At 54.2% G+C, this 56971-nt stretch carries 55 protein-coding genes and 1 other RNA gene; 19 read left to right on the forward strand and 37 right to left on the reverse strand.

The annotated features are described in order from the left end of the window. The first annotated feature begins 197 nt into the window (after window positions 1-197). From flhD to AAH450_RS13340, 3 genes are all read left to right on the forward strand, one after another. Window positions 198-557 carry a flagellar transcriptional regulator FlhD gene (gene flhD / locus AAH450_RS13330; protein ID WP_342910661.1) on the forward strand — a complete coding sequence of 120 codons (360 nt, stop codon included), beginning with the start codon at window positions 198-200 and terminating at the stop codon, window positions 555-557. Between the two features lie 10 nt (window positions 558-567). Then, the gene (gene flhC, locus AAH450_RS13335; protein WP_342910831.1) at window positions 568-1107 is read left to right on the forward strand and encodes a flagellar transcriptional regulator FlhC; all 540 of its coding nucleotides are present in this window, start codon (window positions 568-570) and stop codon (window positions 1105-1107) included. A 163-nt stretch (window positions 1108-1270) separates the two neighbouring features. Continuing rightward, window positions 1271-3625, forward strand: a complete 2355-nt coding sequence (locus AAH450_RS13340; RefSeq protein ID WP_342910662.1) for a hypothetical protein — start codon at window positions 1271-1273, stop codon at window positions 3623-3625. A gap of 212 nt (window positions 3626-3837) precedes the next feature. On the opposite strand, the gene rnpB is transcribed toward AAH450_RS13340, so the two are convergent. After that, window positions 3838-4215: RNase P RNA component class A (gene rnpB, locus AAH450_RS13345), an RNA gene on the reverse strand. A gap of 32 nt (window positions 4216-4247) precedes the next feature. Beyond that, the gene (rsmI, locus tag AAH450_RS13350; protein ID WP_318788592.1) at window positions 4248-5105 is read right to left on the reverse strand and encodes a 16S rRNA (cytidine(1402)-2'-O)-methyltransferase; all 858 of its coding nucleotides are present in this window, start codon (window positions 5103-5105) and stop codon (window positions 4248-4250) included. A 62-nt stretch (window positions 5106-5167) separates the two neighbouring features. On the opposite strand from rsmI, the gene AAH450_RS13355 reads away from it, so the two are divergent. From AAH450_RS13355 to dolP, 4 genes are read left to right on the forward strand one after another with little or no spacing between them, the layout of a single operon-like run. Beyond that, window positions 5168-7225 (forward strand): penicillin-binding protein activator, encoded by a 2058-nt coding sequence (locus AAH450_RS13355; RefSeq protein ID WP_342910663.1) that lies wholly within the window; start codon window positions 5168-5170, stop codon window positions 7223-7225. After that, entirely contained in the window at window positions 7183-7575 is a 393-nt protein-coding gene (locus tag AAH450_RS13360) for a YraN family protein (RefSeq protein ID WP_342910664.1), read from the forward strand. The genes AAH450_RS13355 and AAH450_RS13360 overlap by 43 nt, the downstream gene beginning before the upstream one ends. Continuing rightward, window positions 7556-8197, forward strand: a complete 642-nt coding sequence (diaA, locus tag AAH450_RS13365) for a DnaA initiator-associating protein DiaA (RefSeq protein WP_463322730.1) — start codon at window positions 7556-7558, stop codon at window positions 8195-8197. The genes AAH450_RS13360 and diaA overlap by 20 nt, the downstream gene beginning before the upstream one ends. Before the next feature lie 10 nt (window positions 8198-8207). Further along, entirely contained in the window at window positions 8208-8780 is a 573-nt protein-coding gene (dolP, locus tag AAH450_RS13370) for a division/outer membrane stress-associated lipid-binding lipoprotein (RefSeq protein ID WP_342910665.1), read from the forward strand. Window positions 8781-8900: 120 nt separating this feature from the next. Here dolP and AAH450_RS13375 read toward each other — a convergent pair whose 3' ends face one another. The 12 genes from AAH450_RS13375 to pmbA form a co-directional block, all read right to left on the reverse strand. Beyond that, on the reverse strand, window positions 8901-10811 hold the full coding sequence (locus AAH450_RS13375; RefSeq protein WP_342910666.1) for a BglG family transcription antiterminator: 1911 nt from the start codon (window positions 10809-10811) through the stop codon (window positions 8901-8903). 58 nt (window positions 10812-10869) lie between these two features. After that, on the reverse strand, window positions 10870-12015 hold the full coding sequence (locus AAH450_RS13380; RefSeq protein ID WP_463322731.1) for a lactonase family protein: 1146 nt from the start codon (window positions 12013-12015) through the stop codon (window positions 10870-10872). Window positions 12016-12081: 66 nt separating this feature from the next. Then, window positions 12082-12822 carry a 2-dehydro-3-deoxy-phosphogluconate aldolase gene (gene dagF, locus AAH450_RS13385; RefSeq protein ID WP_342910667.1) on the reverse strand — a complete coding sequence of 247 codons (741 nt, stop codon included), beginning with the start codon at window positions 12820-12822 and terminating at the stop codon, window positions 12082-12084. Further along, window positions 12819-13940: a DgaE family pyridoxal phosphate-dependent ammonia lyase gene (locus AAH450_RS13390; RefSeq protein WP_342910668.1), complete on the reverse strand. Its 1122-nt coding sequence runs from the start codon at window positions 13938-13940 to the stop codon at window positions 12819-12821. Before AAH450_RS13390 ends, dagF begins: the two co-directional genes overlap by 4 nt. After that, window positions 13924-15057 (reverse strand): amidohydrolase/deacetylase family metallohydrolase, encoded by a 1134-nt coding sequence (locus AAH450_RS13395; protein ID WP_342910669.1) that lies wholly within the window; start codon window positions 15055-15057, stop codon window positions 13924-13926. The genes AAH450_RS13390 and AAH450_RS13395 overlap by 17 nt, the downstream gene beginning before the upstream one ends. Before the next feature lie 80 nt (window positions 15058-15137). Beyond that, window positions 15138-15782 carry a DUF4310 family protein gene (locus AAH450_RS13400; RefSeq protein ID WP_318788584.1) on the reverse strand — a complete coding sequence of 215 codons (645 nt, stop codon included), beginning with the start codon at window positions 15780-15782 and terminating at the stop codon, window positions 15138-15140. Window positions 15783-15798: 16 nt separating this feature from the next. Beyond that, window positions 15799-16575 carry a DUF4311 domain-containing protein gene (locus AAH450_RS13405; protein WP_342910670.1) on the reverse strand — a complete coding sequence of 259 codons (777 nt, stop codon included), beginning with the start codon at window positions 16573-16575 and terminating at the stop codon, window positions 15799-15801. A 69-nt stretch (window positions 16576-16644) separates the two neighbouring features. Continuing rightward, window positions 16645-16941, reverse strand: coding sequence for a DUF4312 family protein (locus AAH450_RS13410; protein ID WP_342910671.1), 297 nt, complete (start codon window positions 16939-16941; stop codon window positions 16645-16647). 3 nt (window positions 16942-16944) lie between these two features. Then, a complete protein-coding gene (locus AAH450_RS13415; RefSeq protein ID WP_318788581.1) occupies window positions 16945-17307 on the reverse strand; it encodes an SFCGS family glycine-rich protein in 363 nt (120 codons plus the stop codon). 57 nt (window positions 17308-17364) lie between these two features. After that, window positions 17365-17703, reverse strand: a complete 339-nt coding sequence (locus AAH450_RS13420) for a glycine dehydrogenase (protein WP_342910672.1) — start codon at window positions 17701-17703, stop codon at window positions 17365-17367. Between the two features lie 376 nt (window positions 17704-18079). Beyond that, the gene (gene cybC, locus AAH450_RS13425) at window positions 18080-18463 is read right to left on the reverse strand and encodes a cytochrome b562 (protein WP_342910673.1); all 384 of its coding nucleotides are present in this window, start codon (window positions 18461-18463) and stop codon (window positions 18080-18082) included. A gap of 86 nt (window positions 18464-18549) precedes the next feature. After that, the gene (pmbA, locus tag AAH450_RS13430; protein WP_342910674.1) at window positions 18550-19890 is read right to left on the reverse strand and encodes a metalloprotease PmbA; all 1341 of its coding nucleotides are present in this window, start codon (window positions 19888-19890) and stop codon (window positions 18550-18552) included. Window positions 19891-20054: 164 nt separating this feature from the next. Here pmbA and yjgA point away from each other — a divergent pair, with 164 nt between their 5' ends. After that, window positions 20055-20597, forward strand: coding sequence for a ribosome biogenesis factor YjgA (yjgA, locus tag AAH450_RS13435; protein WP_306208340.1), 543 nt, complete (start codon window positions 20055-20057; stop codon window positions 20595-20597). 145 nt (window positions 20598-20742) lie between these two features. Here the strand turns inward: yjgA and mpl are convergent, their stop codons facing one another. Next, window positions 20743-22098, reverse strand: a complete 1356-nt coding sequence (gene mpl / locus AAH450_RS13440; RefSeq protein ID WP_342910675.1) for a UDP-N-acetylmuramate:L-alanyl-gamma-D-glutamyl-meso-diaminopimelate ligase — start codon at window positions 22096-22098, stop codon at window positions 20743-20745. Window positions 22099-22266: 168 nt separating this feature from the next. Between mpl and fbp the strand changes: the two genes are divergently transcribed. Beyond that, window positions 22267-23265, forward strand: coding sequence for a class 1 fructose-bisphosphatase (gene fbp, locus AAH450_RS13445; protein WP_318788576.1), 999 nt, complete (start codon window positions 22267-22269; stop codon window positions 23263-23265). A gap of 62 nt (window positions 23266-23327) precedes the next feature. On the opposite strand, the gene AAH450_RS13450 is transcribed toward fbp, so the two are convergent. Continuing rightward, on the reverse strand, window positions 23328-24890 hold the full coding sequence (locus tag AAH450_RS13450) for a methyl-accepting chemotaxis protein (RefSeq protein WP_342910676.1): 1563 nt from the start codon (window positions 24888-24890) through the stop codon (window positions 23328-23330). Window positions 24891-25150: 260 nt separating this feature from the next. Here AAH450_RS13450 and AAH450_RS13455 point away from each other — a divergent pair, with 260 nt between their 5' ends. Further along, the gene (locus tag AAH450_RS13455; RefSeq protein WP_342910677.1) at window positions 25151-25564 is read left to right on the forward strand and encodes a lysozyme inhibitor LprI family protein; all 414 of its coding nucleotides are present in this window, start codon (window positions 25151-25153) and stop codon (window positions 25562-25564) included. Window positions 25565-25701: 137 nt separating this feature from the next. After that, window positions 25702-26232 carry an inorganic diphosphatase gene (ppa, locus tag AAH450_RS13460; RefSeq protein WP_318788573.1) on the forward strand — a complete coding sequence of 177 codons (531 nt, stop codon included), beginning with the start codon at window positions 25702-25704 and terminating at the stop codon, window positions 26230-26232. A 48-nt stretch (window positions 26233-26280) separates the two neighbouring features. Here the strand turns inward: ppa and AAH450_RS13465 are convergent, their stop codons facing one another. Genes AAH450_RS13465 through tamA form a run of 3 tightly spaced genes read right to left on the reverse strand, consistent with a single transcriptional unit; the run spans window position 26281 to window position 32134 of the window. Next, complete coding sequence (locus tag AAH450_RS13465) at window positions 26281-26646, reverse strand: gamma-glutamylcyclotransferase family protein (protein ID WP_342910678.1); 366 nt, start codon at window positions 26644-26646, stop codon at window positions 26281-26283. A 2-nt stretch (window positions 26647-26648) separates the two neighbouring features. Next, window positions 26649-30422 (reverse strand): autotransporter assembly complex protein TamB, encoded by a 3774-nt coding sequence (tamB, locus tag AAH450_RS13470; protein ID WP_342910679.1) that lies wholly within the window; start codon window positions 30420-30422, stop codon window positions 26649-26651. Beyond that, window positions 30419-32134 carry an autotransporter assembly complex protein TamA gene (gene tamA, locus AAH450_RS13475; protein ID WP_342910833.1) on the reverse strand — a complete coding sequence of 572 codons (1716 nt, stop codon included), beginning with the start codon at window positions 32132-32134 and terminating at the stop codon, window positions 30419-30421. The genes tamB and tamA overlap by 4 nt, the downstream gene beginning before the upstream one ends. Before the next feature lie 534 nt (window positions 32135-32668). Here tamA and paeA point away from each other — a divergent pair. Beyond that, the gene (paeA, locus tag AAH450_RS13480) at window positions 32669-34006 is read left to right on the forward strand and encodes a polyamine export protein PaeA (protein WP_342910680.1); all 1338 of its coding nucleotides are present in this window, start codon (window positions 32669-32671) and stop codon (window positions 34004-34006) included. A 45-nt stretch (window positions 34007-34051) separates the two neighbouring features. Here the strand turns inward: paeA and AAH450_RS13485 are convergent, their stop codons facing one another. Continuing rightward, entirely contained in the window at window positions 34052-34258 is a 207-nt protein-coding gene (locus AAH450_RS13485) for a DUF1107 domain-containing protein (RefSeq protein ID WP_246760837.1), read from the reverse strand. Between the two features lie 315 nt (window positions 34259-34573). Between AAH450_RS13485 and AAH450_RS13490 the strand changes: the two genes are divergently transcribed. Beyond that, the gene (locus AAH450_RS13490) at window positions 34574-35131 is read left to right on the forward strand and encodes a YtfJ family protein (protein ID WP_342910681.1); all 558 of its coding nucleotides are present in this window, start codon (window positions 34574-34576) and stop codon (window positions 35129-35131) included. Between the two features lie 287 nt (window positions 35132-35418). Here the strand turns inward: AAH450_RS13490 and cysQ are convergent, their stop codons facing one another. Beyond that, complete coding sequence (cysQ, locus tag AAH450_RS13495; RefSeq protein WP_342910682.1) at window positions 35419-36159, reverse strand: 3'(2'),5'-bisphosphate nucleotidase CysQ; 741 nt, start codon at window positions 36157-36159, stop codon at window positions 35419-35421. A gap of 326 nt (window positions 36160-36485) precedes the next feature. Here cysQ and AAH450_RS13500 point away from each other — a divergent pair, with 326 nt between their 5' ends. Beyond that, window positions 36486-38444, forward strand: a complete 1959-nt coding sequence (locus AAH450_RS13500) for a bifunctional 2',3'-cyclic-nucleotide 2'-phosphodiesterase/3'-nucleotidase (RefSeq protein WP_342910834.1) — start codon at window positions 36486-36488, stop codon at window positions 38442-38444. A gap of 33 nt (window positions 38445-38477) precedes the next feature. Here AAH450_RS13500 and fklB read toward each other — a convergent pair whose 3' ends face one another. Continuing rightward, window positions 38478-39098: an FKBP-type peptidyl-prolyl cis-trans isomerase gene (gene fklB / locus AAH450_RS13505; protein WP_318788567.1), complete on the reverse strand. Its 621-nt coding sequence runs from the start codon at window positions 39096-39098 to the stop codon at window positions 38478-38480. A 298-nt stretch (window positions 39099-39396) separates the two neighbouring features. Between fklB and AAH450_RS13510 the strand changes: the two genes are divergently transcribed. Next, the gene (locus tag AAH450_RS13510) at window positions 39397-39957 is read left to right on the forward strand and encodes an OapA family protein (protein ID WP_342910683.1); all 561 of its coding nucleotides are present in this window, start codon (window positions 39397-39399) and stop codon (window positions 39955-39957) included. 64 nt (window positions 39958-40021) lie between these two features. On the opposite strand, the gene rplI is transcribed toward AAH450_RS13510, so the two are convergent. The 4 genes from rplI to rpsF are packed head-to-tail and all read right to left on the reverse strand — an operon-like array spanning window position 40022 to window position 41465. After that, window positions 40022-40474: a 50S ribosomal protein L9 gene (gene rplI, locus AAH450_RS13515; RefSeq protein ID WP_306208372.1), complete on the reverse strand. Its 453-nt coding sequence runs from the start codon at window positions 40472-40474 to the stop codon at window positions 40022-40024. A gap of 39 nt (window positions 40475-40513) precedes the next feature. After that, the gene (gene rpsR, locus AAH450_RS13520; RefSeq protein WP_002210155.1) at window positions 40514-40741 is read right to left on the reverse strand and encodes a 30S ribosomal protein S18; all 228 of its coding nucleotides are present in this window, start codon (window positions 40739-40741) and stop codon (window positions 40514-40516) included. Window positions 40742-40745: 4 nt separating this feature from the next. Next, the gene (gene priB / locus AAH450_RS13525) at window positions 40746-41063 is read right to left on the reverse strand and encodes a primosomal replication protein N (protein ID WP_318788919.1); all 318 of its coding nucleotides are present in this window, start codon (window positions 41061-41063) and stop codon (window positions 40746-40748) included. A gap of 6 nt (window positions 41064-41069) precedes the next feature. Then, window positions 41070-41465 (reverse strand): 30S ribosomal protein S6, encoded by a 396-nt coding sequence (gene rpsF / locus AAH450_RS13530; RefSeq protein ID WP_318788565.1) that lies wholly within the window; start codon window positions 41463-41465, stop codon window positions 41070-41072. Between the two features lie 78 nt (window positions 41466-41543). Here rpsF and AAH450_RS13535 point away from each other — a divergent pair, with 78 nt between their 5' ends. Beyond that, window positions 41544-41750, forward strand: a complete 207-nt coding sequence (locus AAH450_RS13535) for a hypothetical protein (RefSeq protein ID WP_342910684.1) — start codon at window positions 41544-41546, stop codon at window positions 41748-41750. Between the two features lie 112 nt (window positions 41751-41862). Next, window positions 41863-42072, forward strand: coding sequence for a hypothetical protein (locus AAH450_RS13540; RefSeq protein ID WP_306208377.1), 210 nt, complete (start codon window positions 41863-41865; stop codon window positions 42070-42072). Between the two features lie 118 nt (window positions 42073-42190). Here the strand turns inward: AAH450_RS13540 and yjfP are convergent, their stop codons facing one another. Then, window positions 42191-42940 (reverse strand): esterase, encoded by a 750-nt coding sequence (yjfP, locus tag AAH450_RS13545; protein WP_342910685.1) that lies wholly within the window; start codon window positions 42938-42940, stop codon window positions 42191-42193. A 162-nt stretch (window positions 42941-43102) separates the two neighbouring features. On the opposite strand from yjfP, the gene AAH450_RS13550 reads away from it, so the two are divergent. Both AAH450_RS13550 and bsmA read left to right on the forward strand, forming a co-directional pair. Then, complete coding sequence (locus AAH450_RS13550) at window positions 43103-45037, forward strand: methyl-accepting chemotaxis protein (RefSeq protein WP_342910686.1); 1935 nt, start codon at window positions 43103-43105, stop codon at window positions 45035-45037. A gap of 49 nt (window positions 45038-45086) precedes the next feature. Next, window positions 45087-45410 (forward strand): biofilm peroxide resistance protein BsmA, encoded by a 324-nt coding sequence (bsmA, locus tag AAH450_RS13555; protein ID WP_342910687.1) that lies wholly within the window; start codon window positions 45087-45089, stop codon window positions 45408-45410. Here the strand turns inward: bsmA and AAH450_RS13560 are convergent. The 10 genes from AAH450_RS13560 to hfq all read right to left on the reverse strand — a co-directional run bounded on the left by AAH450_RS13560 (window position 45387) and on the right by hfq (window position 56894). After that, on the reverse strand, window positions 45387-47015 hold the full coding sequence (locus tag AAH450_RS13560) for an isovaleryl-CoA dehydrogenase (RefSeq protein WP_342910835.1): 1629 nt from the start codon (window positions 47013-47015) through the stop codon (window positions 45387-45389). The two genes, bsmA and AAH450_RS13560, sit on opposite strands and share 24 nt — an antisense overlap. Before the next feature lie 107 nt (window positions 47016-47122). Further along, complete coding sequence (gene rlmB, locus AAH450_RS13565) at window positions 47123-47857, reverse strand: 23S rRNA (guanosine(2251)-2'-O)-methyltransferase RlmB (RefSeq protein WP_342910688.1); 735 nt, start codon at window positions 47855-47857, stop codon at window positions 47123-47125. Window positions 47858-48015: 158 nt separating this feature from the next. Next, window positions 48016-50469, reverse strand: coding sequence for a ribonuclease R (rnr, locus tag AAH450_RS13570; protein ID WP_342910689.1), 2454 nt, complete (start codon window positions 50467-50469; stop codon window positions 48016-48018). A gap of 19 nt (window positions 50470-50488) precedes the next feature. Further along, complete coding sequence (nsrR, locus tag AAH450_RS13575) at window positions 50489-50926, reverse strand: nitric oxide-sensing transcriptional repressor NsrR (protein ID WP_342910690.1); 438 nt, start codon at window positions 50924-50926, stop codon at window positions 50489-50491. A 190-nt stretch (window positions 50927-51116) separates the two neighbouring features. Beyond that, complete coding sequence (locus tag AAH450_RS13580; protein WP_342910691.1) at window positions 51117-52415, reverse strand: adenylosuccinate synthase; 1299 nt, start codon at window positions 52413-52415, stop codon at window positions 51117-51119. A gap of 97 nt (window positions 52416-52512) precedes the next feature. Next, a complete protein-coding gene (locus AAH450_RS13585) occupies window positions 52513-52713 on the reverse strand; it encodes a DUF2065 domain-containing protein (RefSeq protein ID WP_342910692.1) in 201 nt (66 codons plus the stop codon). A gap of 68 nt (window positions 52714-52781) precedes the next feature. Continuing rightward, window positions 52782-53786, reverse strand: a complete 1005-nt coding sequence (gene hflC, locus AAH450_RS13590) for a protease modulator HflC (protein ID WP_318788555.1) — start codon at window positions 53784-53786, stop codon at window positions 52782-52784. Between the two features lie 3 nt (window positions 53787-53789). Continuing rightward, the gene (gene hflK, locus AAH450_RS13595) at window positions 53790-55031 is read right to left on the reverse strand and encodes an FtsH protease activity modulator HflK (RefSeq protein ID WP_342910693.1); all 1242 of its coding nucleotides are present in this window, start codon (window positions 55029-55031) and stop codon (window positions 53790-53792) included. A 70-nt stretch (window positions 55032-55101) separates the two neighbouring features. Continuing rightward, entirely contained in the window at window positions 55102-56382 is a 1281-nt protein-coding gene (gene hflX, locus AAH450_RS13600) for a ribosome rescue GTPase HflX (protein WP_342910694.1), read from the reverse strand. 203 nt (window positions 56383-56585) lie between these two features. Beyond that, on the reverse strand, window positions 56586-56894 hold the full coding sequence (gene hfq / locus AAH450_RS13605) for an RNA chaperone Hfq (protein ID WP_306208402.1): 309 nt from the start codon (window positions 56892-56894) through the stop codon (window positions 56586-56588). Window positions 56895-56971 lie beyond the last annotated feature (77 nt).

Raw genomic sequence — 56971 nt, forward strand, 5'->3', positions numbered from 1 at the left:
TATTTTACGTATTTTAAGTTGCCAGGCTTCGCCCGCAGAAATATATATGATATATATGAAAGCGTGGTTCCGTTTAAATCCAAAATTTTAAGACATGACGTTTTATAAACGGTTATTAAACATTATTTATTTTATCAATTCTTTATACTTTAATTAGCCTAAAATATAGTTAACAAACATAAAGGGAATACTAACATATGAAAAACACGCATTCCAATAACACAGCAAATCCACATATTCAGAATATTAACGATCTGAATTTATCTTATCTGTTGCTGGCTCAGCAATTGATAAATCAGGGAGATAAGGATGCGGCAAGTTTTCGGCTTGGGCTATCAGAACCTTTGATAAACATCTTAAAGGATCTCTCTATTTCACAGCTGGTAAAATTAGCTTCAACCAATCAGCTTATCTGTAAGCTACGAATAAACAGTGAAGCAGTTATCGACTTCCTGACGAAAGATTCCCGTATCGACGCGCTTCAGCATCTTCATACCGGCATCATTCTTTCGACCGATATCCTGCAATCTCTTTCTGGCCCCAACCTTGCTAAATGATGATAATCTCATGAATGAAAAGAGTATTTTAGACGAGATTTATGATACGCACCTCGCTATGGAGCTTATCTCCTCTGGCGCGCGTATGCAGGTATTAGAGAGCGAGACATCACTCAGCCGCAGAAAACTATTACGCCTGTATAAAGAGATAAAAGGGTGTTCGCCCGCTAAAGGAATGTTGCCCTTTTCACCCTACTGGTTTATGTCATGGGAGCAAAACATTCACTCATCATTATTTTACAATATCTATCTTTATCTGCATAAAAAAGAAAATAAGCGTCCTGTTGAGTCATTGTTGAAAGCGTATAGATTATACAGCGAACAGTGTCCGTGCGAGGATGGTCAAAAACCGGTGCTGGAATTTACCCGTGCCTGGACACTGCTGCGCTTTATTGACTGTAATATGCTGGAGCATGTTACCTGCTCCGCCTGTGGCGGGAGCTTTATTTTTGCGCCGCGCTACATTAATACGCTCTTTATCTGTAGCTTGTGCCATCCTCCCTCACGCGCGATCAAGAAGGATTGTGCTAAGACACATCTCTCTCATTAACGAAGGTAATACTCCGCTTAACTCCAGGCCGGAAAACGGTGAATTGTCGTTTCCGGCCGTTGCCTAACGGTTAAAAAGCTGACATTAACCTCCGCTCCTTATCTCATATTGATTATCTTCCATCAGGTAAAATAAAAAACAAAACTTCCTGTGGAAATTTATTATGAGCACCCCCTCCGTTGCATTTGAACATATTGAACAACAATTTCAGGCGAGCAATGTTAAAGTTTTGTCCCTGGATTGTTTCGATACCCTGTTCTGGCGTTACGTTTCCCGTCCCTTTGAGATCTTTACCCAACTTAAGCATGGGCTTTGTCCGGTTGCCAGAAACCGGGCCGAAGCCATTGCCAGAAAGAAAAAATATATCGCAAGTGGCCTGGAGGAAGTCAGCCTGACGGAAATCTATGCGGAGCTGGAGGGCCAGTTTGATGCTGAACAACAACAGCAAATGATTGAACATGAACTGTCACTGGAGATCGAGAACGGTTTTCTTTTTCCGCCAGCGCTGGTGCTACTACGCCAGGCGAAAGCGCGCGGTATCCGCACCATTATTGTCAGCGATACCTATTTTAATGCCACACAGTTGGGTCGCTTGTTAGCGGCGCACTGTGATGAAATCCCGACGTTGATTGATCATATTTATTGTTCGTCAGAATTTGGACAGAGTAAATCAGGCACGCTCTGGCCAGAGATCATCCGGCACGAGCATGTGAAGCCACAGGATATTTTTCATGCTGGTGATAATTTGCACTCGGATTACCTCAAGCCCACAAATATGGGCATTACCGCTATTCACTTTAAACAGAATGAGCCGTTGATTACCCAAGTGCTGGAACAACGTACCGTTGCGGCTAAGCTGCTGTTCCCTGCCTGTGGTGCTACCGCACCGGTTCCCTCACTTTTTCATTCCTGTTACTCCCTCGCATTACGTGATCAGATTAGCAGTGAGCAATTAACCGGATGGACCGTACTTGGCCCGATCTTGTACGCCTTTGCGCGCTTTCTCAAACAGCAACGCGACCTTACGCCAGGCGTCCGGCTGGGTTTTTTGCTGCGTGACGGCTATATGCTACGCGAGGCGTATCATGCGCTTTATCCTGAGGAAGAATCCGCCTCACTGAGCATTTCACGTTTTACCGCCATAAAGAGTTCATTTCACTCTCGCGAAAGTATTGCCGACTATTTAAGAAAAACGTTGCGGACCGCGGAGAGGGTGACCCTGGAGGGGTTCGCAATGATTGCCAGACATCTGATGCTGAGCGAGGTGCGGAAAAAGAAGATCGAGTCCCAGCTAAAAAAACATAATTACTCCATCGCCCAACTCTATAAGCTGATTCTGAGTCGTGAAGTGGTTCAGGAAACGCTGGCCCGGTCAAAGGCTTGTCGTCTGCGCCTGATAAACCATCTGCAAACTACCCTGCGGTTGCACCCAGGTGAAACCTTAATGCTGGTGGATTTGGGCTATGCGGGTACGGCACAAAACCTGCTGGGAGAGCTGCTGGAAAAAGCGCTGGATATAAAGGTGCGCGGCTGTTATCTCATTGCCGCCTGGACACCTGGCTGGCATAAAAATCGCACCGCGCTGGTTAATCCTGACAACGCTGATTTCCGGTTCATTCGCACCCTTACCCGATTTATCGCCTCTTTTGAAATGCTCTGCTCGTCACATGGTTTTTCGGTGGTTGATTACAGCGAGGATGGCGAGCCGATTGGCGAAGGCGAGACGCCTTCGGAGGACATGTTATCATCGATAGTTGCGCTTCAGCGTGAGGCCATAAGGTGTGTCCGGCTGGCGGATGAACAGGCGATCCCGAATTCACAGGCGCTGTGGGACTCCGCGGCTATCGAACTGGTTCGCTATACATACTTCCCACTGGCGATTGAAACTGCACTGCTGCAACGTCTGATCTTCAACATTAATATGGGTACTGATGCGACTCGAACGATGGTGGATGTGCCGAAGGCGATTAGCTATATGCGCCGTTATGGCGTTGCTCGTCTGGCTCAGGATGAAAACAGTGAGAACCGAACAAATACGCCATCCGAGTTACGTCATTGCGGTATTGAATATTCACTGTCACTGATTGCTGCCTCCCGCTATGCGCTCTCCTGGTCACTATCTCACAGCTCTCAGCGTCAGCAAGAGCTGGAGGTGTTATTTATACGCGGCGAGCAGCCTCCCCTGATTGAAAAACTTTTTGCCACCAGCACTTTTGACGGGTTTTTCTCACTCTATATCCCGTTGGTTACGGCTGAAGTGGTGATTGCTATCGGAAAATCACTGCGTGACTTTGAAGTATATAGCGCCAGCCTGACGCCACAGCAGGTACTCTATAAAGGCACCGAAGAGCAGCAGTCCTGCCTGCTGGAGAAGGATAAAGATTACTTTATTGATGGAGCAACGCAGATAAATAATTTGGTAGTAAACATGCAGGATGAAGGTTTTATCTATTTTAAACCGAGAAAAAACTCGCAACAGGCCATTTTACATTTTGTCTATCGTCCTTTAAATCAATAAAGCCGGACTGTCATAACCTGCAATAGAAGTAGAGTATTTAATTGCACGCGCCTCTGAGGGACCTTTTATCTTCTCTTTTCCGGCGGGGTTTCTTTGATTGTTGAAGCTGACCGGTAAGCCGCTTTCTTTTTATGAAAAGCGTCGAGGAGAGTCATTCATCTTCATTCTCAGACTGAAACGCAAAAACCCCGCCGGAGCGGGGTTTCTTTGATTGTTGAAGCTGACCGGTAAGCCGGGTTCTGTCGAGGACAGTCATTCATCTAGGCCAGCAATCGCTCACTGGCTCAAGCAGCCTACCCGGGTTCAGTACGGGCCGTACCTGGTGAACCCCTATTTGGCCTTGCTCCGGGTGGAGTTTACCGTGCCACGAACTGTTGCCAGCCGCGCGGTGCGCTCTTACCGCACCCTTTCACCCTTACCTGATCCCACAAGTGGGCCATCGGCGGTTTGCTCTCTGTTGCACTGGTCGTGGGCTTGCGCCCCCCAGGCGTTACCTGGCACCCTGCCCTATGGAGCCCGGACTTTCCTCCCCTTTGTCTGTCTCCCCCGAAGGAGGACGGCAACAAAGCGGCGACTGTCTGGTCAGCTTCGGCGCGGATAATAGGGTATTCCGCGCAGTTTGTCACCCCTCTTGCTGCTCCAGAGCATACTTATAGAGGGCATTCTTTTTCACGCCGTGGATTTCAGCGGTGATCTGCGCTGCTTTTTTCAGCGGCAGCTCTTTCTGCAACAGGGCCAGCGTACGCAGCGCTTCCGGGGGCAGTGCATCCTCCTGTGCATGGAATCCCTCGACAATCAGCACCATCTCGCCTTTACGACGGTTCTCATCTTCCAGCACCCAGGCCAGCAGCTCACCCACCGGCGCGCCCTGAATGGACTCCCACGTTTTGGTGATCTCACGGGCAAGCACCACATAGCGATCCGTTCCCCATACCGTCACCATATCCTGTAGACTCTCCAGCAGACGGTGGGTGGATTCGTAGAAAATCAGCGTGCGAGGCTCCTGTTCAAGAGCGCGCAAAGTATCGCAGCGGCCTTTGCTTTTGGCTGGCAGAAACCCTTCGTAACAGAATCGATCGGACGGCAACCCGGCAGCGCTTAATGCTGTAATCGCCGCACAGGCGCCAGGCAGCGGCACGACACGAATACCGGCTTCGCGGCAACGACGAACCAGATGGTAGCCGGGATCGTTAATCAGCGGCGTGCCGGCATCGGAAACCAACGCTATGCTTTGCCCTTCCTGTAGCTTAGCCAGCAACGTTTCTGCCTTATGCTGTTCATTGTGATCGTGCAATGCGAACAGCCGCGCATTGATGGCGAAATGTTGTAGCAACAGCCCGGTATGACGTGTATCTTCCGCTGCGATCAGGTCAACGCCTGCAAGCACTGATAGCGCACGTTGGGTGATATCGCCCAGGTTACCAATGGGTGTTGGAACGATATAAAGCGTGCTGGAAGAAATATCATCGCGTTGTTTCATTGTTTGATCCGAATTGCCGATTTAATATTGAGCATCTTGAAAAAAACATCACTGGATACAGTATGCTTCCTTCGAAAGTCATTCATAACAAAGCAGGACGCTGCATGCCTGTTCTGCTGGCCGCCCTGTTGTTTGCCGGGTGTACCAGCCAAAGCCCGCAAACGCCAACGGCGAATGTGCAGGGCGCAGCTACAGGCACCTCTGACTACTACCTGCAACAGATGCAGCAAAGCTCAGATGATAACAAGGTTGACTGGCAATTACTTGCAATCAAAGCGCTGCTTAATGAAGGGAAGTTCCCTCAGGCTAATGACCAGTTCTCCAGCCTGCCGCAGACGCTGAACGATACTCAACGCCAGGAAGCCCTGCTGTTAGAGACTCAGTTAAAGCTGACACAGCAGGATGTTAAGGGTGCGACCGATCTGCTGAAACAGGTGGATGTCGCCTCGTTATCGAAAGAACAGCAGTCGCGTTTTTATCAGTTGCAGATTGCCGTGAACCAGGGACGTCCCTCTCTGGAAGTGCTACGCGCCTACATTGCACAGGAGCCTTTGCTGACTAACCCGGCCGATAAACAGAAAAATATCGACGCCACCTGGCAAACGCTGGTGCAGCTGACGCCCGATCAGGTCAACAATATGGTGATCAACGCGGACGAAAACATTCTCCAGGGCTGGTTAGATTTATTGAGCGTGTACAAGGCTAACAGCAACGATCCGGATATGTTAAAAGCGGGCCTTAGCGACTGGCAGACCCGCTACCCTAACAATCCGGCGGCCAAAATGCTGCCTACAGCGCTCAGCCAGGTGCAGAACTTCCAGCAGTCTTCAACCGGTAAAATCGCTTTGCTGCTGCCGTTAAGCGGCCAGGCGCAGGTTTTTGCTAACGCCATTCAGAAAGGCTTTAACGACGCTAAGAATGGCCTGCTGGCTCAGGCTGCGGCTCCGGCTCCCACTGAGGCGCCTGCGCCCACAGAGGGCACTGCGCAGACGGACACTAACCCGGCAGATCCCGCTGCGGCAGTCAGTCCTTCAGCCGCGCCGACAGAAGCGAACAGCAACGCCGCAGCGGAGAGCACCCCTGCTCAGCCACAGCCTGCGGCGCAACCCACTCATGTCGCTGATACCGCGCCGCCTTCCAGCGCGACGCAGGTGCAGGTTTATGACACCAGCACCCAGCCTGTTGATCAGGTTCTGGCGCAGGCGCAGAGAGATGGCGCCACGTTAGTGGTCGGCCCGCTGATTAAAAGCAACGTAGAGAAACTTGCCTCCCTTCAGACGCCGCTAAACATCCTGGCGTTGAACGAACCGGAGTCGGTACAGAACCATCCGAATCTTTGCTACTTTGCGCTTTCTCCTGAAGACGAAGCCCGAGATGCCGCTCATCATATGTGGGATCAGGGTAAACGTTCGCCGCTGCTGTTGGTGCCACGCAGCTCGCTGGGCGACCGGGTCAGCAAAGCCTTTGCCTCGGAATGGCAGAAGCTTGGCGGCAACACAGTTCTGCAACAGCAGTTCGGTTCTGTCGGGGAGCTGAAGCAGGGAATCAACAGCGGTGCTGGCTTGCGCCTGACCGGTACACCGATTACGCCGCAGCCAGAGCAGCCGCAGGGCGTGACCATTGCCGGGCTGACCATTCCAGCCCCGGCACAGGAACCGGCAGCAACCTCTGGTGAGAGCGGTAGCGTGGACGCGGTCTATATTGTGGCGACGCAGAACGAAATGGTGCTGATCAAACCGATGATCTCTATGCGTGTCAGCAGCCGTAATATGGTGCAGATGTATGCCAGCTCGCGCAGCTATCAGGCAGGTGCAGGCCCGGACTACCGTCTGGAGATGGAAGGGATGCAGTTCAGCGATGCCCCTCTGTTGTCCGGCGCGAATCCTGCGCTGATGCAGCAGGCAGCGAAGAATTTCAATAATGATTATTCGCTGGTTCGTCTGTATGCCATGGGCGTGGATGCCTGGACACTGGCTAACCACTTTAACGAAATGCGCCAGCTGCCGGGCTTCCAGATCAAAGGGGAAACCGGCAATCTGAGCGCTTCCCAGGAGTGCGTCATCAACAGGAAGTTGACATGGAGCCAGTATCGTCAGGGACAAATCGTTCCGGCAACCTGAGTCGCCAGCAAACGGGGGCGGGCTATGAGCAACAGGCCCGCCGTCTGCTGGAGAACGCAGGTCTGACCTTTGTGGCGGCAAATGTCCGCTATCGCGCAGGAGAGCTAGACCTGATCATGCGCGACAGAATGACATGGGTATTTGTCGAAGTCCGTTATCGTCGCAACGCGCTTTTTGGCGGCGCTGCCGCCAGCGTGACCCGCAGCAAGCAGCAAAAGCTGATCCATGCTGCTGCACTGTGGCTCAGAAGCCGCAACCGTAGTCTGGAGACGACAGACTGCCGGTTTGATGTGGTGGCGATAACCGGTACCCAGGTCGACTGGTTACCCAATGCCTTTACGGCAGAGTAGTGCCCTTTCAACGACTGACCAGGTGAATGAAGTGCTGGAAAGAATAAAAGTTTGTTTTACCGAAAGTATTCAGACGCAGATTGCAGCCGCAGAGGCGTTACCGGATGCTATCGCCCACGCCGCGATGACGATGGTACAGTCGCTATTAAACGGCAACAAAATTCTGAGCTGTGGCAATGGAACCTCCAGCGCCAATGCCCAGCATTTTGCGGCCAGCATGATCAATCGCTATGAAACAGAACGCCCCAGCCTGCCCGCTATCGCACTCAGCGCGGATAACGTGCTGCTGACCGCTATCGGCAATGACAGGCTGCATGAAGAGATTTACGCCAAGCAGGTCCGTGCTCTGGGCCATGCTGGCGACATTCTGCTGGCTATCTCAACGCGCGGTAACAGCCGTGACATTGTGAAAGCCGTAGAAGCAGCGGTGACGCGCGACATGACAATCATAGCGCTAACCGGATATGACGGCGGCGAGCTCGCCGGTTTATTGGGACCGCAGGATGTGGAGATTCGCATCCCCTCGCACAGAAGCGCGAGGATTCAGGAAATGCATATGTTAACCGTGAATTGCCTGTGCGATTTAATCGATAACACGTTATTTCCCCACCAGGACGTTTGAAGGAGCTTAAATGAAGGCATTATCTGCAATGGCCGTGGTGCTGACCGCACTGATGTTACAGGGCTGCGTGGCAGCGGTAATCGGCAGTGCTGCGGTAGCGACCAAATCCGCCACTGACCCCCGCACCGTTGGCACCCAGGTGGATGACAGCACCTTAGAACTGCGCGTCAGCAATGCGCTCTCCAAAGATCAACAAATCAAAACGGATGCCCACATCGTTGCTACTGCCTACCAGGGCAAAGTGTTGCTGACGGGTCAGGCACCTTCTGCGGATATCGCCAACCGTGCGAAACAGATCGCCGTAGGCGTGGACGGAGCAACCGAGGTATATAACGAAATTCGCACCGGTGATAAAGCGACGTTCGGTACAGCCTCTTCAGATACCTGGATCACCACCAAAGTCCGTTCACAGCTGCTCTCCAGCGACCAGGTGAAATCGTCCAACGTGAAGGTCACTACCGAAAATGGCGAAGTGTTCCTGCTGGGTCTGGTGACCGAGGCTGAAGCGAAAGCGGCGGCAGATACGGCCAGCCGGGTCAGCGGCGTGAAGCACGTGACCACGGCCTTTACTATTCTGAAGTAACGCTGCACCGCCCTTCCAGGTCGGAGTGGAGAGAAGACTTAACGTCCCGCTCCCCCGGCCTGAACAGCAGCGCAGATAACGCTGGCACGCCGATACCTGATGTTTTTCAGCGGCGGAGACTTAAAGCCTGCTCAGACAATCCATCGCCACCGCCTTGAAGCTGGCGAAATCTCCGCTGTCACGCAGCCTTGTCATCGCCCTTTCACGCATAAACGTCACAAAGAGATCGTAGATAGCCATCGCCTCTTCATATTCCGTTTTGCTGATGGCCAGCAGGAAAATGACGTAAGCGGTCTCATCACCCCAGGCAATGCCCTGGGGAGCCAGCACGGTATAGACCACCGTTTTCTTCGCCAACAGCCCCAGCGAGTGCGGTAAAGCAATGCCCTCGCCCAGCATGGTGCTGACAATCGCCTCTCGTTCTTCAACGGAAGGCCAGAAATCGCTCTCCACCACACCCTCCTGCTCAAGCTGCTGGCACAGCGTCTGGAACAGGGTGGCCTGCGTCACAGGCTGGTCGATAATGCAGAAATGCGACGCGTCGAAGTACTTTTCCAGCATATAGGGACGGGTACGGTCTACCAGCACCAGCTTGCCGATCTGCTCAAGCTGATACTCTGTCGGGAAGGGTGACATCATCACCACCGGTTTGTCTTTCTCGCTCAGGCGCGCCGTGGAGATGACAAAATCCTCCTCAATGGTGCTTTTCTGCTCATATTCACGCAGCGAGATAATGTTGCTGAGAACGATCTGCGGATATTTGCGGGTCAGCATGGCCTGAATCATTCGTACCGTAGAGTTGCCGGTATCACAGACCAGCAGGATCTGCGGATGGCGCTGATAGCCCACGTTGTAGTGCCTCTCCAGCCCGACGCCGATATGCAACACCAGAAAACCGATCTCATTTTCGCTGATCACGTAAGGGGTATATTTTCCCCAGCTGGAAACGGCCGCCAGGGTAACGTCATAAGCCATCGGATAGTGCTGTTTGATGTTGTTCAGCAGCGGGTTGGGAATGTTGATCTGATAGCGGACGCGGGTGATCATCGTTTTAATATGCGTAAGCAAATCCGCACGCAGCTGGGGATCGTTTTGCAGATTGAAGTTGTAGTGGTTGTTGATGTAACTGAGGATATAGTCCACCAGCGTCTCGCCGTCATCGGGGCTGATGGCGCTTGGCGCAATCTCTTCCACCCGCCGTGCCGCAATGTTGACACGCAGATAGGCCTCTTCCGCAGGCGAAATTGCCTTGCCGGTAATGGGCCGCATCAGATTGATGATATGGCGGGCGGCGTCGCGCACGTCCTCATCCACATCCTCTGCGCTGAAGTCCGACAGCGGATAGCCTTCGCTGATACGTCTGACCGCTACGGCGCAATAGAGGCGCAGATAGAACTCGCTGTCGTCCGTCATGCGGATATGGAAGCGGCTGAAGCACTGATGCAGCAGCGGCTGAAGCGTACCCAGCATGCCGCTGTTCAATGCCTCCAGGTTTAGCAGCGGATCTTCACTGTCCTCCTGGGCAATCTGATAAAGCAGATCCGTCAGGCAGGTGCGCATCGCCACTTCGCTGCCAAACAGCTTCATGCCGTAACGGGGCTTGGTTTCAATCGCCAGCTGATAGCGTCCCAGCCACTCTCTTACTTCAGCCATATCGCTCTGCAACGTGGCCCGGCTGACAAACCACTCGTCGGCCAGCTCCTCCAGCTTCAGAGAAAAGGCTGAAGTAAGAAATCGGGTTAACAGATAGTGTACGCGCGCGGCAGAAGTCCGGGGCACCCGAAGATGGGAAGGCGACTGCTGTTGCAGCAGGCGGTAGCGATCGGCATCCTCAATTTTTAGCTGATAGCCTTCACCGCGTGACAAAACAAAACGTACGCCATGATCGGCCAGCAGCTCGTTCAGGGTAGTGATGTCCGTCCGGACGGTACGCGTAGAAACAGCAAAGCGTCGCGCCAGCTCGTCCTGGGGCAACGTCTCGTTTTGTAACAGATCAAAAAGCTGAGCAAGGCGTTGATTAGGGAATCTCACAAATTTTCCTGTCGTCAGGGAAGCCTGAAGCGGCCGGAAAGTGCCGGCCACAACCGCATTAAGGTGTTAAAACTAACTGCGAAGGGGCGCCCACCGCGGTGTAATCATTGCTGAACGTCAGGGCACCGCTGGCAGCATCTACCTGGAAACGGGTGATGTTATCGCTGCGCTGATTCATGGCATACAGGGTCTTACCATCTGGTGACAGCGTCAGGGTACGCGTGTAGTCGCCGCGCGTCCACACGTCATCTTTATGACTCAGCGTGCCGTTCGCTTCAATAGCAAAATGGCCAATACTGTTGTGCAAGCGATTGGCAACATAGAGGTTTTTTCCGGCACTGTCGATCGCCAGACCGGCAGCAAAACTGGTGCCTTTATAGCCCGCAGGCAGTGCAGACACGGTTGCGGCTTCAGTCAGCGTTCCGGTTTTGCGGTTCAGCAGATAGCGGGTCAGCGTGGAGGCCTCTTCGTTGATCAAATAGATCGATTTGCCGTCGGGATGGAAGACAAAATGCCGTGGCCCGGCGCCTTCTGAAGAGGCGGAAATCCATGCCGGGGTATTAGCCTGTAATTTGCCGTCACTGCTTAGTCGGTACTGATAAAGCCGATCCAGCCCCAGATCCGTTGAGAAAACAAATTTACCGCTGGGATCGCTGGCGATCATATGCGCATGGGGGCCATTGTGATCGCTGATGGCAAAGCTGCCCTCCACTGCCGCGACAGGCTTGTCGGCACCCGCCGGGCCATGATCCTGCTGCGAATCACTCGCCTCTGCAAGACCACCGTCCGCCCTGACCGGAAGCACCGCTTTACTGCCGCTGACATAATTCGCCACCAGCAGATATTTCTCGTCTGGCGTCAGAGAGAGATACACCGGCCCCGCCCCCTGCGAGCTGACCTGATTAAGCTTGCTCAGGCTGCCATCCGCCGCAATGGCATAGGCGACCACGACTCCCTTCTCGCTCTCGCTGGCGACATAAAGGGTTTTACCCTTCGCATCGATGGTGAGCTGAGCCGGATTGGGCAGATTGCTGACCAGCGTTTTACCGCTGAGCGCGCCGCTCGCGGCATCGACCTGAAAACGATAGACGCCTTCGCCGTTGGGATTATAGCTCCCGACATAGGCAAATTGCGCCTGGGCAACCAGGGGAACCGTCGCCATTAACGCGACAGACACGGCAGAGATCAAAGACCAGTTACGCATGGTGTTCCTCGCAAGAGAAGTTCAGGGGAGAAGGATAACGGCGGGCAGAGCGCCCGCCGGGTTAGCTTAACCTACCAGCTTTTTGGTCATCGCCAGCAGGGTGCTGACGTCGGCTGGCCTTGTGTTGCCGCTCTCTTTATCAATTATGGAGCTGTAGATATGCGGGATGATTTTCGGCACGCCCGCCTCAAGCGCGATCTGTAGGATCGCTTCATAGTTTTCCAGATCGATGCCGCCGGTGGGTTCCAGCCAGAAATCCTGTTCTGCGCACGCTTTTGCCACGGCTTTGAACTCATCAATGGATTTCAGTCCACCCATCGGGAAATATTTTACCGAGCTTGCCCCCATATCCTTCAGCATGGCGATGGCGGTTTCAACCGGCACAATCGCATCCGCAGCTTGAGAACTCAGCGGCCCGGTAGAGATTTTCACCTGACCCACGCTGCCGGTTGGGGAGATCAACGCATTCACTACGGTCTGGCTCTGGCCCAGCAGTGCACGGCTGGTTGCCGCACCGGTGAAGACCTGATTCACATGCTGCGGCTGGATTTCAGCTGAAATCGCGCTGACCATCGCAGACTGGTTAGGATCGCCAGCGCCCAGGCCGACAGAGAGCGCATTATCGATCAGAGCGGCGTATTCACGCATATCCACGACGGCGCTCTCCACGCTGTGGTAGTTTTTCGACAGCACGCCCACCAGCACATGGCCTTCAGCCGCTTCCCAGATCTCGCGGGCATTCTCTTTGGAACCGGCCAGGACGTTCAGACACACGCGATCCTGATAAAAGTTAGGGGTCAGCGTCATGCGTTTTTTTCTCCTGCTAACAATGACTTGATGCAAACATAAATCGTATCCAGCTGCGCAGGGGAAACGCTGCGTACGTCCACCTCAACGATGCCTTCATTGGCTTTATAGCCGCGGAAATAGATGGCGATGTCACCGGTTTTCAGCGCCTCTACCATTTCGCCAGTGGTGTGGCCAATTACCGCTTCATCAAAATGGATTTCAGTGCGGGCGATGTCGCGTCCTGCTGCATCCCATACCACGCGGGAGGTAATGCCCGGAAGAGTATTCAGGCTGTTGATAAACGGCGTCATTTTTTCCACCATCTGTGCGCCAGAGATTTTCTCCTGCACCAGATAGTTTTCAATCGCCTGGGTCAGCCCCAGAATTCCCTCTTTACCTACCTTCATCGCCCGGCCAATACCCATCGACTGGCGCTTCACCCATTCAACCGGCTGTTTACGCCCCATCACCAGCCCGCTGGATGGCCCTTCAATGGCTTTGGCTCCGCTGTAAATCACTAAATCGGCGCCGTATTGGTAGTAGCACTGTAGATCTTCTTCTGCGGCGGCATCCACAATCAGCGGCACGCCATGCTTGCGGGCAACAACCGCAGCCTGTTCAACGCTGAGGTGGCTCTTCTGCACGCAGTGGTGGGATTTGATATAGAGAATGGCTGCTGTCTGTGGTGTAACCGCAGCAGAGAGCTGATCCGCTGAGCATTCGTTAGCATAACCTGCCTCTACCAGACGACCGCCGCCCAGCGCCACCATGGTGCCCACGGGTGCGCCATAGTTAACGTTATGCCCCTTTGGCACCACGATATCGTGAGGGACGATCAGCGGCGCGGCGTGCAAATTTTCCAGCAGCCACTCATCGTCCTTAACGATCACCGCCGCCACGGATTGCGCAATCCCGGCTGAAGCGCAGGAGACCACCACGGCAGCTTCCGCGCCCAGCAAATTTGCGATCCAGGCGCCGGTCTTGTTGACCAGATCCTTCATTTCGAAATAGTGATTCAGGCCATAATTAACCGTTTCAACCACGTCGGCACCAGGCGTGGAAACGCCCAGCATAGTCATGCGGCCAGAGGCGTTAATAACCTGCTTCAGGCCATATTTTTCATAAATCGAAGACATGATGCTTTTTCCCTTCATCGGTAATGAACCAGTGTCCCGCCACGATGGCGGCCAGCGGCACCAGCTGTTTCTCACCCGCAACGGACTGCCCTTCGGAGTCGGTAAACAGGCAGGTTTCCTCTTTGAGGTCAAAAATAGTCAGGTCAGCGTCCATGCCAGGCTCCAGCCGACCTTTGCTGTGCAGTCGCAGCCCTTCTGCCGCCTTGTGCGTCACGCACGCGATAATTTGTGGCAGGGTCATGCCGACGTTGAAGAATTTAGACATCACATGCGCAAGGGTATAAACCGGGCCATTCAGCCGGTTGCGGCAGTAGATATCGGAACTGATGCTGTGCGGCAGAATACCCTGGGCAATCGCCACGCGAGCCACCTCAAAGCTGAAGCTGGCGCTGCCATGCCCCACATCCAGGCGAACGCCGCGCTGAATGGCCCGGCTCACGGAAGCACGAAGCTCTCCGGCAGGGGTCAGAATGCGGTTGGGCTTGCCGTTGTAACAGTGGGTGATAATGTCGCCACGGGTCAGCAGATCGGCTATTTCATCCAGATCCGGCGGGTTGTTGCCGATATGCACCATCAGCGGTAAATCGCCGTTCTCATGCTGGATCTCTTTCGCGCGGATCAGCGGGTTGATGCCGTTCGCTCCCACCACGCTGCTGCTCATGCGGGCCTTGATGCCGATGATAAAACCAGGCAGACGCTGCACCGCATCGCGCACGCCAACCTTGTCTATCTGCTTCATATCGGCCAGCTCGTTCTGCGTTACGATGCCGGTACGGGCAATGTTCAGCAGTGCATAAACCTGAGTGCTGGCGTTGCGGGTCAGCTGATAAAATTCGTCGATGTCATCGGCGCCGGTACTGCCTGCATCCACCACGGTGGTGACGCCGGTAGCTACGCCGATCTTGTCCGCTTCATCATGATAAATAGGGGACTTTGGATAGCAGTGGACGTGGGAATCGATCCAGCCAGCGCTCAGCCAGTAACGCCCCGCCAGATCACACTCCTGGACAGCGCTGCCGGATACCTCACCCAGTACAGCAATTTTACCCTGCTGCACGGCAATATCGGTCAGGCTGCCATCGGGCAGTCGCGCACCACGGATAATAAGGTCAAACATGGCAAACTCCTTCTTTCACCGGATGCTCTGGCACCCGTCAAAGCGGCCTGCCCAACACTTCGGGCAAGCCGCCGTCACTTCTAGAGAGCAACCGGGAAGAAAGCTCCCAGCAGCATGGCGCCCAGGATGGCGCCACCGGTAATCGGCTTGTTCCAGAGATAGAACAGCAGCGCACCAATCAGCGATCCTAAGCCAATCGGAATTGATGCGGTCATCGCAGAGAGGATGATCAGCGGCCCCAGGAAGCGGCCGGAGGAGTTACCCGCCCCCATCATGACGTCCGCACCGTAGGTGGAGTCGCTGTTATTGATGGTGAACTTACGCGCCAGGATAATCAGATAGCCGATGGCCAGCCCAATCACCAGGCCGGTGACCAGCGAAGCGGCAAAGTTGGCAACCGGATAAACAATGCCCGCCCCCAACAGCAGCGCAGGAACGCCAAGGCCCACGCCCGTCTGGATGGCGCCACCGATATCCAAAATCCCTACCAGCGAACCCTCGATGATACGGGCAAACAGGAAGCTGGCACCAAATGCCGCTACTGCGCCGTAGACGCCAGTTTCCATCCCCGCACGCAGCATCGACACAAAGGCCACTTCGTTAAAGGCACCCAGGCCATAGGTGTAATACATGTGCGTACCGGCAAAAACCCCTGCTGAGAGCAGCCCGACAAAAATCGGGAAAGACCAGTCGGCATACCAGAAACCGCTTTTTGACTCTTCCATTATCACTGTCCTCGTCTTATTTGCCGCTCAGGGAGTTGTGGATCATCTCCAGCCACCCTGGCACGCCAAGCTGGAAGGATTGCAGCATTTTCATATCAAAGCCGCGGAAGAACCCGCTCAGCACGAACAGCAGGACAATCGCCACCATCATGATTTTGGTCACTTTGTTCCAGCCGCTCTCTTCCACGCCTTTACCGATCAGGATGCCCAGTACCAGACCCGGTACGGCGTTACCCATGATAAGCTGCGCGAGACCGCCGAAGATGGTTGCCCAGAAGCCCGACTTTTTGCCTGCGTCGATAGCTGCCAGCCAGAAAATCACCGGCATCACCGTATTCACCAGCAGGTTTGCCGCGGGCACCAGCACTTTAACGGCGGTGACCTGTAGCGCTGCCGGAACGGCGGAAGCCGTCGAGTTAAGGAAAGCCACGACGATCATGCCGATGATGCCGCAGGCAACCGCCATTTTTTTCGGATCGTGCAGGGTTTCCGCCAGGTTGCGGTTTTTCACCATCAGTGCCGCCGCGCCCCAGTGTGGGATAATGCGGTGGTCAACGTCCTGGGTGAAGGAACCGGCGGCCACAGAGGAAGCCCAGGCGTTAAAGAAGAAGCCCAGGCCAAAGGAGAAGTGAGAGGCGGGATCGCCTTCACAGGAGTTGAGTTCACCCAGTGTACGAAACGCACCCATCCCCTGCGTTGTGGGTGCGTGAAACATGCGCGCTGCACCAGCGCCCACGCCCACACCCACAAGACCGCCGATGATGAGCGACTTAAAGAGAATAATTAAAAACATCAGTCTTTCCTTTCAGGCTTGCGCCAACGTTTTTAAGTCATGGTTATTGCTGCCCTTACAGGCAGTGCTTTATTGCGTAATGAAATTGACTTTGTCAGTGTCAATCACCGTTACGTTGACGGTAATATCCAGCTCTACGCTGTAATTCCGTCGCTCTCTTGCCAGAAAGAAGAACAGGAACTTCTCCTTTCTGACGCTCTCCCGGGCGTGAACCACGACGACATCCTGGGGTTCAATCCGCAGCAGAACTTTGTTGGTCGCTTTAAGGACCCTGTTTTGTACCCGGCTCAGCGCGTCGGCAAAGGCTCTCTCTTTACTGTCACCCTTGCCGCTGACGTTCACCGTGGTGGTGAAGTGTTCCTTCATCAGTTAGCTACCGTGCTTCTTGTTCCACGCCTGCACCAGACGCTCGCCTAACTCTTCTTTATCCATAAAACCGAAGCCCAGCACCGTGGCGCCTTCATTGATGGCGGTCACGCCTTCGTCAACAGAGCGCATACCGTGTTTCGCTTTGTAGCCATATTTATTCTGCGCCGTGATGGCACCTGCGCCGCCGCTGCCGCAGAAAGAGATCCCGAACGAAGCATTCTCAGCTTTCATCACGTCGCCCAGCTTCATATCTGCCGCCACGCCCGGTACAACCACCGCTTTGCCGCCAGCTTTCTCAACGCCCGCAGCCACTTTCTGCCCTTTCCCTAAACGATCGCCGATAACTACGATGACTTGTGACATGTTCTGATCCTTAATTAATTGAATTTGTCTGTTTTTACTCAGGGAGGAGGCCCGTGGTTAGTCGTTCTCTTTTGCCACTTCAAAGTGAACAGAGAGCAGCCAGGCTTCTTCTTTCGGCAGGTTGCCGAACAGATCCACCACCTGCTGCGCCAGCGCCATCGACTCAGGGGAGATATCCTCAAACAGCTCCTCCTCCACTTCCGGCAGCGGTTCGCCGGTCAGGGAGCGCAGCGCCATCGCCTTAACATGCGAGGCGAGCATCTGCTGCTGCACCGCATTGGGGACGATCGCTTTTGCGGCAAACAGGTCAGCAATCTGCGCCATTACTCTGTCTGCCAGCGTCTGAATCGCCTGCTCACTTTCATCCCTATTTACGGATACCGCTCCATTATTCACACTGCGCTCCTCGTATTTCGCTTCGGTCGTGCCAAAACGGTGTTTTTTCGCGTTGAAAATAAATTAGCCCCAGCGGGGAAAAGTGTATAGACCGACTTTTTCCACTTCGAAGTGGAAATAGAACCACCGGGTGTGGGCCAGGCCACAAAATGGTTATTTCATGCAGAAAGAAGATAAAAACGAGAGATAAGTCACGTTATTCCGGCCAGCCGTAATAATTTCACGCAGCAGGAAAGAAAAGAGGCACCAAGGAAGGTCAGAGCAGGTGAATAAGATAGGTAAAACTTATAATAGTGGGAGTAGCAGGAAAAGAAGGGAAGTTCAGCAAGTAAATGGGCCTGGCCAGGCCCGGAAAGCGGTTAACAGCCCGAAGATGTTAGCGGAATTTCTTATGATTCTCGTTACGCGTGTCGGCAAATTTCTCCGCTTCTTTTTTTGCGCCAGCCAGATCGCCAGCATTTGCCAGCTTCATGCTCGTATCAATCTGACTTATCAACTTATCCAGCCCTGCATGAAAATCTTTTATCTGGGCACTGTCAGCAGGCTGGCCTTTTAACTTATCTGGCGTTTGCGTTTTGGCATCTTCTGCCGCGCCGCGCATATCGGTCAGGGCTTTTTTAAATTCGGAAGGATCCTCCGTTTTAGTGACGGTACGTAAGCCACCCTTGAGAATATCCATATCCTCTTCCAGGTCGGCCAGCGCCGGAACGCTGGAGAACAACAAAGAAGCCGTCAACAAAGTCAGTAATGTTCTACGCATGGCGCAATTCCTTATTTTTATGTGAAAAGCACGACAAAAAGGGGTGACCTGTGGCCACCCCATTATAATACGCATAAATGACGGAATTACTGCCCGGCTATTTTCATTTCTGGCAGCAGCACCGAGCCGCACTGGATATTACTGCGTAGCTCAATATCGCTGCCGACAGTAACCATATTGCGCCACATATCTTTCAGATTACCGGCGATGGTTATTTCACTGACGGGATACTGGATCTCGCCATTCTCCACCCAGAAACCGGCCGCACCGCGGGAATAGTCGCCGGTGATGCCGCTGACGCCTTGCCCCATCAGCTCAGTGACCACCAGACCGGTGCCCATCTTTTTCAGCAGCTGCTCAAAGCTGTCGCCCTGACCGGCAATGCGCCAGTTATGGATACCACCTGCATGCCCGGTGCTTTGCAGCCCCAGCTTGCGTGCAGAGTAGCTGGTCAGCAGCCAGGTTTGCAGCACGCCATCTTTTATAATATCGCGCTGTTGAGTGCGCACCCCTTCGCTGTCGAACGGCGTGGAGGCAAGCCCTTTCAGCAGGTGCGGCTGCTCCTGAATGGTGAGCCACTCAGGCAGGATCTGCTTGCCCAGTGAATCGAGCAGGAAAGTGGATTTACGGTAGACGCTGCCGCCGCTGATGGCCCCCACCAGATGACCAAACAACCCTGTCGCCACTTCCGCAGCAAAGATGACCGGCGCTTTCATGGTGGAAAGCTTGCGCGGTGACAGGCGTGACAATGTGCGGCGCGCGCACTCTTCGCCAACCCATTCAGGCGACTGCAAATCCTCAATAGCGCGGCCAATGGTGTAGGCATAATCGCGCTCCATATCGCCATCGGCTTCCGCAATCACGCTGCTGGAGATGGAGTGGCGGCTGGAAGAGTAGCCCTGGATCATGCCGTGGCTGTTACCAAACACTTTCATCCCGATGTGGCTGTTGAAGCTGCCCCCTTCGGTGTTAGTAATGCGTTTGTCCGCCTTCAGCGCCGCCTGCTCTGCGCGAGCGGCCATCTCAATAGCACGATCGGGATCGAGATCCGTCGGGTGATAGAGATCCAGATCCGGGGCATCAAAGGCCAGCAGTTCACGATCGGCCACGCCAGCATAAGGATCGGGCGAGGTAAACTTCGCGATATCAATCGCCGCCTGCACGGTGCGTTTGATCGCTTCCGGGCTGAGATCGGTAGAGGAGGCGCTGCCTTTGCGGTTTTGATGATAAACAGTGATGCCGAGTGCGCCATCGCTGTTGAATTCTACGTTTTCCACTTCACCAAAACGGGTGCTGACGCTGATACCGGTGGTTTTGGTCACGGCAACTTCCGCCCCATCGGTGCTGACTTTTGCCAGTTCGAGTGCTGTCGCTACCGCCTGTTCGAGGGTTTTACGCTGTTCTGCAACTTGGGAGAGTAATTTCATTGACCTACCATATAATTGATTAGGGCTTCTCTGGCCACAGTGAAAACGCCAGATTTCCAGATTCATTCGGGATTAGGGTTCATTTGAGTCTAACAGACTCAGAGAACAATTTCGCAGTAGCCTAAGTTTCCTGATAGCATTAGCCTCTTTTTTAGGAACCTCCCATGACTAAACAGCCCGACGACTGGCTTGATGATGTACCCGATAATCAAGAAGAAGAAGATGAAGAGATTATCTGGGTCAGTAAAAGTGAAATAAAACGTGACGCCGAGGAGCTAAAGCGCCTGGGTGGAGAACTGGTTGAGTTAAGCAAGAACTCGCTGGACAAGATCCCGCTGGATGAAGATCTGCGTGCCGCTATTGAGCTGGCGCAGAAGATCAAGAAAGAGGGCCGCCGCCGCCAGATGCAGCTGATTGGTAAAATGCTGCGTTCACGCGACGAAGAGCCGATCCGCCTGGCGCTGGACAAGCTGAAGAACCGTCACAACCAGCAGGTTGCGCTGTTCCACAAGCTTGAAGTGCTGCGTGACCGTCTGGTTGCGGAAGGGGATGATGCCGTGCCGGACGTGCTGGCACTCTATCCGGATGCGGACCGCCAGCAGCTGCGTGCGATGATCCGTAATGCACAGAAAGAGAAAGCCGCCAACAAGCCACCTAAAGCCTACCGGCAAATCTTCCAGTACCTGCGCGATCTGGCTGAGGCCTGATCCTGAACGGGCGGAATAACCCCGCCTTCAGGCCAGCTGCCCAGCCGCTGCGAGGGTTAAGCTTCTTAGCGCCGCGGCTCTTCCTCCCCCTACGGCTATCACGAGGGGGCGAATTTCTCCGCCCTCTTCACTGGATCCGCCGCGCTTACTTCGCCAGTCTTTCCAGCAGCTTCTGATGGATGCCGCCAAACCCGCCGTTGCTCATCACCAGAATGGTGTCACCCGACTGCGCCGTTTTGGCAATCATCTCTACCAGCGTATCCACATCCGCACTCCAGTGAGCAGGCTGCACGCATGCCTCGGCTACCTCTGATACCTGCCACGGAATATGGTGCGGCTGGAACAGGAACACTTCATCGGCTCTGGCCAGCGCGGGAGCCAGATCGTCCTTGCTGATCCCCATTTTCATGGTGTTTGAGCGCGGTTCCAGCACGGCGAGAATGCGCGCCGTACCGCCCACTTTGCTGCGCAGCGCCGTCATGGTTGCCAGAATAGCGGTGGGATGATGGGCAAAATCGTCATAGACCTTGATGCCATTCGCTTCACCACGCAGCTCAAGACGGCGACGGGCATTGATAAAGTCGTTCAGTGCCAGGCCAGCATCTTCCGGTTTAATGCCCACGTGACGCGCGGCGGCAATCGCCATCATGCCGTTATGCATGTTGTGCTCGCCCACCAGCGCCCAGTTCACTTCCGCCACGCGTTCACCCTCCAGCCAGACTTCCCAGCGAGAAGCATCCGGCGTCAGCTTTTTCGCCTGCCAGTGACCAGACTCACCCACACTCTCCTGCTCGCTCCAGCAGCCCATTGAGATCACCTGTTTGATGTTGACGTCATGCTCAGGCAGCAGGATCTTACCCTGTCCCGGCACGATGCGGATCAGATGATGGAACTGACGCTGAATGGCCCGCAGGTCGTCGAATATATCCGCGTGATCAAACTCAAGATTGTTGAGGATCAGCGTACGCGGGCAGTAATGCACGAATTTAGACCTCTTATCAAAGAAGGCGCAGTCATACTCGTCCGCTTCGATGACGAAGAATGGGCTTTTTCCTAAAGTTGCTGAAACATCAAAGTTTCCTGGTACGCCACCAATAACAAAGCCGGGTTCGAGGCCGCACGCCTGTAAAATCCATGCCGCCATCCCCGCCGTGGTGGTTTTTCCATGGGTTCCGGCCACGGCAATGACCCAGCGGTCACGCAGCACGAAATCATGCAGCCACTGAGGGCCAGAGAGGTAAGGAATGTTACGTTCTAACACCGCTTCCACGCAGGCATTTCCGCGCGTCATGGCATTGCCAATGATCACCAGATCCGGGGCCGGATCAAGCTGGGAAGGGTCGTATCCCTGAATTAAATCAATGCCTTGCTTTTCAAGCAGCGTGCTCATTGGCGGATAAACGTTGGCGTCTGAACCGGTCACCTCATGGCCGAGCGCGCGGGCCAGCATGGCCAGGCCGCCCATAAAAGTGCCACAGATACCGAGGATGTGAATACGCATAATAGATCCGTTAACTGGAAAGTCCGGCGCACAGTGTAGCGTCCCCGCAGCGAGGAAGAAACGGATTTGCCCTATGTTCTTTAGCGTTCAATCGGCTAAACTGCGTACGCATACGTTGGCAGTTTGTAAAGCAGGCTGCTGTTCAACCGCAGATTCAGGGATAGTGTTATGAAAACGTTAGGCGAATTCATCGTCGAGAAGCAACACGACTTTCCTCACGCCACTGGTGAGCTGACCGCGCTGATTTCAGCCATTAAGCTGGGCGCGAAAATCATTCACCGTGACATTAACAAAGCTGGCCTGGTGGACATCCTGGGCGCCAGCGGTGTCGAAAATATTCAGGGCGAACAACAGATGAAGCTCGATCTGTTTGCCAATGAAAAACTCAAAGCGGCCCTGAAAGCGCGCGGAATTGTTGCCGGTATCGCCTCTGAAGAAGAAGATGAGATTGTGATCTTCGAAGGGGTGGAGAACGGCAAATACGTGGTGCTGATGGATCCACTGGATGGCTCGTCAAATATTGACGTTAACGTCTCTGTTGGCACCATCTTCTCTATCTATCGCCGTATTACCCCGGCAGGCACGCCAGTCACTGAGGAAGATTTCCTTCAGCCTGGCAACCAGCAGGTTGCTGCCGGCTATGTGGTTTACGGTTCCTCAACCATGCTGGTTTACACCACTGGCTGCGGCGTTCACGCCTTTACTTACGATCCGTCACTGGGTGTATTCTGCCTCAGCGCGGAAAAAATGGAGTTCCCTGAAAAGGGTTATACCTACTCTATTAACGAAGGAAACTACATCCGTTTCCCTCAGGGCGTGAAAAAGTATCTGAAGTTCTGTCAGGAAGAAGATCAGCCTACCCACCGTCCCTATACCTCGCGGTATATTGGCTCGCTGGTGGCGGACTTCCACCGCAATCTGCTGAAAGGCGGGATCTACCTCTACCCAAGCACCGCCAGCCACCCGCAAGGCAAGCTGCGCCTGCTGTATGAGTGCAACCCAATGGCTTTCCTGGCCGAGCAGGCTGGCGGTAAAGCCAGCGACGGTAAAAACCGTATTCTTGATTTAACGCCAGAAACGCTGCACCAGCGTTCACCGTTCTTTGTGGGTAATACCGACATGGTGAATGACCAGGAGCGCTTCCTGCGTGAATTCCCGGACGCGTAACGCCTCCAGGTAATCATAGTGAAAAGGGCGGCCTCAGGGTCGCCCTTTTTTTAAGCCGGTTTTCAGGCCGGCGTAACCCTGAATACCGCCATTGACTGCACAAGTTGCTGGGACTGCTCTTCAAGAGAGTGTGTGGCCGCCGCGGCCTGCTCAACCAGCGCGGCATTTTGCTGCGCCACCTCATCCATCTGCGTAACGGCCTGATTCACCTGTTCAATTCCCCGGCTCTGCTCCTGAGAAGCGCTGGAGATCTCTTTCATCAGCGTGGTCACCCGCATCACCTCGGTAGCGATTTCATCCATGGTCTCTCCGGCACGGGTCGCCATTTGCGATCCTTCGTTTACTCTGCTCTGAGATTCGCTGATTAATTCACGGATCTCTTTCGCCGCTGTGGCGCTGCGCTGCGCCAGCGTACGAACTTCGCTGGCAACAACCGCAAAGCCCCTGCCCTGTTCCCCGGCACGTGCCGCTTCCACAGAGGCGTTCAGCGCCAGGATATTGGTCTGGAAGGCAATACCATCAATCACGCCCAGAATGTCGCCGATGCGCCTGGAGCTGCTGGAAATTTCCCGCATTTTCTCCATTACGTAGCTGACAACCTCACTGCCTTTATCGGCACTGTCGGAGACAGATCTCGCCAGCTGATGAGCCTGGCTGGCGTTTTCCGCATTCAGTTTCACGGTAGCAGTCAGCTGCTCCATGCTGGCCGCAGTTTGCTCCAGCGAGGCGGCAGACTCTTCCGTGCGCTGGGAAAGGTTAAGGTTGCCTGAAGAGAGTTCCCGGCTGCCGATATCAATTTGCAGGCTGGCATCCCGCACACGGCTGACCGACTGTTGCAGTGAAGCCTGCATTTCAGCCAGAGCAGTGTTAAGCCTGCCCAGCTCGTTGCTGCCGCCTTCTGGTAACAGCTGCGTCAAATCGCCAGCCGCCACAAATTCCAGATGCTCAATGGCGGAATCCAGCGGCTTAAGCAGGATCGCCTGCAATAACAGCCAGGAGACAGAGAGCAGGATAATCGTCAGGATGCCGCAGAAAACGATCAGGAAAGTCAGGATCCGCTGGTTTTTGGCGGTTTCTGCCAGCTGGGAATCGGAAACCTGGTTGGCATAAATATTAAAATCTTCCGCCGCTTTGCTGAAAGCAGCGTTTAGCGGCGTCAGTTTTTCTTCCAGAAGCGTGTAATAGCCATCGGTATTTTGCTGCCGCAGGGAGAGCATCATCGGCTTAATGCCCTGATCAAGATAATTGCCGTAGCTGGCTACAATGGCATCCGCCAGCTTCTTACCCGTTGCGGTGACTGTGCCCGCCTCCACAAACTTTTTTAATTCCTGTTGCGAAGTATTAAGGTATTTTTCGGCTCTCTCTGTCGCGCTGCTCGCGTCATCGATCATGCCGATTTCCATTTTCCTTACCGCCAGCGCGGCCGTGGTTCGTGCCCGGAGCAGGCCATTATTGGCAAGAAAAAGGCTGTTTAACTCGATCCCCTGAATGCGGTTAACGATGTCCAGCGAACGATTTCCTTTATTGATGGCACTGATACCCATCACGCTGACGCTCAGCAGCATCAACGTCATCAACGCTAACAACACTAATAACCCGTTTCTGATTGAGATTTTTTTAAGCATGATGTTGTGTAATCCTCACTAAAGTTGTTAATCCATGAACGCCAAAAGCGGTGAGATTATCGGCAACGCCTTCCGCAACCTTTAGCAAAATTGAAGGGAAAAGGCGCGGAGGTCATATGAGATTGATATGGATCAATTTTGCCATTTACTGTGATGGGATGAGCTTCAACAGCCCATAAGAGAGATCGGGCAAAGAGAGTTAACATCACGATAAAACCGGTTTGGATTGCTATTTTCTCAACATCAATAAGAGAATTTTTATGAAAAAAATTGCCCTGGCCCTCACGGCTCTGCTGTTTATGCTTAACGCTCAGGCCGCCACCAATCCGATTGATACCGCGCAACAGAGTTGCCTGAACGGAGCCACCACCACCCTGGCGATGCAGCGCTGCTTTGCTGAGGCAAATACCGCCTGGGACAAAGAGATGAATCAGCAGTACGCCAGACTTATCGCCAGCCTGAGTGCAGAGCAAAAAACTAAATTAAGGGATGCTCAGCGTGCCTGGCTCAAATACCGTGACAGCTGGAGGGAAGCCGTTAAAGCAAAGCTGATTGACAGCGGTACTCAGGCCTCGTTACAGGCCGGTGCTCAGCAGGTGGCACTGGTTAAAAACCAGGCGTTAGCGCTGAAATCTCTGGCGCAAAGCTGCGGCAATCCGGAAGAGTGCCATTAAGCTGTTTCAGCCGTTTATCCCAGGCCGCTGCCAGCCCAGTACTGGAGCATTCCGAAAGGGCAAAAAGGGGGGATACTTTCAGTTGCAGTTGGCTATAATGAGCGTCACTTGATTATGAATGTATAAAGGAATTAACCATGAGTTTGAACCTGGTTCCAGCGGGCAAAGATATGCCAGAAGACATCTATGTTGTTATCGAGATCCCGGCTAATGCCGATCCGATCAAATATGAAGTCGACAAAGATTCCGGCACCCTGTTCGTTGACCGCTTTATGTCTACCGCGATGTTCTATCCGTGCAACTACGGTTACATCAACCACACCTTGTCTTTAGACGGTGACCCGGTAGACGTGCTGGTCCCAACCCCATACCCGTTACAGGCAGGCTCGGTAATTCGTTGCCGTCCGGTTGGCGTGCTGAAAATGACCGACGAGTCTGGCGAAGATGCCAAACTGGTTGCCGTCCCGCACACCAAACTCACTAAAGAGTACGATCACATCAAAGATGTGAACGACCTGCCAGAGCTGCTGCGTGCGCAGATCACTCACTTCTTCGAGCAGTATAAAGCGCTGGAAAAAGGCAAATGGGTGAAAGTGGAAGGCTGGGACAACGCTGAAGCGGCTAAAGCTGAAATTGTTGCCTCTTTCGAACGCGCTGCGAAAAAATAATTTTTCGTGTCGTGATAAAAAAACACCGCTCAGTGAGCGGTGTTTTTTTTATGACTTCTCTCCGGCGGGATCGACCTCATCGCGCCGCAGCCAGTCGCCGCTGACAATCTGTTTTTTCCCGGCAACCGAGCGCTGATAAACGTAGAGCCAGGCGCTGCCATAAGGCGTTTGCATCAGCTGACGTTTATACTCCCCACCTTTGGTTCTGAGCGCATCCAGCTCACCCAGCGTGGAAGCATCAATGCGGTAAACCTCGCAATAAACCCGCCCTTTTCCCGCCACTACGCCGGGATAAAGACCCAAACTGTAAAGCTCATAGCCGTCGATCTGGTGATCGCCCAGCCACTGCCCGTTGGTCATCCAGTGACTGTTGCCTTGCTTACGCCTTAAGCTGCCATAGACAATTATTCGCATTGCTAGAACTCAAACTGATAGAGCAAATCCAGGGCCTGGTCGAGACCAGACACCGCTTCCAAATAGAGCTTGGGCATCAGGCGATAACGTAAGGTTAACGTCGCCAGTGAATCAAATATGCCAACACCGTATTTTACCTGTAGACCCGGCAGAACATAGCCACTGACCTGGACCTGCTGGCTGTCACCGACGCCAGCCGTGTCCAGGGCCAGATTACTCACCCCGAAGGTCTCCCCGATTTTACCCACAACCTGCCCACTTTGTGCAAGTCCCAATCCCACTAAAGCTGAGGTTACTGCACTGCTGTCGCTGCCGGAAGCGTCCAGACCCTGTCCGCGAAGCAGATAGGACAAGGCTTCCTGCTGTGACATCGCCGGGTCGGCAAAGACTTCTGCTTTGGGTTCATCGGCCAGTCCTGTCACTCTGACGCCTGCGGTTACATCATCTTCGGTCGCTTCAGGATTACGAATCGCCTCAATATTAAGGTATGGCTGGTCCGGCGGGCCGGCAAATTGCAGCTCCCCTTTGCGCACGATCAAGTCCTGTCCATAGGCATGGAAACGGCCAGATGGAATATTGATCTGCCCGTTAAGGCCCAGGCCACGTTTATCCTGCACCATTTTCAGATCGCCATTCAGTTTGGCTTTCAGGCCAAAGGCGCTGAGCCGCACGTCATCACCGACATGGATAACCAGATTGCTGTTGATCGGGATCGCGGTGGACTTCGGTGCAACAGGCTTGAGGTCTTTATCCAGCAGCACTTCATCAGAAGAGACTCCCACGGCGCTCTCCGGCACTTCCTGCACGGTAATTCGCGCCCAGGGAATATCCACGCGACCGTCCAGGTTGAACAGCTGCGGCGTGGCTTCAAACACCAGATCCGGTGAAACGTCCATGCGCACCATTGGCGGCACCGTTACGCGGATTTTGTCGCCCTTCGCCGCTATGCGTGCGCGCCATGCGTCCAGCACGCTCCAGTCCGCTCCGCCACGCAGGGAGAGCTGACCTCTGGAAGTCTGCACCAGCCCTTCCAGCGTGGAACTCATACCGTTGAAGACCATATTCAGGTTGGCGGCGGTGAGGTCAACCGGCATAAAGCTGCCCTCGACGTCCACATCCTTCAGGCCGAGCTGGCCGAATACCTGTGGCTTTTGCAGAGAACCGCCGAGCCGCAGTCTGGAATTCACCATCCCGGCTACCTTCTCGCCCTTCATCAGTGCCGGATTAAGCAGCGCCAGCGACAGGTTGGCGATATTCACGTTACCCGACAGCGCGCGCCGGCCCTCAGGATCGGCAATCTGCACGTTGCCATCCAGCTGGCCGTTATTAGCAATCTTGATCAGCCAGTCGAGCTGGGCGCGACCGTTACGCAGCGCCGCATTGAGGTTCAGCGTGTCAAACGCAACCGGCAGCGTATTGCCATCCACATCCTGCTCCACTTTCACGCCGTTACCCTTCAGCGATACGCGGCCCTGCGGCAGTCCCCCGTCAGCCGTCCAGCTTACGTCAGCATCGCCCGTAAAGATGCCGCTGAGCTGAGTGCCCTCGCCGAGGAACGGCTTTACCATCGCCAGATCAAAACGGTTAAGCGCTACTTTTGCGTGCCCGGAAGGCCCGGCCTCTATGGTTTGCGGCACGCACAGCTCCGCGTTCGGGTTTTGCCAGCAGTGCGGCCCGATAGTGACGGTCTGCTTGCTGTTGAGGTAATCCAGCGCGATGGCGCGGGTTAAGCGCCATTCCCCTACCGGGGTGTCGAAACGCGTATTGTTGAGGGAACCTTTCCAGCGCTGAGTAGCGCGATCGAAGCTGCCATTCAGAGCCAGCTGGCCGGAAACCGGTTCGCCAGTTACGTTCAGCTTCAGCTGATGCTGCTTTTCACTGCCGCTGGCATCCAGCGTAATTTTTGAGATAGCCAGAGCATCCTGATGCAGTTGATCCACCTCAAGACCCAGCTTGCCCTGAATCTGCTCACCGGAACTGACATCCCCTTTCAGCACCACGCGGGCGATAGTGAGCGCCTGCCAGCGCAGGCCGGATGCGGTCAGGTCGGCGAGTAGCTGAGGTGTTTTCAGGTCGCCACGGGCTTTGATAGTCCCTTTCGCTACGCCGCCAAGGCCTGGCAGCGCGTTATCCAGATGCTGCGCATCGATGTTGGCATCCAGATTGAGCTTGTCGCCCAGCGATCCTTTAAGATCGATATTATTGCGCCCCAGCACCAGCTTCAGGCCCGGAATATCCCACTGGTTATAGCTGTTGCCATACAGCGAGCCGTCTGCGGTGACAGCATTCTGCTTAACGTTGCCGCGCAGCTTCAGCTCCGGTACGCGCATCTGCCAGCTTCCGCCGTACAGGCTGCCGCGCGTGGTAATTTTGCCTTCCAGCTTCGCAGGCCAGTCCGGATATTGCTTCGCGGTATTGATGCCGGAAAGCGTCAGCTCGCTGCGCCAGCTGATCGCTTTGCTCCAGTCCACCAGCGCGGTGAGATCGGTATTCCCTTCCAGCGCCGCCAGACGCAGCTTATCCAGCGCGAACTGTTCAACGTTGCCTTTGCCATCCAGCGTCAGGGTTGCAGGCGGAATGCCCTGTCCTTTCAGCGCGGTTTTCAGCGACATCACATAATCTGTCGCTTTGCCTTTAAAGCTGAAGTTAAGGTTGTCTGCCTGATACTGCGTTTCGCCAGTCAGCGGCCAGCGCAGCTGTGGGCTTTGCACGGTCATCGACAGCGGCAACCCCACCTCAGCCAGCCGGGTAGTGGCGTCCATTTGTACCCGTACCGGGCCAGAGAGATTCAGCGCAAGGTTGAGCTGCTCACGCAGACCGCCTTCCGCCGTCATTTTAATCTTCTCGCCTTTGATTGGATCGACGTTGAGCGCGCTGTAAAGCGTGAAGTTCACCGGCCAGTTTCCGGCAAGCGTGGCCTGCCCCTGAGCATTCAGCTGCCCCTGTGGCGAGTCCACATCCAGCGTTTCCAGATGCAGCAATCTCTCCTGCGTTTTAGCTTTCAGCAGCAGTCGGTTCACGGTGATATCTGTGTCGCCGGTAATGCGCAGCTGCTCGCCAAGGAGCTGCTGAACATCCACATCCAGCGGCATTTTGAAGTCCGGCAGGTCAGGCAGCAAAGGTTTGGCGAACATCGCTTTTAAGGTTTCCCCCAGCGGCTGTTCATCCGGCTTCGGCTGCTGCACTTTTGGCTGAACCACCTGTTCATCAGCTACCTTCGCGGCTTTGGGCAGAGCGATCAGCAGGCCCTGAATATGCGTGGGATTCAGCGTCAGCGCCCGTCCCTGCCAGCTGAGTCCTGAGGTAAAATCGGCCAGCGAGATTGCCGTATCATCTACTTTTATGTTGATGTTATGCAGCGCCAGCTGACGCAGAGTGATGGGATAAGGAGTACTTAAATCGCCGGAGGAAGGCTCCTCCTCTTCTGGCGCAGGCGCAGCGGGAGCCATTTTTTTACTCTCCACCACCACATTCACATCTTTCAGCGCCAGGTCATTCACGCAGAAGGCGCTATTTTTCAGACAGCCTAACTGGAGAGCAAGATGGAACTCCCCCGCGTTGACGGTGATGCCCGGCATCTCATACTGCACGCCTTTCAGCGTGAGATTACGCCAGCCGCCCTCCACCTGTTTGATCGCCAGGCCAGGCACCCAGCGTGAGGCGCCGTTCAGCACGAGATGCAGACCGGTCGTGGTTCCAATTAAAAATGCGATGCCGCCCAGCAGCAACAGCAGGAAAATCAGGATGCCAATCAGGACCTTTTTCCAGCGACTCATAGTTCAGGCCCCAATCCGATGTAAAACTGTATATCCCGATCTTCATCATCCCCAACCGGTCGGGCAATATCGAGCTTAATTGGCCCTACCGGCGACTGCCAGCGTACACCGAAGCCTGCGCCGGTTTTCCAGTTACTCTGCTTGATATCATTCACCGCTTCACCGGAGTCGACAAAGACCGCTCCCCACCATTTTCCCGTTACGTTGTACTGGTACTCCAGCGAGCCGGTAGCCAGTTTAGAGGCACCGGTCAGCTTACCGTCCTCATCTCGCGGCGAAATACCTTTGTATTTATAGCCGCGAATACTGCGGTCGCCCCCCGCAAAGAAGCGCAAATCGGGCGGGACTTTTTCGAAGTCATTGGTTTCAATCCAGCCGAGATTGCCGCGCGCCACAAAGCGGTGCTTATCGGCCAGCGTCCGAATCCAGACGTTCTGGGCCTGCACCACGGCGAAGTCGATATCCGACCCCCAGGTGGTATCAGAGACATCAAGAGAGTAGCGTTGCGAATCCCCCCACGTCGGCATTAATCCCCCTCTGGAGCGGGTACGGTTTATGCTTACGCCTGGGTAAAGCAGCATCGTGGTGTTGGTGACATTACCCTGGGTAAAGTGATCAAGACTCCAGCGCAGGTTAATGGCGCGTTGCCAGCCCGAGGAAGATTCCCAGTAGCGGGAGGCTGCCAGCGTGGAGGAGTCCGCTTTGGTGTCATTAAGGTCGGTCCTTTTCAGGCCTCCCTGTAGCAGGTAATACTGCTCAATGGGGTTTTTCAGCAGCGGGATTTTATAGCTGAAATCGAGCTGCTGCTCCGGTGCCGAGACATTGGCACTGGTAGTAAGGCTGTGTCCGTAGCTGTTAACCCAGGGCTTTTTCCAGGTTGCTTTGACCCGTGGCCCCACGTCCGTTGAGTAGCCCACGCCGGTCTCAATGGTATTTTCCGTACGCGGGCTGACCACGCCGTGTAATGGCAGGATTTTATTTTTACGGGATTTATCAAACTCAGGCGCCACCACCACAGAGTTAAACCAGCCGGTTGCAGACAAACGGCGGTTCAGCTCGGCTAAATCGCGCGAGCTGTAATAATCCCCTTTTTTAAAGGGCACCAGATTTTGCAGGTACTCTTCGCGGATTTGCGAGCCTTCAAAGCTGACGTCGCCAAAGCGATAGCGTTGCCCGCTGTCGTAATCGATGTCCCAGAAGGCTTCCCGACGCTCTACAGAGACGCCAAGCTGGCTTTTAGCATAGTCACCATCAAAGTACCCTTTGCGCAGCGCCATGTTGCTCAGGGAGCTTTTAAAGCCGTCATAATCACTGTGGTTCAGAACGCCGCCGATCTTACCTCTGCCGCTTTTCACCAGCGCCTGGTAATCTTTATCTTCACGCGCTTCGCCACGAATGATCACCGTTTCACCCGCCAGCTTCACCGGCTCGCCCGGCGTCACTTTAGCAATCAGCACCGGCCTTTTACCGCCCGCAGGCGGAGGCTGAAGGTCAAACTCAATGGTAGGCTCATAATAACCCAGTGCTTTAAGGCCCTCTTTAACGGCATTGCTGACGCGCGCGCGGAAACGGCCATCCGCCGAAATCTCATCACTTGAAATGGTGGAGAGCCGCGCACGGACGTTTTTTTGTAAATCCCCGGTTAACCCTGTCACCTGTAGTCGCACGGTGGCCGCTTCAGCAAAAGGTGCAGCAGCTAAAAGACCTAACATGCAATAGACATGAATTCGTGGCACGCTCACTCCTGATTATGTTGCCGGCCCTGATTCCAGCTGGGCACAACGTCTTCTTAATTTTATTTACTGGCTTTGGATCCTCTAAGCATGGCAACTTTTTGCCGCTTATCGACCTCTTTTTCCGCGTAAAGCCAAATTGTTGGACTTATTGTGTGCAAAGAGAGCATGGGTTACAACAACGGATCGTTAATGAAGGGCAATGTCGGAGGTGATCCACAGGTAGAGTCAGATTAATCTCATCCTGAGGAGTGCCGCAATTGTAAGCATGGGTCACCACGGCTATAATCCACAGCACAGGTGCTGTTACCGCCTGTTAACTGACTTCTGCACCGGCTTTAGCCGATGGCGCAGACATTTTTGGCACGGATAGCCGAGCTTCGCATACCGGAAGAGGACGTTCGCAGATCTTCCTACGCTGCCCAGGCCAAAAATGACAAGTAATCAACTCAAGGCCGGTTTCGAACGCTTTCACCTGATAGCCACTGAACCGGGCCATTTTATGGATGTTTTATGTTAGACAGCTTGCTTGTCATCGTACTGCTGATTGCGATCAGCTCATTTTTCTCTCTTTCAGAAATCTCGCTTGCCGCCGCGCGCAAAATTAAGCTGAAGCTGCTGGCCGATACGGGCAATGTTAATGCCCAGCGGGTGATGAAGATGCAGGAAACGCCAGGGATGTTCTTTACCGTGGTGCAAATCGGGCTTAACGCAGTGGCCATTTTAGGCGGTATAGTTGGCGATTCCGCCTTCTCTCCCGCTTTTCGCTCCCTTTTCGAACGTTTTACTAACCCGATCCTGGCTGAACAGCTCAGCTTTATCTGCTCTTTTACCCTGGTCACCAGCCTGTTTATCCTTTTTGCCGATCTCTTCCCAAAACGTCTGGGAATGATCGCCCCTGAAGTGGTGGCGTTGAAAATTATCAACCCCATGCGCTTTTGCCTGTTTATCTTTCGCCCTCTGGTCTGGTTCTTCAATGGCGGGGCTAACATCATTTTTCGCCTGTTTAAAATTCCGCTGGTGCGCAAGGATGATATTACCTCTGACGATATCTATGCCATCGTGGAAGCTGGGGCGCTGGCGGGCGTACTGCGTAAACAGGAGCATGAGCTGATTGAAAACGTGTTTGAGCTGGAGTCCCGTACTGTTCCCTCTTCAATGACCTCACGTGAAAACGTGGTGTGGTTCAATCTGCATGAAGATGAAGAGAGCCTGAAGGAGAAGATCGCCAATCATCCTCATTCCAAATTCCTCGTCTGTAATGATGATATCGACCATATTGTTGGCTACGTCGACTCAAAAGAGCTGCTGTTAAGGGTGCTGGGGCACCAGAGCCTGGCGCTGAACAGCGGCGTACAGATCCGCTCTGCGCTGATAGTGCCGGATACGCTGACCCTCTCTGAGGCGCTGGAGAGCTTTAAAACCGCCGGTGAAGATTTTGCGGTGATCATGAATGAGTACGCGCTGGTGGTGGGGATTATTACGCTGAATGACGTGATGACGACGCTGATGGGCGATCTGGTCGGCCAGGGTATGGAAGAGCAGATTGTGGCGCGTGATGAGAATTCCTGGCTGGTGGAGGGCGGTACGCCCATTGACGACGTCATGCGCGTGCTGGATATCGATGAATTCCCCCAGTCCGGCAATTATGAAACCATTGGCGGCTTCATGATGTATATGCTGCGCAAAATCCCGAAACGCACCGATTTCGTGAAGTTCCACGGCTATAAGTTTGAGGTGGTAGATATTGACAGCTACCGTATCGATCAGCTGCTGGTAACCCGCATTGATGCGCGTCCAACGGCGGCGGCGGCCGTACTCACTAAAGTGGCTGAAGCGACTGAAGAGTAAAGGCAGGGAACAACAAAAAGGCGCGATTATTCGCGCCTTATTTTTTTAGTTGAACTCGGTCTGCAAGCGCAGTACCTGACGGTTCACTTCTGACATCACGCTGTAGTGCTGCTTATCTTTAATTCGTGGGATCAGGATCTTGCCTTTATCGAATTCGAAAGCGCCTACGTCTTTGATATATATCCTGCCGCGAAACAGCGTTTTTACGTATTTGGCTACCTGCAGCGGGTTGTATCGCTGGAAGATCTTCATGCTGATTAATACTCCTGAAAATGATGCGCGCTGCGTCGTGTCCAATCTCGGTACGAATCCTTGCAGCGCAAAGTGGATTCACTATAGACCAACATCGCCTTCCTGAAGTCCGAAAAAAGAGTTTTTTTACTGTTTTTACACATCATGACAGAGCACTCTCTGCTTTCGACATGGCCAAACAGTATAAACCTTCAATTGAAAGCGAATTGTGCAGTGTGTTGCAAAGATGTTAGCCCGATGCGACAGCAGCATCTTCTGCGCTTATTATTGCAGGAACATGACCAACTGGTCTGATCACCTTAAAAGGAGAGGCTAATGGCTGCTGTTCGCTTACTTTTTGTTCTTATCTCACTTTCCCTGCCCTTTAGTGCTGGCGCGCATGCCTTTAAAGAGGGTCAGCGCCTCCCCGCTATCGGTATTTCTGATAAAGGGGAGCTGATATTGCAGCAGGATAAATTCAGCTATCAACGCTGGAACAGTGCGAAATTGCCGGGCAAAGTGCGGGTGGTTCAACATATCGCTGGCCGTTCGTCATCCAAAGAGAAGAACGCTTCGCTTATAGAAGCGATCAAGTCAGCAAAATTTCCACACGATCGTTACCAGACCACTACCCTGGTTAACACCGATGATGCAATTCCCGGCACGGGAATGTTTGTTCGCAGCAGCATTGAGAACAACAAGAAGCAGTTTCCCTGGTCGCAGTTCATTGTAGACAGTGACGGCGTGGCTAAAAAAGCCTGGCAGCTGGAGGATGGCGGTTCCGCGATTGTGGTGCTGGATAAAAAGGGTGAGGTGCGTTTTGCAAAGGATGGCGCGCTGACGCAGGAAGAGGTGAAGCAGGTAGTGGCGCTGGTGCATAAGCTGCTGGAGTAAAGGGTGAGATCAGGGCCTGGAGTCTAAGGACAAAAGCAAAACAGCGGCGCTGCCTGCCCTTCAGCCAGACAACACTGAGCGTGTCGGGAGGAAAGAGTGGGCTGATAAGCAAAGGCTGAGCGGCATGGACGCCGCTTCACAGCCCCTGCCTCTTTGTGTTCAGCCCACTCTCTTCGACCATGCAACTCAGATGACAGACTCCGGGCGCCTGATATATCCAGACCAGATGGCCTTTACTCTTTCCAGTTGGTGCATCTTTCAAAAATTGCCAGTCACGCACTTAACTGTCAGAAAATCGAAACGCGGAAGCCAGGGTTCAGGAAGGATTCGCGTGGAGCATAATCCAGATCCTTACCCTGCCAGTCATGAACGTGCGCGCCTGCCGCTACTGCAACAGCATGTCCTGCACCGGTATCCCAGATATTGGTCGGCCCGAAGCGGGGATAGAGCTGCGCTTTCCCTTCCGCCACCAGGCAGAACTTCAGCGAAGAGCCTATCGCCGTGGTCTGGTGCTCACCCAGCTGGCTGAGATAATCCTCCAGCTCAGTGTCCGAATGGGAACGGCTTATCACCACCAGCGGCGGACGGGCTTCCCGAACCTGAATCTGCTCACGGTTTCCACCCTCTTCTTTCCACGCTTTGCCCTCCGCTGCGGAGTACATAACGCCCAGTACCGGGGCATAGACCACGCCCAGCACCGGTTTGCCCTGCTCAATCAGAGCGATATTCACCGTGAACTCACCGTTACGCTTGATAAACTCTTTGGTGCCATCAAGGGGGTCGACCAGCCAGTAGCGCTGCCAGTGCTGGCGTACCTGCCAACCCGGCGGATCCTCTTCCGATAACACCGGGATCTCTGGAGAAAGTGCAGAAAGTCCCTGAACAATCACCTGATGGGCAGCAATATCTGCCGCCGTCACCGGCGAATCATCTGACTTGTGAGAGACATTAAGCGGCGCCTGTCCGTCATACACCACCATGATCGCATCGCCCGCTTCCCGAGCCAGCTGGCAGATTTTGTCTAACATTTTACACCTCATGATTAGCAACTTAAGACCGCGTACTACCGGCCAGTCTGTACCTGCATACCGATGGCTGAAACCTTAACCGATCATAGCAGCTGATAGTATCCCCCTCGCTCCCAGTTCCTGAACAGGCAGGCTGTGATAGCTAAAGAGAGAGCTTAATTATCAACAGCATAATGTATATGGTGTTCAGTAACCTCCGCTTTTTACCCTCAGCCCGGTTAGCAGTAAATATTTGTGGCTGATCACATTTATTTAAGACACAAGGTAACAAGTTCACAAAACTTTGCGATGTTAGTGCGCTGTCGCCCCTGTCTAACGGAGAAATGATGTTTTACGGAAAAATAACCTTTCAGACCACGCTATCCCTTTCGGCACTTTTTGTCGCAGCTTCGCTTAACGCCGCTACGGTTGATTTCCGCCTGCTGGAAACCACAGACCTGCACAGCAATATGATGGATTTTGACTACTACAAAGATTCGCCCAGCGAGAAATTTGGCCTGGTGCGGACGGCCACGCTGATTGAAGCCGCCCGCAAAGAGGCCCCCAACAGCGTGCTGGTCGACAACGGCGATATTATTCAGGGCAGCCCGCTTGGCGACTATATGGCAGCCAAAGGCCTGCAACAGGGCGAAGTGCATCCTGTCTACAAGGCGATGAACACCCTGGATTATACGGTCGGCAACCTGGGCAACCATGAATTTAATTACGGCCTCGATTATCTGCATAAAGCCATCAATGGCGCCCGCTTTCCTTATATCAATGCCAATATCATTGATGTCAAAACCGGTAAGCCGCTTTTCACTCCCTGGCTGATCAAAGCTGTGTCAGTCACCGACAGAGAGGGGAAATCCCACCAGCTTAAGGTGGGTTACATTGGATTTGTGCCGCCGCAGATTATGGTCTGGGATAAAACAAACCTCACCGGCAAGGTAACGGTGAACGACATCACTGAAACTGCCCGTAAATGGGTGCCGGAGATGCGCAAAGCGGGTGCCGATATCGTGGTCGCCATTCCCCACTCCGGTCTCTCTGGCGACCCCTATAAAGCGATGGCTGAAAACTCGGTCTATTACCTCAGCCAGGTGCCGGGTATCGATGCCATTCTTTTCGGCCATGCGCATGCCGTTTTCCCCAGCCAGGAATTCGCCAGCATTAAGGGCGCGGACATCAATCAGGGAACGCTGAACGGCATTCCCGCCGTGATGCCGGGAATGTGGGGCGATCACCTGGGCGTGGTCGATCTGGTGCTGGATAATCAGCAGGGGCGCTGGCAGGTCAGCAGCGCCAGGGCAGAAGCCCGCCCGATCTACGATAAAACGGCGAAGAAGTCGCTGGCCGCAGAAGACCCGGCCCTGCTGAAGGTGATGGAACAGGATCATAAAGCGACGCGCGAATTTGTCAGCAAACCTATCGGCACCTCTGCTGATGTCATGTACAGCTATCTGTCGCTGGTGCAGGATGATCCCACCGTGCAGATAGTCAACAACGCCCAGCGGGACTATGTGCAGCATTACATTCAGGGCGATCCCGATCTGGCCACGCTGCCCGTACTGTCGGCGGCAGCGCCCTTTAAAGCGGGAGGGCGGAAAAACGATCCCTCCAGCTATGTTGAGGTGGAAAAAGGCCCCCTTACCTTCCGTAACGCCGCCGATCTCTATCTTTATCCCAACACGCTGGTAGTGCTGAAAGTCAGTGGCAAAGAGGTGAAAGAGTGGCTGGAGTGCTCTGCCGGCCAGTTCAATCAGATCGATCCGCACAACAGTCAGCCTCAGTCGCTGATTAACTGGGATTTCCGTACCTACAATTTTGATGTGATTGATGGCGTTAACTATCGTATCGATGTTACGCAGCCGGCCAGATACGATGCCGAATGTCAGATGAGCAACGAAAAGGCTTCACGTATCAGAGATCTGACCTTTAAGGGTAAGCCGATCGACCCGCAGGCAACCTTCCTGGTAGCAACGAATAACTACCGGGCCTATGGCGGTAAATTTGCAGGAACGGGGGAGAGCCATATTGCTTTTGCTTCACCGGATGAGAACCGTTCCGTCGTCGCAGCCTATATCAGCGCGCAGACCAGGGCAGAAGGTGAAGTGAAGCCGCAGGCGGATAACAACTGGAAGCTGGCGCATATTGCGAGCAGTACGCCGCTGGATATTCGTTTTGAAACCTCTCCCGGTGAAAAAGCAGCAAAATTTATCCGTGCGCAGGGGCAGTATCCGTTACAGCAAAAAGGAACGGATGACATCGGCTTCGCTCTTTATCAGGTAGATTTGCAAAAATAAGGGGGATGGGCCAGGCGTACCTGGCCCGGAATCTTACAGGATCTCTAACAGCTCCACTTCAAACACCAGGGTGCTGAAAGGAGGAATAGAGGCACCTGCGCCACGCTCGCCGTAAGCCAGTTCATGAGGAATAACCAGCTCCCACTTTGAACCAACTGGCATCAGCGTCAGCGCTTCGATCCAACCTGGGATCACGCCGCTCACCGGGAATTCAGCCGGCTCGCCGCGCTGTACTGAACTGTCGAATACGCTGCCATCGGTCAGTTTGCCGGTGTAGTGCACGCGTACGCGGTCCTGACGGGAAGGGATTGCGCCCTCGCCCTGAGCAATCACCCTGAATTGCAGACCTGACTCGGTGCTGCTCACGCCGTCGCGCTTGATGTTCTCTTCCAGGAATTTCTGACCTTCAACTGCCATTTCCTGCTGGCGCTCACGACGCACAGCATCCGCACGCTCATGAACTTCGCGCAGCGCACGGTGAACAACATCTACAGGTACAGCAGGGGCGTTCCCTTCCAGCGCATCGCGCAGACCAGCCAGCAATGCTTCTGGTTGCAGACCCTGCAAACCAGATTCCAGCAGCTGCTGGCCAACCTGTAAACCGATACCGTAACTTGCTTGCGCTTCTACGCTGTCAAAAGAAGGGGTAGTCATGGATTTTCCTTTCATCATTGATAAAACCAGTGCAGAGCATAACAGCGCAGACATCGGGCGTAAAATGGCATCTTCTTCAGGTGACTTTTCGCCGTTAAAAGGAAACAATACCCGGATCCCACGGGCGGAATAAACTCCGCACGCACAATGCGTTATCAGCTATATTTTAGTCGAGGTTAACATGGGCCATCTTGCCCGCAGGCGAAGGAAAAGCCAGTCGCTTTCTCTGAACGGTTGGTTAAACCGGGTAGTAAAAAGCTCACTATTTGCGCGAGGTTCGCGCCAGGAGGAGGACCCCATGCCCAAAGCGTCTTCATCATCACGAATCCCGCACTTGTTCAGCTGGATTTGGCATCTGCCGGAGTCTGTGCGCTGGATGGATCCGTTACCGCCTTTCCACCGTCGCGGTATCATCCTCTCACTGCTGGTGATGCTGCTGGCCTTTCTCTGGCCTGCATCTTCACCCCAGCGGCCAGCGATGACGTCAGGCCACTCTTCTGAGACCAGCGTACCGATGCAGGCTGAACTCAGTAGTGAACAGCCAGAAGCGCCGACACAGAGGCCCTCAACGCCAGCGCCATCGGCTAACGATTCGCAGGGCACATGGCACAGTTATGAGATTGCCTCAGGGCAAACGCTGGCGCAGCTGTTTCGCGATAATAACCTGTCGGTCAATGATGTGTTTGCGATGGCACGGGTAGAGGGCGACGATAAGCCGCTGAGCAATTTACAAACCGGACAGGCTGTTCGCATTCGTCAGAATGCTCAGGGCGTGGTGAATGGCTTAACGGTGGACACTGACAACGGACAGATACTATTTACCCGTCAGCCAGATGGCTCCTTTGTTCGCGCGCAATAAGCGGCGGGGACAAAAACAAAAACGCCGGCACAAGGCCGGCGTTTTTTTGCAGTAACCTCAGCGATTAAGCTTCAGAAACCACGTTTACAATCAGTTTAGCGAAGACTTCGCTGTGAACCTGGAAGTCCACTTCGTGCTCACCGGTGGTGCGCAGAACGCCGTTCGGCAGACGAACTTCGCTCTTAGCCACTTCAACGCCAGCCGCAGTTACAGCGTCAGCGATGTCGCGGGTACCGATGGAACCGAACAGTTTACCTTCGTCGCCTGCTTTAGACGCGAGAGTAACGGTGCCCAGTGCGTTGATTTTCTCAGCACGTGCATTAGCTGCAGACAGAACGTCAGCCAGTTTGGCTTCCAGTTCTGCACGGCGTGTTTCGAAGAACTCAACATTTTTCTTGGTAGCAGGAACAGCTTTACCCTGTGGAACCAGGAAGTTACGAGCGTAGCCCGCTTTAACGTTAACCTGATCACCCAGGCTGCCCAGGTTTGCTACTTTATCAAGCAGAATAACTTGCATTACCTTATCCTCTTAAAGTCGTTAATAGACAGCGGCCAATTACTGATGACGATCGGTATATGGCAGCAGGGACAAGTAGCGAGCGCGCTTGATGCAACGAGCGAGCTGACGCTGGTATTTTGCACGAGTACCGGTAATACGGCTCGGGACAATTTTACCGCTTTCGGTAATGTAGTTTTTCAGCGTAGCGATATCTTTGTAATCAATCTCTACAACGCCTTCCGCGGTGAAACGGCAGAACTTGCGACGACGGAAATAACGTGCCATTAGGCTAGTCTCCAGAATCTATCAATTCAATCTGCTCGGCATGCAGTACCGTTTTGTTCAGTCCATTGCGGCCTTGATGGCAGCTAATAAAGCCTGAAACGGTAAGGTGCGTGCCGACCGTTATACTAAGAGTTTGGGCCTGATGGGCTTTGCCGCTGATAATCACCGGCATCCGACACCAGGCTTGCCGGGTAAAACCGGCTTCCACCTGCGATGAACGGTGCTCAAGCACGAACTGGCAGTGTGGAATACCTGACGGGCTTATTTTACGCATCGGCGTCTTGCACACAGTGCCAGACAGCGTCAACCGGTTAGCCGTCACGGTCAATTACTCTTCAGAATCCCCAGCATCTGCATCATCAGAGGTTTCGTTAGCAAAATCTTCGCGACGATCACGACGCTCATCTTTCGCTTTAACCATCGGAGATGCTTCAGTTACCGCGTGCTTAACGCGCATAACCATGCTGCGGATAACGGCGTCGTTGAAGCGGAAGTTAGTTTCCAGCTCATCGATCGCTTCCTGCGGAGCTTCCACGTTCATCAGAACGTAGTGTGCTTTGTGCAGTTTATTGATCGGGTAAGCCAGCTGACGACGGCCCCAGTCTTCCAGACGGTGGATCGTGCCTTCTGCACCAGTGATAGCACCAGTGTAACGCTCGATCATGCCCGGAACCTGTTCGCTTTGGTCAGGGTGAACCATAAATACGATTTCGTAATGACGCATCGAATTTGCTCCTTACGGATTATTCAGCCTCCTGTCGGGGTCAGCCGCGGCCCATGGAAGCAAGGAACGTTATAAGCTGTGCCCAAACTGTTTACTGGGTCACAACCTGAGAATGCGGCTGAAAAATTGACGCGTAATCATACTGGCGGCACTGCGGAAACTCAAGGTAAAGTCGCGGCGGGGTGTAAATTATTTGTCAGCATGGCGCTGGCCGGAGCAGGCTTTTCGTGCTTAGTGAGTCAGATCAACCCGTTAGAAAAAAGTCATTCAAAAAAGCTGATCTAAAACAGCAAGAATTACTAATACCTTTTAGCGTGGAAGGGGCTAAACTCTAACTGTTGCTTATGACACGCCTCTGACGTCAGCGTCAGAGGGTTATCTGATTGTGGAGTTCACTATGAAAACCATCGCAATCGCCACTTTACTCGGTCTATTCCTTTCCACATCCGCCCTTGCCAGTACCTCTGGCTGCGAGCAGCAGGTGAAAAGCTACACCAGCAACGCGGCGAACAGTTACGTCTATATAAACCGGATTGCGTCTCCGTTAGACAAAACATCGCATAAAGCCCCAACCACCGCAGCAGAGCGGCTCTCCGGGCAGCTTTAAAAGCCTGATTACCTGGGTTGATATTGGCGGAACGGCATGGCCCCCGGCCAGGGTTTACCTGAACGGGAGCGGCCCGATCCTGCTGAACGGGTAATGCGCCGCCCTGAGCGAAACAAGGCTACAGATAGCGCTTAAAAAAAGCCGCTATCGCAGCCAGCGCGGGCGGCGTGATGCGATGCCCAACGCCCTGTTCGGTAATAAACGTCAGATTGGCATCGAGTTTCGCTTCCCGCAGCGCCTTTTCTAACCTGAAGCTCTCTGCCGCAGGCACCACTTCATCCGCTTCACCGTGCCAGACCAGCAGTGGCCGGTTGGCGAGCTTCTCCAGCTGTTCGCTGACATCATAACTTGCCAGCGGCGCCATTCTTTCAACAAGCTCTTGTTTCTGTTGCGGCGTTTTTGCCACCAGCGGAGGAAACAGCGTCTGTGACAGCGACATGAAATAGCCTGACCCCATCATACTGGCCACGCTGGTAATATGGCTGTATCGCGCCATCGCGCCCAGTGCGGTCATGCCGCCCATTGAGGCACCCGCCACTGCAAATCGCCCTTCTTCCACCAGCTTTTGCTCGCGTAGCGCCTCTTCTATGGCCGGCACCTCATCAATGTTACTTTTCAGGATCTCCCAGAAATGGGTCAGCCTTAACTCTGTGTCGCCGTTGAAGCGTGAACCATGCATATCCGCATCTGGCATCACAACGCGAAATCCCGCCCTGGCCAGTTCAACAGCAAAATAGGCGTAGACCTCCTTCGATGAGGCAAATCCGTGCCAGAAAAGCAGGGTAGGCAGCGGCGCAGAGCCTTTTCCTGCTGGTGTGGCGTGCAAACACTCAATGCCTGCAAAAGAGTCTGTCGCTATCTCAATCATTAAGCCTCCGGTAGAGAACATGGCGATAAGCGGCCAGCTCAAAGAACTGGGATTTGGGTTTATTCACTAAAAGGTTAGCCCGCTCACAAAATTAAAAATTAAATGTTTCATGAATGTTGCCGTTAACCGATTCAACCCCCTAAATAAATTAACAGGTCACCCATGAATAAATTCTCATTTCGGCGCTGGAGCCTGGGCGTAAAGCTCTCGGTGATCACCTCGCTCAGTGTCGCCCTGCTTTTACTGATCCTGACGTTGGCCTTAACGCACAATGCCGCTAAGCAACTGCAAACATTAACCCAGGAAAATATGGATAACCAGGTCGGCGGTATCGGCGATATGGCGGCCATGTTCAACAGTACCCTTAGCGAAGAAGTGGCCAATTATACGGCTCTCTTCCAGAGTTTTTTACCCAAACGCTTTACGCTGGATGAAACGCAGCAGGTTGCCATTGGCGCTGAACAGACGCCAACCCTGCGCGCGGGCCTGAAAACTCTGAACCTGGATCAGGTTCTGGTGGATGACTTCCAGCAGCGCACGGGCGCAATTTCCACGATTTTTGTGCGTACGGGCGATGACTTTATGCGCATTTCCACCTCGCTACGTAAAGAGGATGGGGAGCGGGCCATCGGCACCCGTCTGGATCACGCCAGTCCCGCCTGGAAACGCATCCAGAAGGGAGAAATTTATCAGGGCGTAAGCATGCTCTTTGGCAAGCGCTATATCACGCAGTATCAGCCAGTCAAAGATGACAGCGGTAAGGTCATTGGCATTCTGTTTGTGGGCGTGGATATCAGTAAACAGTATGCCGAAATCCGGCAGAAAGTGCTGAGTAAGAAGCTGGGTGAAACCGGGCATTTTGTGGTGCTGGATAACGCTACAGGCAAAAACCACGGTAAATTTGTTTTCCATCCTTCAGAAGAAGGGAAAACGCCGCGCTGGTCAGAAGCATTACAGCAGCAGTTGCTGAGCACGCCGGGCGGTATGGTGGAAGCGCCTGATGAAGATGGCTCGACACAGATCATGACCTGGCATCATCTGCCTGAGTGGAACTGGGTCATTCTGGGCGAGGTGAACAAATCCAGCCTGCTGGCACCCATTGAGCACACCCGCGATCTGTTCCTGATGATTGGCGCCGCACTGGTGCTGGTCTTCGCCCTGGGCTTTGTTATCACCACGCGCAACTGGATCAGCAAGCCGCTACAGGAAGTGATTGAGCTGGCCCGGCATTATGCCGCTGGCAACCTGCTGGCCACGCTGGATACCCGCCGTCATGACGAAGTAGGCCAGTTGATTATCGCCATCAACGGCATTGGTGACGGACTGGAGCAGATTGTCGCTCAGGTGCGTGAAGCCGCACAGGAGATCAGCACCGGTACCGATGCTATCGCGCTGAGTAGCGAGAATATCAGCGAACAGATCTCCCGCCAGGCCAGCAGCGTGGAAGAAACCTCAGCCAGCATGGAGCAGCTTAGCGCAACGGTGGCGCAGAACGCGGCCAACGTCTCTCAGGCTCTGACTCTGGTAGATGAAGCCGCCTCAGCGGTGACCAACGGCGGTGAAACCGTGTCGCGCTCGGTGGGAACCATGACCGATATCAAGAGCGCCTCACAGAGCATTGCTGACATCACCCATGTGATTGAGTCTATCGCTTTCCAGACCAATATTCTGGCGCTTAACGCAGCCGTGGAAGCCGCACGCGCGGGCGAACATGGTAAAGGTTTTGCCGTGGTCGCGGCAGAAGTCCGGGCGCTGGCGCAGCGCAGTGCGCAGGCGGCAAAAGAGATTGACGGATTAATCGAAAACTCGCTGAGCAAAGTGGTTCAGGGTCACGATCTCTCCGAGCAAACGCGTCAGGTGATGGAGGATATTGTGGGGCGCATCGGGCAGGTTAAAGTGCTGATGAGCGAAATCAACGTCGCCTCGAAAGAGCAGTCGGCCGGCATCGGACAGGTGAACATTGCCATGAACCAGATTGGCCAGGCCACGCACCAGAACACCGAGCTGGTTTCCACTTCTGAAGCAACGGCGCAGGAGCTGAGTCGCAAAGGGCATCATCTGACGGATCTGGTCAGCGTATTTACGCTTAAAGGCTAAATTCGGTGGGATAGTTTACACTTTTAGCTATCCCACTGGAGGAGCCGCCATGAGCCGTGTAGTCATCTTACTGTTTGTTTTGCTGACCGCTGGCTGTAGCCAGTTTAAAACGAAACCTGAATCTCCGCCGCCGCCAACATCACAGGCCCAGGAGGTCAGCCGCGCGCAAAGCCTGACGCTTACCAAACTTGGCTCCATCACCGTTAATGAACGGGGATCGCCAGACGATGCGCAACGGGCGATAGCGGCTAAGGCCAACCAGGCTGGCGCGAGCTACTACTACATTCAGATGGTCAGCGAAACCGTGATGCCGGGCCTCTGGTACGCCAGCGCCATTCTTTACGGCCCTTCAACCACCGGTGGCGCGCAGTAGCAGGCGCGCGGCTACACTTTCCGGCACAGAGGTGTGGCCTCTGACATCGAGCATCTGGCGGCACCATGCGTCCGCCAGACCCGGTTCCAGATGGGTCATCACCTGCGCACCGCAGGCAAGAGCAAACAGCGCTTCACACAGGCTTCTGGCCTGTGCCTCCTGTGGCTTACGCAGCCAGAGCTTTGTCTGACGCCACAGGCTGTCGTAATGACGATTCTGCCCTTTCACCGCATCAAATTCCGCACAGAGCATCTCTGTTACGCCCGGCTGTCTGGCCACTACCCGCAGCACATCCAGGCACATAACGTTTCCAGATCCTTCCCAGATGCTGTTTACCGGCATCTCACGATAGAGGCGCGGCAGCTCACTCTCTTCGCAATAGCCGATGCCGCCCAGCACCTCCATCGACTCGGCAACAAAGGCGCTGCCTTGTTTACAGACCACATACTTGGCTACGGGAGTAAACAGCCGGCTGAAGAGTTTCTCTTGCTCATTCTGATTAAACGACCAGGCGCGGGCAAGGCGCATCAGCATGGCGGTCTGTCCTTCCAGCATCAAAGCCTGAGAACATAAAACCTGCCTCATCAGCGGCTGATCCACAAGTTTTTTGCCCAGCACCTGGCGTTGATGCACATGATAAAGCGCGACCGAAAAGGCCCGTCGCATCATTGCGTGACTGCCCAGCGCGCAATCGAAACGGGTATAGCCGCCCATTTTCAGGATCTGACGGATGCCTTCCCCCTCTTCGCCAATCAGCCAGCCGCTGGCATTAAAAAACTCCACCTCGCTGCTGGCATTGGAGCGGTTACCCAGCTTCGCTTTCAGCCGTTCAATATGCACCGCATTTCTTTCGCCGCCAGGCAGCAGGCGCGGCATGAAAAAGCAGGATAAACCGCCTTTCGCCTGCGCCAGCACCAGGTGAGCATCACTTTGGGGTACCGAGAAGAACCATTTATGCCCGGTAAGGTGGTAGCACTCGCCATTGCCACGGGACCCGGCTGGTTCAGCTCTGGTGGTATTACTCAGCAGATCCGTACCGCCCTGCTTCTCGGTCATTCCCATGCCGATCAACACCCCTTTTTTCAGTGGCGCTTCCTGCAAATGCGCATCATAGCGATCCGAAAGCAGTGGCTTCAGCCACGCCTGAAAAGGCGCGGGAAGGTGCTTTTGCAACAGAGGTATTGCTCCAAAGGTCATGGTGATGGGGCAAAGGCTGCCCGCCTCAACCTGCCCATGCACGATAAAGCGGGCCGCGCGGGCCACAAAGGCCGCTGCGGGCGCGTTTTCCTGCCATGGAAGGTTATGTACGCGATTGGCACAGAGTCCCTGCATCAGCAAATGCCAGGCAGGATGAAAACGCACCTCATCCAGCCGTTCACCCCTGGCGTCAAAACGCAGCAGCTCAGGCGGGTAGATGTTCGCCAGCCGCCCCAGTTCCAGCGACTCTGCGCTGCCTAATTGTTGTCCAACAGAGGTGAGCAGATCGGCATCCCAGCCCGCGCCCTCACGCAGTACGGCCTCACGCAGCGGCGTATCGGAGAGAAACAGGTTGCTGTTCGCCAGAGGAAGGGGTTGATTAAAAACGGTATGGGTTTTCCACTCCATTGCGCCATCCTTTTCATTCACACAAACACACCGTGATTATGCGTGACAGAGCAGAACTGGCGAGGAAAAGAGAGGGAATTCGGGGCGCAGGTCACGCCCCGGTACTGTTATTTACGGCGCTGGCGTACCGCTTCAAACAGGCAAACGCCCGTCGCGACAGAGACATTCAGCGAAGAGACGCTGCCCGCCATTGGAATGCTGATCAGCTCATCACAGTGCTCACGGGTCAGACGGCGCATCCCTTCGCCCTCTGCGCCCATCACCAGCGCCATCGGGCCGGTCATTTTGCTCTGATAGAGATCGTGATCGGCTTCGCCAGCTGTTCCGACGATCCACACGTTCGCTTCCTGTAGAACACGCATGGTTCTGGCCAGATTCGTTACGCGGATCAGGGGAACATTTTCTGCCGCGCCGCTGGCAACTTTTTTCGCCGTGGCATTCAGTTGGGCAGAACGATCGCGGGGGACGATAACCGCATGTACCCCAGCGGCATCCGCGCTACGCAGGCAGGCACCCAGATTGTGCGGGTCGGTGATACCGTCAAGGATCAGCAGGAACGGCGAAGCCAGACTTTCCAGCAGAGCCGGCAGGTCATTTTCCTGATACTGACGACCAGGCTTCACGCGGGCCACGATGCCCTGATGCACGCCCCCTTCTACCTGGCTGTCCAGCCACTGGCGATTTGCCATCTGCACCACAATGCCCTGCGCTTCCAGCTCTTTTACCAGCGGCTGCAAACGTTTATCATCACGCCCTTTCAGGATAAACACTTCCTGAAAACGTTGAGGATCGCTCTCCAGCAGCGCCTTTACGGCATGGATCCCAAATACAATTTCACTCATTGATCGGTTACTCAGTTGGTCTTTGTGCGCGTGCGGAACGGGGTCCATCATGCGTTGTAGAGAGGGGCAGAAAGTTACTCTGCCCCCCTGATGATTCTCTGGCTCACAGAGCGTAATACCCTCGCTCTGTGTGGCCAGGTCTTAAGCGGTAATGAGGCTCAGACCGGATTATCCGTTTTTTTCTTTGGCGCACGGCGTGTACGGCTGCCAGAGGTGCTTTTACGGTTTCTCTCCGCAGGCTTTCTCGGCTTTTTCTCTTTTTTGGCTCCCGCCTCTGCACTCTCATCTTTGGCCTTAGGCTCACGGAAAGCGCTGTCTGGCTCAAAATTGCCTTTTCGCGGGGCCTGACGACGTTTGCCGCTGTTAGAGGAACCGCCTTTTTTAGCCCGGTCGCGCTCTGTTTTGCCTTCGCCACGCGGTTTACGGCTGCTGGAGACCATCGCAAAATCAATTTTGCGCTCGTCCATATGCACCGCTTCCACACGCACTTCTACCGTATCGCCCAGACGATAAGTTTTACCGCCGGACTCACCAATCAGACGCTGCCCTACCGCATCGAAGCGGTAGTAATCATTGTCCAGCGTGGAGACATGCACCAGACCGTCGATAAACAGATCGGTTAAGCGAACAAAGAAGCCAAAACCGGTAACGCTTGAGATCACACCGGGGAAGGTTTCACCCACGTGGTCATGCATAAAGTCACACTTCAGCCAGTCGGCCACGTCGCGGGTGGCTTCGTCGGCACGGCGCTCGGTCATTGAGCAGTGCTGACCTAATTGCAGCATCTGCGGCAGCTCGTAATGGAAGCCGCCGGTCGGCGTGGTATTCCCTTCCAGCGTGCCGTTCTCTTTCGCCAGCAGATACTTGATGGCGCGGTGCAGCAGCAGATCCGGGTAGCGACGGATAGGCGAGGTAAAGTGCGCATAAGAAGCCAGCGCCAGGCCGAAGTGACCACGGTTTTCCGGGTCATACACCGCCTGCTTCATGGAGCGCAGCAGCATTGTTTGCAGCATCTCGGCATCGGTACGGCTGGAGATTTGCTTCAGCAGCTCGGCATAGTCCAGCGGATGCGGTTTGTTGCCACCTCCCAGCGTCAGACCCAGCTCGTTGAGCACGGAGCGGAAGCTCTTGATGTTCTCTTCGCTTGGGCGGTCGTGGTCACGGAACAGGGCCGGCTCGTTATTTTTCTCAACATAACGGGCAGAGGCGATGTTCGCCAGGATCATGCACTCTTCAATCAGCTTGTGCGCGTCATTGCGGGAAACCTGTTCAACGCGCTCAATACGGCGTTCGGCGTTAAAGACAAATTTGGCCTCGTCGCTTTCAAACGAAATACCGCCGCGCTGCTCGCGAGACTTCTCCAGTACCAGGTACATGCGGTGCAGCTCTTCCAGGTCTTTAACCAGCGGCTGATATTGCTCGCGCAGCTCCTGATCACCCTGCAAAATGCTCCACACTTTGTTGTAGGTCAGACGCGCCCAGGAGTTCATCACCGCTTCATAATGCTTGTAACCGGTTAATTTACCGGTAGCGGAGATGGTCATCTCACAGACCATACAGAGACGATCAACCTGCGGGTTCAGAGAGCAGAGGCCATTTGAGAGCACTTCAGGCAGCATCGGCACCACCTGGGATGGGAAGTAGACCGAGGTGCCACGGTTGACCGCTTCGTCATCAAGCGGCGTGCCCGGACGGACGTAATAGCTTACGTCGGCAATAGCTACCCAGAGACGCCAGCCACCGCCGCGTTTGCGTTCACAGAAGACGGCATCATCGAAGTCACGGGCATCTTCACCATCAATGGTGACCAGTGGCAGATCGCGCAGATCCACACGGCCCGCTTTGGCTTCTTCCGGCACTTCTTCTTTCAGTTTAGCGATCTGGTTTTCCAGTTCCGGAGACCAGGTGTGCGGAATATCGTGGGTACGCAGCGCCATCTCCACCGCCATGCTGGTGCCCATGTTATCACCCAGCACCTCCACGACTTTACCCACGGCCTTGCTGCGGCGGGTAGGACGCTGAACCAGCTCCACCACCACCACATAGCCCATCCGCGCGCCCATCAGATCTTCAGCAGGAAGCAGAATATCAAAGCTCAGGCGGCTGTCGTCTGGCACCACAAAGCCCACGCCAGCTTCGGTGAAGTAGCGACCAACAATCTGGCTGTTACGCGGCTCAAGAACCCTGACCACACGGGCTTCACGGCGACCTTTACGATCTGCGCCCATAGCCTGAGCCAGGATCACATCGCCATGCATACACATTTTCATCTGCTCAGCAGAGAGATAGAGATCGTCTTTGCTGCCTTCAATCCGCAGGAAGCCAAAGCCGTCGCGGTGGCCGATTACCTTTCCGCGCAGCAGATCGAGTCGCTCTGGCAGGGCATAGCACTGGCGACGGGTGAAGACCAGCTGGCCATCACGCTCCATGGCGCGCAGGCGGCGGCGTAAGGCTTCAGTCTGCTCTTCGCCAGAGATGGAAAGTTCTTCAGCCAGCTCTTCACGGCTGGCAGGTTTTTCGCGTTTATCCAGATGAGCCAGAATAAATTCGCGACTGGGAATGGGATTATCATATTTTTCAGCTTCCCGTTCCTTAAAAGGATCTTTTGACATAGCGGTTCCTCCGTTGTCATCAACTGCTGAGTGAAGCGTGTTCAACCAGCAATAATTTGTAGAGCGGATGGTTATCTTCCAGCAGATCTGCCAGCGTGTAGCCATCCAAAACGGTCAGAAAACTCTGTACCGCATCGTGCAGCGCCTTTTTCAGGCGGCAGGCCGGGCTGATAAGACAGGGGCCACAGTTTACTATCTGAAGGGGTTCCATATCGCGGACTACCTGGCCAATCACAATTTCCGCCGCCGGTTTACCTAAGCGGATGCCGCCATTCTTGCCGCGTACCGCCGCAACATAGCCAGCCCGACTGAGCTGATTGATGATTTTGACCATATGATTACGTGAAACGCCATAGGCTTCTGTCACTTCAGTAATACTGGCCATCTGGCCCGCAGGCAGAGCGGCCAGATAGATCAGCGCACGTAGACCATAGTCGGTAAAACTCGTTAGCTGCACAGTAACCTCAGAAGTCTGGCTGATGCCAGAAGCGATGCCGTAATCCGCTCAAAATGAGTGAGTTATCAATGATGATAAACCAGCCTCTGCGTTTGAGGCCATTTTATTTAAGCAAGCGTTGATAATGAGAAATAAGGCGGGAAGCGCAGACCGAAGAGTAAGGCCGGGCAAGACCCGGCCTTTTTTAACATTATGCGTCAAACGGGTCGCGCAGGATCATGGTTTCGCTACGATCCGGACCGGTAGAGATGATGTCAACCGGCACGCCGGTCACTTCTTCTACACGCTTAATGTAATCACGCGCGGCCTGCGGCAGGCCTTCCAGCGTCTTCACGCCAAAGGTGGTTTCAGACCAGCCAGGCATGCTTTCGTAAATGGGTTCGATCCCTTCCCAACCTTCTGCTGCCAGCGGGGTAGTGGTGACTTCACGGCCATCCGGCATACGGTAAGCCACGCAGATCTTCACCTCTTTCAGGCCATCCAGCACGTCCAGTTTGGTCATGCAGAAACCAGAAAGGGAGTTGATCTGCACCGCACGACGCACGGCAACCGCATCCAGCCAGCCGGTACGACGACGACGGCCCGTGGTAGCGCCGAACTCGTTACCCTGCGCGCAGAGGAATTCGCCCGTTTCGTCGAATAATTCCGTCGGGAAAGGACCTGCACCTACGCGGGTTGAGTAGGCTTTAACGATACCCAGTACGTAATCCACATAACGTGGACCAATGCCTGAACCCGTTGCCACGCCGCCTGCTGTGGTGTTGGAGGAGGTCACATAGGGATAGGTGCCATGGTCGATATCCAGCAGCGTACCCTGCGCCCCTTCAAACATGATCAGATCGCCGCGCTGACGCGCGCCATCCAGCAGTTCAGAAACGTCAACCACCATGCCGGTCAGGATGTCGGCAATTGCCAGCACATCGCTCAGCACTTTGTCGTAATCAACCGCTTCTTCTTTGTAGTAGTTCACCAGCTGGAAGTTGTGATATTCCATCACTTCTTTCAGTTTTGTGGCGAAGGTTTCCTTGTTGAAGAGATCGCCTACGCGCAGGCCACGGCGGGCCACTTTATCTTCGTAAGCAGGGCCGATACCCCGACCGGTAGTCCCGATCGCTTTCGCACCACGCGCTTTCTCACGCGCCACGTCCAGCGCGACGTGATATTCGAGGATCAACGGGCAGGCTTCAGAAATAAACAGACGTTCACGTACCGGGAAGCCGCGATCTTCCAGACCTTTCATCTCTTTCATCAGCGCAGCCGGAGAGAGCACCACACCGTTGCCGATGATGCTGGTCACGTTTTCACGCAGAATGCCTGATGGAATTAAATGGAGGACGGTTTTCTCACCGTTGATGACTAGCGTATGGCCAGCGTTATGGCCGCCCTGATAGCGCACAACATATTTTGCACGTTCAGTCAGGAGGTCAACAATCTTACCTTTACCTTCGTCACCCCATTGGGTGCCCAGTACGACGACGTTCTTACCCATTTCTCAAAATCACCGATTGCTTAAAAATGGATTCTACCACCGTAAAACCCGTCTTTCAGCTCTTTTAGCATACGATTGCGGACTTTTTTGCCTGCGTTTAGCTGCCGCCGTGTGCACTTAACATGTAGTAGATCACCGCGCCGGCTACCACCAGGCCACCGCCAAAACGGCGCAGCAGGGTGTCTGGTAACTGCGCCATCGATAATATCATCCGTCGCCAGATACGCGGCAGCAGTACCGGGCCCAGACCTTCTAAAACCAGCACTAAGGCCAGCGCCATCCAAATGGTTGGGTTCATTCTGTTTTCCGCTGATAAGCATAAAAAAAGGGGCCGGAAAATCCGGCCCCTTGCTTTATAACAGATTCTTAGCGGGTGGCGTTAGAAGGCGATTTCATAAAGCGGAAGAAATCGCTGTCCGGGCTGAGCACCATCACATCCTGGTTGCTGTTGAAGCTGTTTTCATAGGCACGCAGGCTACGAATGAAGGCGTAGAAGTCCGGGTCCTGACTGAAGGCGTCAGCAAACAGTTTGGCCGCTTCGGCATCCCCTTCACCCTGAGTGATCAGCGCCTGGCGACGTGCTTCTGCCAGCGTACGCTCCACTTCATAGTCCGCCTGCGCTCTGACTTTGGCTGCTTCTTCCGCACCCTGAGCACGCTGGCTACGGGCCACAGATTCACGCTCAGCACGCATACGGGCATAGATAGCATCGGAGACTTCGGTCGGCAGGTTAATCTGCTTGATGCGCACATCCACAACCTGAATCCCTAATGCCGCCATGCTGTTTGGATTGATAGCTGGCTCGTTGCTGGTCGTTTCACGCTCAACACGTGCCGCTGCTGACGCGATAGCATCATCTGCCGCAGGCGTCGCCACATCATCATCCTGACCTGCACTACCGGTATTCAGCGCATCACGCACATCGGTAGTCAGACGGCCACGGGAATCAGTAACGATATCCTTCACGTCCAGGCGACCAATTTCAGAACGCAAACGGTCACTGAACTTACGCTTCAGCAGCACTTCCGCCTGAGAGACGTCGCCGCCGCCCGTGGCCAGATAGTAACGGCTGAAGTCGCTGATACGCCATTTGATATAGGAATCGACGATCAGATCTTTCTTCTCTTTGGTGACGAAACGGTCGGCCTGGTTATCCATGGTCTGAATACGGGCGTCCAGCGACTTCACGGATTCCAGGAACGGGATCTTGAAGTGCAGACCTGGCGCATAGACCAGCGGTTTGTTTTCATCATCACGCAGAACTTTGCCGAAGCGCATCACAATGCCACGCTGGCCTTCCTGCACCACAAACAGTGACGCGTAAAGCACCACCAGCACAACAATCAATACAACGATTAATGGCTTACGCATCGCTTAATCTCTCCCTTCGCGCTGGGTATCGTTACGCTGAGCATTCACCCGGCGCTGATCCATGATGTCGTCCGGGCTGAACGACGAACTGCCACTGGCGCGATCGTTACTGTTCGCTGGTGGCATACGCAGCAGGCTGCTGCCGCCGTCCCGGTTATTACTCGTTGTTCCACCAGTCTGTCCACGCATAATCTGATCCAGTGGCAGCACCATCAGGCTGTTGCCTTTATCATTAACCAGAATCTTACGGGTATGACCCAGCACGCGTTCCATGGTCTCGATATAGAGACGTTCACGGGTAATCTGCGGCGCGGCCTTATATTCCGGCAGGATGCGGGCAAAGCTGTCCACTTCACCCTGAGCTTCCAGCGTGACGCGCGCTTTATAGGCACGGGCTTTTTCTAAAATCCCCTGCGCATCACCACGGGCGCGTGGCAGTTTGTCATTGGCATAGGCTTCAGCCTCACGGACAGACTGCTCGCGGTTTTCACGCGCGGCAATAGCATCATCGAACGACGCCTTAACATCTTCCGGTGGACGTGCCGTCTGGAAGTTAACATCCAGCAGCGTGATGCCCATATCGTAAGGACGGATAGTCTCTTCCAGCTCGCGCTGGGTTTCGCTACGCACCACGGTACGGCCTTCGGTCAGGATCCGGTCCATGGTTGAACGGCCAATAACGCCACGCAGCGCGCTGTCCGTTGCCTGACGCAAGCTGTCATCCGCGCTGGTTACCGCAAACAGGTAACGCTCAGGGTTAGTGACGCGGTACTGCACGTTCATTTCAACGCGTACAACGTTTTCATCAGAGGTCAACATGGTGCCGGAAGCCGACAGCTCGCGCACCGCCTCCACGTTCACCGCACGGACCTGATCGACAAAGGTCGGTTTCCAGTTAAGACCTGGCTCAACCAGATGACTGAATTTACCGAAGCGTGTTACCACACCGCGTTCCGCTTCTTTGATGGTGTAGAAACCGCTACCGGCCCAAATCACTACCGCCGCAACCACGACAATACCAATCAGACGACCACTGCGATTGGGACCAGATTGCCCGCCGCTGTTGTCGTTTTTACCACCGCCAAAACCGCCAAGCTTTTTGCTCAGCTTACGAAAAATATCATCCAAATCAGGAGGCCCCTTATCGCGCCCACCCTTATTTCCCCCAGAGTTGCCGCCTTGATTATTGCTGCTCCCCCACGGGTCGCGGTCCTGTCCGTTATTCCCGGGCTGATTCCACGCCATGTTTATACTCCATATAATTGTGTGTGCGGTGGTATCCCAAGGCCGGGATACGCGTGTCAGGCAAAATCAGTCAAACAATGTAATCCACCAGCGTCGGTTCCTGTTTACACAGTCGACGCCAGTCAACGATTGGCATGCGTATCTGTAAACTTACGCTACCATCGTCTTCGTTCCACTCTTTTTCTATCGCCTGAAGCTGATAAAAACGGCTGCGTAACCGCCCGGCTTCTGGCGGCAGACGCAAATCATACTGCGCAATTTCGCCCGCCAGCCGCTCGGTCAGCGCCTGGAACAGCAGCGAAATCCCCTCTCCCGTCTGGGCGGAAAGCCAGACGCGGACCGGCAAATTCTCTTCATCACGATCGATTCTCGGCACAAACTCTTCGAGCATGTCGATCTTATTCATCACCTGAAGCGTGGGGATCTCATTGGATTCGATCTCTTCCAGCACCTCTTCAACGGCTTCAATATTTTCATCAACACGCAGGTCAGAAGCATCAATCACGTGGATTAAAAGCGTTGCTTCGCGCGTTTCCTGCAACGTGGCTTTAAATGCCGCGACTAAATCATGCGGCAAATGACGAATAAACCCAACGGTATCCGCCAGCACCACTTCGCCGACATCTTCAACGTCAACACGCCGCAGCGTCGGATCCAGCGTGGCAAACAGCTGGTCAGCGACATAAACCTCCGCCGAGGTCAGGCGGTTAAACAGCGTGGATTTTCCGGCGTTGGTATATCCCACCAGTGAGACGGTAGGCACATCGGCCTTATTACGCGCCTGACGCCCCTGTTCGCGCTGTTTCGCCACGCGCTCAAGACGCGAGAGAATCAGCGTAATACGGTTGCGCAGTAAACGACGGTCTGTTTCCAGCTGCGTTTCACCCGGACCGCGCAGGCCAATACCGCCTTTCTGGCGTTCAAGGTGAGTCCAGCCCCGTACAAGACGAGTGGCCAGATGGCGAAGCTGTGCCAGCTCCACCTGCAATTTACCTTCATGGGTACGGGCGCGTTGGGCAAAGATATCCAGGATCAGACCTGTACGGTCGATGACGCGGCATTCACAAAGGGCTTCCAGGTTTCGTTCCTGGGCCGGGCTAAGGGCGTGATCAAACAGCACCACCGATGCACCGCTGGCTTTTACCGCCTCTGCAATTTCTACAGCCTTTCCTTCACCGACGAAATATTTTGGATGGGGCGCTTTTCGGCTACCGGTAACAACTCGCAGCGCTTCGACACCCGCAGAAGAGACCAGGGTTTCGAATTCCTGCAAATCTTCCATATCCCGGTCTTGGGAAAAATAGATGTGTACCAGTACGGCCTGCTCACCGGCATCATAACGGTCAAACAAACTTAAAACCTCTCAGAACCTTGTTAAACCTGCTACACGGATGGCCATACTGCGTGAAATTCAGATTTTAAATGCGCACCTGCTGATGCAGACGGCGTTTTTTTGCGCGATACGGCCTCGCTGGTCAGCGAAGAACCTTTCGGGCGAACTGCCAGGACGGGGAACCTGGTTAAAGAGGTGCCCCCGTCATGGAAGCGCAGTCATTACTCTGCGTCGTCACTCTCTTGCTGAGGCTGGGTAGAAGCCCCCTGGGTGCTGCCATGATGATAGTTGCTGCTTCCGCCACCCGTATTGTTGCTATGATGGGAGACCGGGCGGGACGGAACAACAGTAGAGATAGCGTGCTTGTACACCATCTGGCTAACCGTGTTCTTCAATAAAATTACAAATTGATCAAACGACTCGATCTGACCCTGTAGTTTGATACCATTCACCAAATAAATCGAAACCGGAACACGTTCACGACGCAGCGCGTTTAAGAACGGATCTTGCAATGATTGCCCCTTAGCCATTCTATCTTTTCCTTATATGCTTGTTGTTTACTACTTAAGAGCATGAACGCTCTGAAATACTGCGTAAAAATTTGCGC

Origin of the sequence: Erwinia magellanica (assembly GCF_039023495.1) — a bacterium.
Taxonomy (GTDB): Bacteria; Pseudomonadota; Gammaproteobacteria; order Enterobacterales; family Enterobacteriaceae; genus Erwinia.

What these genes read in the sequence shown, in the direction of transcription:
- rplI (WP_306208372.1), bottom strand. Translation starts at nt 40,474, where the DNA reads ATGCAAGTTATTCTGCTTGATAAAGTAGCAAACCTGGGCAGCCTGGGT.
- AAH450_RS13490 (WP_342910681.1), top strand. Translation starts at nt 34,574, where the DNA reads ATGGCTGCTGTTCGCTTACTTTTTGTTCTTATCTCACTTTCCCTGCCC.
- AAH450_RS13540 (WP_306208377.1), top strand. Translation starts at nt 41,863, where the DNA reads ATGAAAACCATCGCAATCGCCACTTTACTCGGTCTATTCCTTTCCACA.
- hflK (WP_342910693.1), bottom strand. Translation starts at nt 55,031, where the DNA reads ATGGCGTGGAATCAGCCCGGGAATAACGGACAGGACCGCGACCCGTGG.
- cybC (WP_342910673.1), bottom strand. Translation starts at nt 18,463, where the DNA reads ATGCGTAGAACATTACTGACTTTGTTGACGGCTTCTTTGTTGTTCTCC.
- AAH450_RS13500 (WP_342910834.1), top strand. Translation starts at nt 36,486, where the DNA reads ATGTTTTACGGAAAAATAACCTTTCAGACCACGCTATCCCTTTCGGCA.
- mpl (WP_342910675.1), bottom strand. Translation starts at nt 22,098, where the DNA reads ATGCGTATTCACATCCTCGGTATCTGTGGCACTTTTATGGGCGGCCTG.
- AAH450_RS13510 (WP_342910683.1), top strand. Translation starts at nt 39,397, where the DNA reads ATGCCCAAAGCGTCTTCATCATCACGAATCCCGCACTTGTTCAGCTGG.
- dagF (WP_342910667.1), bottom strand. Translation starts at nt 12,822, where the DNA reads ATGACGCTGACCCCTAACTTTTATCAGGATCGCGTGTGTCTGAACGTC.
- AAH450_RS13560 (WP_342910835.1), bottom strand. Translation starts at nt 47,015, where the DNA reads ATGGAGTGGAAAACCCATACCGTTTTTAATCAACCCCTTCCTCTGGCG.
- flhC (WP_342910831.1), top strand. Translation starts at nt 568, where the DNA reads ATGAATGAAAAGAGTATTTTAGACGAGATTTATGATACGCACCTCGCT.
- AAH450_RS13405 (WP_342910670.1), bottom strand. Translation starts at nt 16,575, where the DNA reads ATGTTTTTAATTATTCTCTTTAAGTCGCTCATCATCGGCGGTCTTGTG.
- AAH450_RS13340 (WP_342910662.1), top strand. Translation starts at nt 1,271, where the DNA reads ATGAGCACCCCCTCCGTTGCATTTGAACATATTGAACAACAATTTCAG.
- AAH450_RS13360 (WP_342910664.1), top strand. Translation starts at nt 7,183, where the DNA reads ATGGAGCCAGTATCGTCAGGGACAAATCGTTCCGGCAACCTGAGTCGC.
- AAH450_RS13550 (WP_342910686.1), top strand. Translation starts at nt 43,103, where the DNA reads ATGAATAAATTCTCATTTCGGCGCTGGAGCCTGGGCGTAAAGCTCTCG.
- AAH450_RS13580 (WP_342910691.1), bottom strand. Translation starts at nt 52,415, where the DNA reads ATGGGTAAGAACGTCGTCGTACTGGGCACCCAATGGGGTGACGAAGGT.
- hflC (WP_318788555.1), bottom strand. Translation starts at nt 53,786, where the DNA reads ATGCGTAAGCCATTAATCGTTGTATTGATTGTTGTGCTGGTGGTGCTT.
- hfq (WP_306208402.1), bottom strand. Translation starts at nt 56,894, where the DNA reads ATGGCTAAGGGGCAATCATTGCAAGATCCGTTCTTAAACGCGCTGCGT.
- AAH450_RS13400 (WP_318788584.1), bottom strand. Translation starts at nt 15,782, where the DNA reads ATGGAAGAGTCAAAAAGCGGTTTCTGGTATGCCGACTGGTCTTTCCCG.
- rlmB (WP_342910688.1), bottom strand. Translation starts at nt 47,857, where the DNA reads ATGAGTGAAATTGTATTTGGGATCCATGCCGTAAAGGCGCTGCTGGAG.
- cysQ (WP_342910682.1), bottom strand. Translation starts at nt 36,159, where the DNA reads ATGTTAGACAAAATCTGCCAGCTGGCTCGGGAAGCGGGCGATGCGATC.
- flhD (WP_342910661.1), top strand. Translation starts at nt 198, where the DNA reads ATGAAAAACACGCATTCCAATAACACAGCAAATCCACATATTCAGAAT.
- yjfP (WP_342910685.1), bottom strand. Translation starts at nt 42,940, where the DNA reads ATGATTGAGATAGCGACAGACTCTTTTGCAGGCATTGAGTGTTTGCAC.
- AAH450_RS13455 (WP_342910677.1), top strand. Translation starts at nt 25,151, where the DNA reads ATGAAAAAAATTGCCCTGGCCCTCACGGCTCTGCTGTTTATGCTTAAC.
- rnr (WP_342910689.1), bottom strand. Translation starts at nt 50,469, where the DNA reads ATGTCAAAAGATCCTTTTAAGGAACGGGAAGCTGAAAAATATGATAAT.
- pmbA (WP_342910674.1), bottom strand. Translation starts at nt 19,890, where the DNA reads ATGAAATTACTCTCCCAAGTTGCAGAACAGCGTAAAACCCTCGAACAG.
- tamA (WP_342910833.1), bottom strand. Translation starts at nt 32,134, where the DNA reads ATGTTAGGTCTTTTAGCTGCTGCACCTTTTGCTGAAGCGGCCACCGTG.
- AAH450_RS13465 (WP_342910678.1), bottom strand. Translation starts at nt 26,646, where the DNA reads ATGCGAATAATTGTCTATGGCAGCTTAAGGCGTAAGCAAGGCAACAGT.
- yjgA (WP_306208340.1), top strand. Translation starts at nt 20,055, where the DNA reads ATGACTAAACAGCCCGACGACTGGCTTGATGATGTACCCGATAATCAA.
- AAH450_RS13395 (WP_342910669.1), bottom strand. Translation starts at nt 15,057, where the DNA reads ATGTTTGACCTTATTATCCGTGGTGCGCGACTGCCCGATGGCAGCCTG.
- AAH450_RS13485 (WP_246760837.1), bottom strand. Translation starts at nt 34,258, where the DNA reads ATGAAGATCTTCCAGCGATACAACCCGCTGCAGGTAGCCAAATACGTA.
- dolP (WP_342910665.1), top strand. Translation starts at nt 8,208, where the DNA reads ATGAAGGCATTATCTGCAATGGCCGTGGTGCTGACCGCACTGATGTTA.
- diaA (WP_463322730.1), top strand. Translation starts at nt 7,556, where the DNA reads ATGCCTTTACGGCAGAGTAGTGCCCTTTCAACGACTGACCAGGTGAAT.
- rsmI (WP_318788592.1), bottom strand. Translation starts at nt 5,105, where the DNA reads ATGAAACAACGCGATGATATTTCTTCCAGCACGCTTTATATCGTTCCA.
- bsmA (WP_342910687.1), top strand. Translation starts at nt 45,087, where the DNA reads ATGAGCCGTGTAGTCATCTTACTGTTTGTTTTGCTGACCGCTGGCTGT.
- rpsF (WP_318788565.1), bottom strand. Translation starts at nt 41,465, where the DNA reads ATGCGTCATTACGAAATCGTATTTATGGTTCACCCTGACCAAAGCGAA.
- AAH450_RS13415 (WP_318788581.1), bottom strand. Translation starts at nt 17,307, where the DNA reads ATGTCACAAGTCATCGTAGTTATCGGCGATCGTTTAGGGAAAGGGCAG.
- AAH450_RS13410 (WP_342910671.1), bottom strand. Translation starts at nt 16,941, where the DNA reads ATGAAGGAACACTTCACCACCACGGTGAACGTCAGCGGCAAGGGTGAC.
- AAH450_RS13390 (WP_342910668.1), bottom strand. Translation starts at nt 13,940, where the DNA reads ATGTCTTCGATTTATGAAAAATATGGCCTGAAGCAGGTTATTAACGCC.
- fbp (WP_318788576.1), top strand. Translation starts at nt 22,267, where the DNA reads ATGAAAACGTTAGGCGAATTCATCGTCGAGAAGCAACACGACTTTCCT.
- AAH450_RS13585 (WP_342910692.1), bottom strand. Translation starts at nt 52,713, where the DNA reads ATGAACCCAACCATTTGGATGGCGCTGGCCTTAGTGCTGGTTTTAGAA.
- fklB (WP_318788567.1), bottom strand. Translation starts at nt 39,098, where the DNA reads ATGACTACCCCTTCTTTTGACAGCGTAGAAGCGCAAGCAAGTTACGGT.
- rpsR (WP_002210155.1), bottom strand. Translation starts at nt 40,741, where the DNA reads ATGGCACGTTATTTCCGTCGTCGCAAGTTCTGCCGTTTCACCGCGGAA.
- tamB (WP_342910679.1), bottom strand. Translation starts at nt 30,422, where the DNA reads ATGAGTCGCTGGAAAAAGGTCCTGATTGGCATCCTGATTTTCCTGCTG.
- AAH450_RS13380 (WP_463322731.1), bottom strand. Translation starts at nt 12,015, where the DNA reads ATGCGTAACTGGTCTTTGATCTCTGCCGTGTCTGTCGCGTTAATGGCG.
- AAH450_RS13450 (WP_342910676.1), bottom strand. Translation starts at nt 24,890, where the DNA reads ATGCTTAAAAAAATCTCAATCAGAAACGGGTTATTAGTGTTGTTAGCG.
- AAH450_RS13355 (WP_342910663.1), top strand. Translation starts at nt 5,168, where the DNA reads ATGCTTCCTTCGAAAGTCATTCATAACAAAGCAGGACGCTGCATGCCT.
- paeA (WP_342910680.1), top strand. Translation starts at nt 32,669, where the DNA reads ATGTTAGACAGCTTGCTTGTCATCGTACTGCTGATTGCGATCAGCTCA.
- ppa (WP_318788573.1), top strand. Translation starts at nt 25,702, where the DNA reads ATGAGTTTGAACCTGGTTCCAGCGGGCAAAGATATGCCAGAAGACATC.